46 protein-coding genes (1 of these 46 running past the window's edge) are annotated in these 48,868 nt (G+C 35.6%); 28 read left to right on the top strand and 18 right to left on the bottom strand.

The features are described from left to right. Positions 1-165: 165 nt before the first annotated feature. On the bottom strand, positions 166-756 hold the full coding sequence (locus tag WH267_RS20785) for an HD domain-containing protein (protein ID WP_115973190.1): 591 nt from the start codon (positions 754-756) through the stop codon (positions 166-168). Between the two features lies 1 nt (position 757). Beyond that, entirely contained in the window at positions 758-1,462 is a 705-nt protein-coding gene (locus tag WH267_RS20780; protein ID WP_340010723.1) for an XAC2610-related protein, read from the bottom strand. 520 nt (positions 1,463-1,982) lie between these two features. Here WH267_RS20780 and WH267_RS20775 point away from each other — a divergent pair. The 7 genes from WH267_RS20775 (at position 1,983) to WH267_RS20745 (ending at position 7,129) form a co-directional block, all read left to right on the top strand. Beyond that, positions 1,983-2,312, top strand: coding sequence for a PadR family transcriptional regulator (locus tag WH267_RS20775; protein ID WP_068944173.1), 330 nt, complete (start codon positions 1,983-1,985; stop codon positions 2,310-2,312). A gap of 11 nt (positions 2,313-2,323) precedes the next feature. Then, complete coding sequence (locus tag WH267_RS20770; RefSeq protein ID WP_115973187.1) at positions 2,324-4,045, top strand: PspC domain-containing protein; 1,722 nt, start codon at positions 2,324-2,326, stop codon at positions 4,043-4,045. Between the two features lie 315 nt (positions 4,046-4,360). Further along, a complete protein-coding gene (locus WH267_RS20765; protein WP_123318299.1) occupies positions 4,361-4,945 on the top strand; it encodes a 1-acyl-sn-glycerol-3-phosphate acyltransferase in 585 nt (194 codons plus the stop codon). 39 nt (positions 4,946-4,984) lie between these two features. Beyond that, a complete protein-coding gene (locus tag WH267_RS20760; protein WP_340010719.1) occupies positions 4,985-5,413 on the top strand; it encodes a PaaI family thioesterase in 429 nt (142 codons plus the stop codon). 105 nt (positions 5,414-5,518) lie between these two features. Further along, a complete protein-coding gene (locus WH267_RS20755) occupies positions 5,519-5,920 on the top strand; it encodes a hypothetical protein (RefSeq protein WP_340010718.1) in 402 nt (133 codons plus the stop codon). Between the two features lie 10 nt (positions 5,921-5,930). Next, positions 5,931-6,134, top strand: coding sequence for a hypothetical protein (locus tag WH267_RS20750; RefSeq protein WP_340010716.1), 204 nt, complete (start codon positions 5,931-5,933; stop codon positions 6,132-6,134). Between the two features lie 26 nt (positions 6,135-6,160). After that, positions 6,161-7,129: a chorismate-binding protein gene (locus WH267_RS20745; protein WP_340010714.1), complete on the top strand. Its 969-nt coding sequence runs from the start codon at positions 6,161-6,163 to the stop codon at positions 7,127-7,129. Positions 7,130-7,352: 223 nt separating this feature from the next. Here WH267_RS20745 and WH267_RS20740 read toward each other — a convergent pair whose 3' ends face one another. The 11 genes from WH267_RS20740 to WH267_RS20690 all read right to left on the bottom strand — a co-directional run bounded on the left by WH267_RS20740 (position 7,353) and on the right by WH267_RS20690 (position 17,667). After that, positions 7,353-7,550 carry a hypothetical protein gene (locus WH267_RS20740; protein WP_123318294.1) on the bottom strand — a complete coding sequence of 66 codons (198 nt, stop codon included), beginning with the start codon at positions 7,548-7,550 and terminating at the stop codon, positions 7,353-7,355. A 5-nt stretch (positions 7,551-7,555) separates the two neighbouring features. Further along, positions 7,556-8,158, bottom strand: coding sequence for a MarC family protein (locus WH267_RS20735; protein WP_115973180.1), 603 nt, complete (start codon positions 8,156-8,158; stop codon positions 7,556-7,558). 44 nt (positions 8,159-8,202) lie between these two features. Further along, positions 8,203-9,942, bottom strand: a complete 1,740-nt coding sequence (locus WH267_RS20730) for a BatD family protein (RefSeq protein WP_340010711.1) — start codon at positions 9,940-9,942, stop codon at positions 8,203-8,205. Beyond that, positions 9,942-10,682 carry a tetratricopeptide repeat protein gene (locus WH267_RS20725; protein WP_115973178.1) on the bottom strand — a complete coding sequence of 247 codons (741 nt, stop codon included), beginning with the start codon at positions 10,680-10,682 and terminating at the stop codon, positions 9,942-9,944. Before WH267_RS20725 ends, WH267_RS20730 begins: the two co-directional genes overlap by 1 nt. A gap of 99 nt (positions 10,683-10,781) precedes the next feature. Then, complete coding sequence (locus WH267_RS20720; RefSeq protein WP_340010708.1) at positions 10,782-11,789, bottom strand: vWA domain-containing protein; 1,008 nt, start codon at positions 11,787-11,789, stop codon at positions 10,782-10,784. After that, a complete protein-coding gene (locus WH267_RS20715; RefSeq protein WP_123318291.1) occupies positions 11,789-12,781 on the bottom strand; it encodes a VWA domain-containing protein in 993 nt (330 codons plus the stop codon). The genes WH267_RS20720 and WH267_RS20715 overlap by 1 nt, the downstream gene beginning before the upstream one ends. Further along, entirely contained in the window at positions 12,774-13,670 is an 897-nt protein-coding gene (locus WH267_RS20710; RefSeq protein ID WP_340010705.1) for a BatD family protein, read from the bottom strand. Before WH267_RS20710 ends, WH267_RS20715 begins: the two co-directional genes overlap by 8 nt. A 54-nt stretch (positions 13,671-13,724) precedes the next feature. After that, a complete protein-coding gene (locus WH267_RS20705) occupies positions 13,725-14,588 on the bottom strand; it encodes a DUF58 domain-containing protein (protein ID WP_340010703.1) in 864 nt (287 codons plus the stop codon). Between the two features lie 45 nt (positions 14,589-14,633). Continuing rightward, the gene (locus WH267_RS20700) at positions 14,634-15,092 is read right to left on the bottom strand and encodes a GNAT family N-acetyltransferase (RefSeq protein WP_340010702.1); all 459 of its coding nucleotides are present in this window, start codon (positions 15,090-15,092) and stop codon (positions 14,634-14,636) included. Then, entirely contained in the window at positions 15,092-16,096 is a 1,005-nt protein-coding gene (locus WH267_RS20695) for an AAA family ATPase (RefSeq protein ID WP_115973224.1), read from the bottom strand. Before WH267_RS20695 ends, WH267_RS20700 begins: the two co-directional genes overlap by 1 nt. A 269-nt stretch (positions 16,097-16,365) precedes the next feature. Beyond that, positions 16,366-17,667, bottom strand: a complete 1,302-nt coding sequence (locus tag WH267_RS20690; RefSeq protein ID WP_340010701.1) for a hypothetical protein — start codon at positions 17,665-17,667, stop codon at positions 16,366-16,368. A gap of 239 nt (positions 17,668-17,906) precedes the next feature. Here WH267_RS20690 and WH267_RS20685 point away from each other — a divergent pair, with 239 nt between their 5' ends. From WH267_RS20685 to WH267_RS20655, 7 genes are all read left to right on the top strand, one after another. Continuing rightward, positions 17,907-19,244 carry a peptide-N-glycosidase F-related protein gene (locus WH267_RS20685; protein WP_340010699.1) on the top strand — a complete coding sequence of 446 codons (1,338 nt, stop codon included), beginning with the start codon at positions 17,907-17,909 and terminating at the stop codon, positions 19,242-19,244. Positions 19,245-19,538: 294 nt separating this feature from the next. After that, positions 19,539-20,009, top strand: coding sequence for a DinB family protein (locus tag WH267_RS20680; RefSeq protein WP_047487264.1), 471 nt, complete (start codon positions 19,539-19,541; stop codon positions 20,007-20,009). Positions 20,010-20,113: 104 nt separating this feature from the next. Further along, entirely contained in the window at positions 20,114-20,851 is a 738-nt protein-coding gene (rlmB, locus tag WH267_RS20675; protein ID WP_123318286.1) for a 23S rRNA (guanosine(2251)-2'-O)-methyltransferase RlmB, read from the top strand. A 37-nt stretch (positions 20,852-20,888) separates the two neighbouring features. Further along, on the top strand, positions 20,889-21,938 hold the full coding sequence (locus tag WH267_RS20670) for a DUF6263 family protein (RefSeq protein WP_340010695.1): 1,050 nt from the start codon (positions 20,889-20,891) through the stop codon (positions 21,936-21,938). Positions 21,939-22,033: 95 nt separating this feature from the next. Beyond that, a complete protein-coding gene (locus WH267_RS20665) occupies positions 22,034-22,264 on the top strand; it encodes a hypothetical protein (protein ID WP_123318284.1) in 231 nt (76 codons plus the stop codon). 31 nt (positions 22,265-22,295) lie between these two features. Continuing rightward, positions 22,296-24,836: a YfhO family protein gene (locus WH267_RS20660; RefSeq protein WP_340010692.1), complete on the top strand. Its 2,541-nt coding sequence runs from the start codon at positions 22,296-22,298 to the stop codon at positions 24,834-24,836. Positions 24,837-24,959: 123 nt separating this feature from the next. Continuing rightward, entirely contained in the window at positions 24,960-26,243 is a 1,284-nt protein-coding gene (locus tag WH267_RS20655; protein ID WP_340010727.1) for a glycosyl transferase family 1, read from the top strand. Between the two features lie 130 nt (positions 26,244-26,373). Here WH267_RS20655 and WH267_RS20650 read toward each other — a convergent pair whose 3' ends face one another. After that, positions 26,374-27,018 carry a hypothetical protein gene (locus tag WH267_RS20650; RefSeq protein WP_340010691.1) on the bottom strand — a complete coding sequence of 215 codons (645 nt, stop codon included), beginning with the start codon at positions 27,016-27,018 and terminating at the stop codon, positions 26,374-26,376. A 185-nt stretch (positions 27,019-27,203) separates the two neighbouring features. On the opposite strand from WH267_RS20650, the gene WH267_RS20645 reads away from it, so the two are divergent. From WH267_RS20645 to WH267_RS20620, 6 genes are all read left to right on the top strand, one after another. Continuing rightward, entirely contained in the window at positions 27,204-28,181 is a 978-nt protein-coding gene (locus WH267_RS20645) for a YpdA family putative bacillithiol disulfide reductase (RefSeq protein ID WP_123318281.1), read from the top strand. A gap of 72 nt (positions 28,182-28,253) precedes the next feature. Further along, the gene (locus tag WH267_RS20640) at positions 28,254-29,198 is read left to right on the top strand and encodes a hypothetical protein (protein WP_340010688.1); all 945 of its coding nucleotides are present in this window, start codon (positions 28,254-28,256) and stop codon (positions 29,196-29,198) included. A gap of 3 nt (positions 29,199-29,201) precedes the next feature. Continuing rightward, entirely contained in the window at positions 29,202-29,489 is a 288-nt protein-coding gene (locus WH267_RS20635; protein WP_340010686.1) for a hypothetical protein, read from the top strand. 21 nt (positions 29,490-29,510) lie between these two features. Further along, positions 29,511-30,227: a hypothetical protein gene (locus tag WH267_RS20630; protein ID WP_340010685.1), complete on the top strand. Its 717-nt coding sequence runs from the start codon at positions 29,511-29,513 to the stop codon at positions 30,225-30,227. A gap of 48 nt (positions 30,228-30,275) precedes the next feature. Beyond that, positions 30,276-30,794, top strand: coding sequence for a hypothetical protein (locus tag WH267_RS20625; protein ID WP_340010684.1), 519 nt, complete (start codon positions 30,276-30,278; stop codon positions 30,792-30,794). A 348-nt stretch (positions 30,795-31,142) separates the two neighbouring features. Further along, positions 31,143-33,896 carry a reprolysin-like metallopeptidase gene (locus tag WH267_RS20620; protein ID WP_340010683.1) on the top strand — a complete coding sequence of 918 codons (2,754 nt, stop codon included), beginning with the start codon at positions 31,143-31,145 and terminating at the stop codon, positions 33,894-33,896. An 84-nt stretch (positions 33,897-33,980) separates the two neighbouring features. Here the strand turns inward: WH267_RS20620 and WH267_RS20615 are convergent, their stop codons facing one another. Further along, on the bottom strand, positions 33,981-35,162 hold the full coding sequence (locus WH267_RS20615; protein ID WP_445223282.1) for an MFS transporter: 1,182 nt from the start codon (positions 35,160-35,162) through the stop codon (positions 33,981-33,983). Positions 35,163-35,465: 303 nt separating this feature from the next. Between WH267_RS20615 and WH267_RS20610 the strand changes: the two genes are divergently transcribed. Both WH267_RS20610 and WH267_RS20605 read left to right on the top strand, forming a co-directional pair. Then, entirely contained in the window at positions 35,466-36,344 is an 879-nt protein-coding gene (locus WH267_RS20610) for a helix-turn-helix domain-containing protein (protein ID WP_123318274.1), read from the top strand. A gap of 90 nt (positions 36,345-36,434) precedes the next feature. Beyond that, positions 36,435-38,375 (top strand): oleate hydratase, encoded by a 1,941-nt coding sequence (locus WH267_RS20605; protein ID WP_340010679.1) that lies wholly within the window; start codon positions 36,435-36,437, stop codon positions 38,373-38,375. A 134-nt stretch (positions 38,376-38,509) separates the two neighbouring features. Here the strand turns inward: WH267_RS20605 and WH267_RS20600 are convergent, their stop codons facing one another. Then, entirely contained in the window at positions 38,510-40,180 is a 1,671-nt protein-coding gene (locus tag WH267_RS20600; RefSeq protein WP_340010678.1) for a glutamine--tRNA ligase/YqeY domain fusion protein, read from the bottom strand. A 154-nt stretch (positions 40,181-40,334) separates the two neighbouring features. Between WH267_RS20600 and WH267_RS20595 the strand changes: the two genes are divergently transcribed. From WH267_RS20595 to WH267_RS20575, 5 genes are all read left to right on the top strand, one after another. Continuing rightward, the gene (locus tag WH267_RS20595) at positions 40,335-41,465 is read left to right on the top strand and encodes an alpha/beta hydrolase (protein WP_340010677.1); all 1,131 of its coding nucleotides are present in this window, start codon (positions 40,335-40,337) and stop codon (positions 41,463-41,465) included. A 691-nt stretch (positions 41,466-42,156) separates the two neighbouring features. Beyond that, on the top strand, positions 42,157-42,984 hold the full coding sequence (locus WH267_RS20590) for a phosphatase PAP2 family protein (RefSeq protein WP_340010675.1): 828 nt from the start codon (positions 42,157-42,159) through the stop codon (positions 42,982-42,984). Continuing rightward, positions 42,971-44,491 (top strand): phosphoethanolamine--lipid A transferase EptA, encoded by a 1,521-nt coding sequence (gene eptA, locus WH267_RS20585; RefSeq protein ID WP_340010674.1) that lies wholly within the window; start codon positions 42,971-42,973, stop codon positions 44,489-44,491. Before WH267_RS20590 ends, eptA begins: the two co-directional genes overlap by 14 nt. Positions 44,492-44,617: 126 nt before the next feature. Next, a complete protein-coding gene (locus WH267_RS20580; RefSeq protein WP_340010672.1) occupies positions 44,618-44,785 on the top strand; it encodes a bacteriocin-like protein in 168 nt (55 codons plus the stop codon). Between the two features lie 196 nt (positions 44,786-44,981). Beyond that, positions 44,982-45,134: a bacteriocin-like protein gene (locus WH267_RS20575; RefSeq protein WP_340010670.1), complete on the top strand. Its 153-nt coding sequence runs from the start codon at positions 44,982-44,984 to the stop codon at positions 45,132-45,134. Between the two features lie 8 nt (positions 45,135-45,142). On the opposite strand, the gene WH267_RS20570 is transcribed toward WH267_RS20575, so the two are convergent. Together WH267_RS20570 and fbp are read right to left on the bottom strand one after the other, a co-directional pair. After that, positions 45,143-46,147: an o-succinylbenzoate synthase gene (locus tag WH267_RS20570; RefSeq protein ID WP_340010668.1), complete on the bottom strand. Its 1,005-nt coding sequence runs from the start codon at positions 46,145-46,147 to the stop codon at positions 45,143-45,145. Continuing rightward, the gene (gene fbp / locus WH267_RS20565) at positions 46,147-47,163 is read right to left on the bottom strand and encodes a class 1 fructose-bisphosphatase (protein WP_068944199.1); all 1,017 of its coding nucleotides are present in this window, start codon (positions 47,161-47,163) and stop codon (positions 46,147-46,149) included. Before fbp ends, WH267_RS20570 begins: the two co-directional genes overlap by 1 nt. Before the next feature lie 571 nt (positions 47,164-47,734). Between fbp and WH267_RS20560 the strand changes: the two genes are divergently transcribed. After that, positions 47,735-48,868, top strand: partial view of an aspartate kinase gene (locus WH267_RS20560; RefSeq protein WP_115973150.1) — the 5' portion only. It continues 105 nt past the right edge of the window; 1,134 of the gene's 1,239 nt are visible here — the first part of the coding sequence; it begins with the start codon at positions 47,735-47,737; its stop codon lies beyond the right edge, outside the window.

Below are 48,868 nucleotides of genomic sequence, written 5' to 3'. Positions count from 1 at the left end.
GCCTTTGGCCGCCCGAAAATTTTATGATATTTATTTTACTCTAAATTCAGAATAAAACATTTCTGTTTTTTTGATATCAGAAAGGCCAAACAAGTGACTTTTATTAATTACAGGAATAACTTCCAGCCTCCATGTTCCCAACTGACCATCCTTATCAAACTCAGATTATTTTAAGACCTTTTCTGTTTCCAGACCTCTGCTCAACAACATTTCAAAAGCCTCTCCCATTTCATCTGACGCTCTGGTAATCGCATTTTCAAGCATATTTCTGATCTGTTTTTCAGTTACTCCAGCTTCTGTCCAGCTTTTCCCGGAAGTATAGGAATTAAGAATAAAAGGCATAATTCTGTCGATAGAGCATGCAAAAATAGCATCTGGAGTTGCTTCTTCCTCAAACTCAAGCCATAGATTAAAGAATTCTGTTCTTAAAGGTTCATCCAGAATTCCGAAGATCTTCTGTGCGGAAATCTTTTCTCTTTCAAACTTCCCCACCATTGCTGCCTCATCAAAAAGGAAAGTATCACCTGCCTCAATCTCCACAAGATCATGAATCGAAAGCATTCTTATAACTCTTAACAAATCAATATCTGTGCGGTTTTTTGCATACGGATAAAGGATTTGGGCAAGAATAATAATCTGCCATGAATGCTCTGCTGTATTCTCTCTTCTGGAATCGTCTGCATTATAATTTCTTCGCTGTACATTTTTCAGGGCATCTACTGCCAGGATAAAATCAATTTCTTTCTGGATCTTCATCTTACTTATCTTTATTATATTGTTCTGATGTATATACCTTGGTTTTGGTTACCCATTTATTGTTTATTTTTTCTTTCGTGATCACTTTTACACGGTCTTCACTAGTCATATCCACTTCTTTTTCAAAAACTCTATCCAGTCCTTTATTCGGAATTATGGCATATTCTGTAGTGAAAATATCACAACATCCCGATTTTCCGGAAGTGATAAGACGTTTGCGTTTGGAATCAACATCAAAAATATCAAACCCATTCGATGCCAGATCCGTAAGCTCTTTACTTTTTACAAAACTCATTCTTGTACTGTTGAAAACGTACACATCATATGAAGCACTGTGATAGTTCCCCATATTTCCGTTCCTTATAGCTATATCTTCGGTACCATCAAAATTAAAATCATCTATGATAAGCGATCTCTGTTCATCGGTCAGCGTCATCATTTTTCCGGGCCTCGGTTTTTGATCCGGCTTTAAGTCTATTACCAGGTCATCAGATACAAAAGTCTGGACCTTGGTATTGTTGTTATTAAACAGATCTACTGTACTTTTGCCTTTACAACTACCTTCAAAACAGTTTTCAGAATGAATGACAGCACTATAATTTTTTGATATATTTTTGACTTCAAGCTGGTATTGCCCAAAACATAAAGGTCCTAATAATATAAAAGCGGATAAACTCCTGTAATAATTCAAAATATTCATGTTCATAGTAATATAGGTTCAAATGTTTTTTAAAAACGTCCAAACAAAAATACGAATCATTACTCCGATTTCAAAACCCAAACGTATTTACATGAGTGACAAAACTTGAAAAGATAGCAGTCAGTTCTGTTATTTTGAATTTTGGATATTTCGTATACAAAAATTATCCAAATACTTCACTAATTATTTGGATCACTATAAATAAAACACATTTTTACCACAGGTAAAAAACCAGGTATATAAACTATCAGTAAAAACGGTTTTCATCCTCTATATTTTTCCAAAATTTATCAAAATCTTAAACTTTTCAAAAGGCTTTTTTCTCAAAATAAGATTTTCAAAAATATGAATTAAAAATTATAACACTGATTATCAATTAATTAAATGTTTTATTTTAAAAATTTCACTACTTTGTATTGCATAATACCATTTTATTTACATATCTTTGTAATGTAAAATTAGAATAGGCTCAACTAGCTAGGAGCATTTTTCTAAAAATATAACCTAATTAACAAACTTATACAAGATGAATACTGAAAATACCAAAGCGCAAATGCGAAAAGGAATTCTGGAATTCTGTATTCTAAGTCTCATTAATAATCGCGAAATGTATGTTTCCGATCTTATAGATGAGCTGAAAAAAGGAAAACTGGATGTAGTGGAAGGTACCCTCTACCCTCTTCTTACAAGACTTAAAAACGGAGAGTTTCTCTCTTACAGATGGGAAGAATCTACAGGCGGGCCACCCCGAAAATATTATCAGATCACGGAAAAAGGAAAACTTTTCCTGGATGAACTTCTAAATACGTGGAATGAGCTTACAGCCTCAGTAAACCAAATCACACAACAACATTAAAAAACAAAGCTATGAACAAGACACTCTCAATAGGACTCGCAGGTTTTTCTTTTACAATAGAAGAACACGCATATATAAAGCTCAGCGATTACCTGAACGCTCTGAGAAGCTCACTGGATGCTTCCGAAGCAGATGAGGTAATGCATGACATAGAAATAAGAATGGTGGAGATCTTCAGAGATTCTCTGGGAAAACGTGAAGTGATCAACGATACAGATGTAGAAAAAGTAATCGCACAGATCGGAACCCCTGAAAAAATCGAAGAACAGGAAGAGGCTTATTTTTCTGAAAAAAATACAACTAAAAATACCAATACAGGAACTAATTACTCAGATAAGAAACAATTGTTCCGTGATCCTGAAAAACAAAAAGTAGCAGGTGTTTGTGCTGGTTTAGCTCAGTATGTAGGAATGGATATTACGGCTATGAGAGCGATTTGGCTGGGGGTTTTCGTCTTAGGAATCTTCACTGCAGCAATCTCCTCTTCATTAATAGGTCTTCTTTATGTAATTCTTTGGGCCGTACTCCCAAAGGCTGAAACTGCAGCAGATTTCCTGAAAATGCAGGGAAAGCCTATGAACTTCGACAATCTTAAGAATGAGTCTAACAAATTGGTACAGTTTGCCAATGAATCTACTCAGAGGGTCGGAGAAATCTACAACGAAAACAAGCCTTACATCAACAATGCAGGAAGTGGAGCATGGAATATAATCAAATATATTGTAGGAGGAATCTTCGTATTGATGGCGGTAGGAAGTATTATCGGAGTATTTGTGTTGTTCGGTCTTTTCGGAATGGATACAGATTTTCCAGGGGCTAATCAGATCAGATTTTATATGGATGATCAGGGACTTGATAAAGTATTGGCAGCCATAATGGTAATTGGAAGCTTAATTCCAGCAATCCTGTTCAGTTTATTAAGCATCAAGATCTTTTCTCCAAAAACAAAGTTGAGAAACATCGGATGGGTAATAGGAGGTTTATTCCTTCTTCTGATAGGACTGGGAACTTACTTTGGAATCAGTATGGCTAAGAAAAATCTGATCTACAAAGGAAGTAAAGAAGATACTGAAAATGTAGCGATCAATACAACTTCTGATACGATATATGTAGACATGAAACAGGTAAGTATTCCACAGAACTACAAAGCGTATGATGATGATATTTATTCGGATAAGAAAAATGTGTATGAGGAAGATTATGTTTCTGTAGAAGTTACAAGAAAGCCGGATATCAAAACACCATACCTTATTATCAAAAAAGAAGGAAACGGATATAACTTCCCTATCCAGCTTACCGTTCCTGTAGAAGTAATTAACAATAAAGTAATGCTTCCTAACTTCGTAAAGTATCCTTATGATCACAGATTCAGAGATTACAGAGTGAACTATGAACTTGTAGTACCACAGAAAATGCGGGTAATCTCAATGAACAAAAACAGAATCAATATAGATGGAGATCTGGATGGTGATGGTATTAATGATGATGATCAGAACAGAGATGAAGACGAAAACGGAATCAGAATTGAAAAGAATAAAATCACAGTAAACGGTTCCAGCATAGAATATAACTCTGATGACAAGGACAGCATTATCATCAATGGTAAAAAGGTTCCGAATAACCAGGCTAAGAAAGTAATTGATTCTGTAGCATCTGATATTAAAAAGATCAACAAGGATGTAGATATCAAAATCAAGGACGGAAAAAACGAAATATCCATACAAACTAAATAATTAACTACAGAGAGTGGTAGAAGGTGTGAATGGAAAGCAACCGTTTGAAATTCACACCATTCTTCTCTCAGAAAAGTGAAAAAAGCTACTATTTAGTTCTCTATGTGAAAAAATTGTTTTAATTTCGTATAGTTAAAAATTTAATAACCAACCAACACTAAAAAAACACTCTTATTATGATACAATTTGCAATGGAATTCGTAATGAAAATCGTAGATTTAATCAACGGTTTGTTTTAAGAGCAATAATATTTCAATATATTTGTAAAAGTATAACCAATTTGGTTATACTTTTTTGTTTTTAATCCAAGAATCTATGAAAAAGCTGATAGGCAAACTGATGTTAAAATTATTAGGATGGAAAGTTGTCCTGCAGGGCGATGTTAACGTCCTCAACAGATGTATCCTGGTGGTGGCACCGCACACCCATAATATGGAATACATTTTAGGAAATTTTGCCTATTGGTCCCTGAATAAACCTTTGAAAATCATCATCAAAGATGCTCACACCAAAGCCTGGTACGGAGGAATTGTAAAAGGACTGGGAGGAATTGGAATAGACAGAAGCCAGAAAAACGACCTTGTTAATTTTGTGGCCAGTCAGTTTGCTAAGGAAGATTTCAGCCTTGTGATTACCCCGGAAGGAACAAGAAGCTGGGTTCCGAAATGGAGAAAAGGATTCTACCATATGGCCATGGCAGCAAAAGTGCCTATTGTACTGGCGGCAGGAGATTTTAAAAGAAATATTGTTTACCTGGGTTATACCATTCCTTATGAAAGAATTGCATCTGTCCCATTTTCTGAAATCATGCAGGAAATTCAGGATTATTATGTAACAAACGATATTGTACCTAAAATTCCGGCCAACTGGAACCCTAATATTATGGGAACAGGCGAATAATCAATTATTATATATTAATCATCACATATCTTTATAAAAATGAAAGGTCAGACCAAAGAAGAAATACTAGCATTCATCAACAATTGGGGTGATGAAACCCTTGCAAAAGCAATGGAAATTAAATTCATCGATATAGATTTCGAAAATGAAACTCTTACTGCCACTATGCCGGTATTGCCAAGAACACACCAGCCTTTTGGAATCATGCACGGAGGAGCAAGCTGTGTATTGGCTGAAACGCTGGGTTCAAGTCTTTCTAATATTTTCATTGATGGTGACAAATACTATGGTGTAGGAACCAATATCAACTCCAATCACTTAAGAAGTAAAAAGGATGGGATTGTAACAGCCACTGCCAGATTCATCAGAAAAGGAAAAACAATGCACGTTTCTGAAATTGAAATCAGAGATGAAAAAGGAACACTTATTAACCATACTACAATGACGAATAATATCATTAATAAGTAGGTTGAATTGACATTAAAGAATCAAAGGCTCAAATTTTTTTGAGCTTTTTTTATATTCTTACTGCAACCTTTTCATTTTTTTGCATCTTATAAGAAACCAACAACCATGAAAATTCAAATTTTAGCTTTTTTAACTGCTTTCTTATTCTGTATTTCCTGTAATAATGAAGATTCAACTCTTATAGAAAAGAAAGCATCTTATGACGTCTATCTTGGCGGGGTAGATGAATTTAAAGCCTGTTACTGGAAGAACGGGCAGCAAACCTTTGTACAGGAAGGAGAAAACCTGATGGGAACTAAAATTATTGTTGATAATAATGATATGTATCTCTTCGGAACAAATATAGATAAGATTGACCCAAAACCTGCATGGTATTTCTGGAAAAATGGGATAAAACATAATGTATCAGAATATTTAAATGCATCAAATGACCCAAATTTTTCCATTGGAAATGGGATCGTTCATAAGAGGACAAATACCAATATTGTTACTGGAAAAATGGCATAAAAACAGTAATATGGCAGTGTTTAATAATGACATCTATATATCTGTTCGCAAAAACTTTAATTATTCTTCAAATCCGTCTCAATCTTATATGCTAACAAAATATACCAATAATCTGGATAATTTTATTAGCTCTGCTAAAAATATTTCTTCAGGAAATGATACCTTTGCAGAAAGGAAAATCAACTTCGGAATTTCCTATATTATTTCCGGTTAGTGATTTTCAAAATCCATTCATAACTCATGATTTATTTCAAACTTCCCTTCAATGAAGGATTGCATACTGTAGAGGAAACAAACGATAAAGATGCTGTCAATTTTTATTCTTATAACAGCCTTACCCAAATTAACTTTAATGGAAATATCATCAAAGCCGATCCGATAAAGTTTCATGATCTCTCTGTTACCAATGAATCCCTTCCTGAGGATACAACCGGTTTTACAGCAGAAACCAAAGAGGAATACTGCAATACTTTACAGCAGGTAATTGAAATCATTAAAGAAAACAATCTTCCTAAACTGGTTTATTCAAGAAGAAAAATCTTTACAGCCTTTAATACGATTGATTATAAGGCTAGTTTTGAGAATTTATGCCAATCCTACCCTAATGCCTTCAGATATTTGTTTAATGACAGAGAAAATGTGTGGATGGGGGCCTTTTCGGAAGTATTGGGAAAATTCAACAAAGCTACACATGAGTTTGAAACTATGGCATTGGCAGGAACTCTTCCTATTTCTGAAGAATGGACAGAAAAAGAAATTGAAGAGCAAAAACCGGTTACCTCTTACATTCAGACTATTCTTAAAAACTATTCTGATCAGGTTCAACAATCCGAAACGTATGACCATGTTTCAGGGAATATCAAGCATCTTCGTACAGATTTTAAAACAACTATAAAGCCTGATGACCTTGATAACCTGATTCAGGATCTACACCCTACTCCGGCAGTTTGTGGTATACCTAAGGATTTCTGCAATGAAAACATCAGAAAGTACGAGAAATTTCCGCGTGAATTCTATGCCGGTTATATAAAAGTGGAAACTGAAGAGAGTGTTCTTTATTTTGTAAATCTTAGATGCGCAAGGCTTTATAAAGATTCTGTACACGTTTTCGTAGGAGGTGGAATTACTGCTCAAAGTAACCCAGAAAAAGAATGGACAGAAACAGAGCTTAAGTCTGAAGCTATTTTGAAAAACCTGGTTGTCTCCTAGTAAATAGAAAGTTTGTGTTCCAATAGTAAATTTTGGATAAAGCCAATAATGGAATTATTTCATTTATTAGGATGGACTAAAGCCCACCTCTATGGATACTGATACCAAATGGATATGTATACGGGAATAATTGTTTAATGACAAGATCTTTTATCTTTCTTTTATCCATAAAAAAAACCTCCTTCAAAACGAAAGAGGCTATATCTATAAATATTTAATTTATTTACTTCTTTACACCGATTCGGCTCCAGGTATCCATTACAAAAAGAAGGATAAGGCCTATTGCAGCAGCGGATGCAGAAAATACAAACTTAATGTTGTCTTCATCAGCGATAAGGTCATTCTGCCAGTTGATAGCATAAAGGTTGATGGCAATGAAAACAATGAACAGTATTAAAAATACTTTATAAAACTTCTTCATAATTTTTAAAAATTAACATAATTCAGCACCAATTGGGCAAAATTTGCAGTGAATAATTTAATTGAAATCGCTAAAAGAATAATACCGAAAACTTTCTGAAGAATCATCAAAGTTGCATCTCCTATTTTCTGCTCCAGCCATTTCGCTGATTTCAGCACCAAATATACGAAAATTGTATTAAGAATAATTCCGCAGATAATATTAATATCATGAAATTCAGCTCTGAGGGATAATGCTGTTGTTAAAGTTCCGGCACCTGCAACCAATGGAAATGCGATGGGCACGATGGATGCAGCCTTTGCTTCCGTTGTTTTATTGATCTCTATACCTAAAATCATTTCAAGCGCTATGACAAAAATCACAAAAGCTCCGGCAATGGCAAATGAATTGACATCTACTCCAATCAGCTTTAGAATTTTATTCCCTACAAACAGGAAAACAATCATAATTGCTCCGGCAGTAATCGAAGCTTTTCCAGCTTCAATCTTTCCGAACTTCTGCTGAAGGCTTACTATAATAGGAACCGAGCCGATAATATCGATAACGGCAAAAAGAACCATAAAGCTGGTAACGATCTCTTTAAAAGAGAAACCATCAAAAATTTCCATCTCTTTGTAATTAAAAATTTCGCAAAAATATGAAAATAAACTGACTATTTGCTAATTTGTGAATATAAATTAACAATTGTTTTCAAAAGTTCTTCAATACCTTCTTGAGATTTCACAGGAGAGTATTTCTCCATTTGAATTTTCTGCTGCAATCTTGCATACTCTTCTGCAACTGAAGAACCTTTATGCTTTTCAAGAAAAGTCTTAAACTCAGCAACAGAGCCTTGGAAATACTGATTTCGTACTTCCTGATCCAACTCTTCCAAAGTGGTAAAGAACTTTTCATACTCACCATTATCCTTGAGGTTTTCAAGATAACCAAAATAATCATTGATGTCCGTTTTCAGCAACTCTCTGATTTCTTTTTCTGTTTCAGCCACTGAACCTAAGGGTTTTTGAGATATAGTTTCATTAACTAATGCGCGCTTTTTTTGCCAAGTTTTAAATATCAGATAGACAACAAATAAGCCTAAAAGAATGGCAATATTGGTCAAAAGAATATTCCAGTGGAATTTACTTTTTTCTTTTACTTTAAATGAGGTGGTTTTTAAAACCGGTGTATTTACCGTTTCCAGCAGATTATTGGTATATTCATTTACCTTTTCTACTGTAGAACGGGATTCCATTACCTGGTCGTGGGAAAGTGCATTTACATCTAATGTTTTCTGGCCCAGGTCCACATATTCCTTATTTTCAGGATCAAAAAAGGCAAATGGTTCTGTCTTAATGGAAATGGCTCCTGATTTATTAGGAATCAATACATAGTTAGCCATGATGGTACCTTTCATCCCGGAAGCTCCAGGAGAAACCTTCGACGTGATTTTTGGTGCAAAAACTTCATAGTCTGGAGAAGCTACAATTTTAGGAAGCTCCATATCAGGTAAATTCCCTTCTCCGGTAACCTTTACAACAACATTTAGTGGTTTTTTGGCTTCGGGTTTTTCCTTAGTTGTATTATGAACGCTTACACTGAAGTTTCCTACTGCATTTTTAAAACCATCAGGTGCTCCTTCCGGAAGCTTTCTTACATTAAGCTTTATCTTATTGGAAACAATTTTATTTTTGTTTGAATAAGTACTTACTGATGCTGATACTCCAGGAACTTCAACATATCCGGCTTCATTCGGGAATACCATAAACATGGCCAAGATCTGTGATGACATATTTCCGTTGCCGGAAGGATCAATCTCGGATTTAGTGAAATTGATAGGATGTACATTGATATTTTCCTGTTGCGGAAGACGGATATTTTTTACTTTTCTGAGATTATCCATATTTCTGGAATATACTTTCAGAACAGCAATAGTAGGCTGATCCTGATAGACATCCCTGTCTTCGATTTCCATATTCAGAAACACTTCATTGGAAGTATTACCTGCTAAGGATCTTTTATCAACAATATCGCGGATATTAACATCGAAAGGCTCTGTTTTATAGATTTTGTTATTTACAGTAACCAGTACGGACCCTATTTTGATTTTACCCTTTTTCTTGGGTTCAAGGGCAATTCTGGATACTTTTTGAGTAATAAGTGTATTGGTAGCAGGATCAATTACAGTATTGGTTACAGATCCACTGCCTATAATATTGAATTTTGAAAGGTCCGGAAGCTGGAAACCTGTCTGCTGAACAAGGTCTGTTCCATTAAGTTCAAGAACAATGGTAAGGTTTACAACATCTTTTCCACCGTACTCTGTTTTATCAGCATCAAGAGAAAGATTTACCTGTCCGTAAGTAATTACGGATGCCAGAGTAAGCAATATGTAAATCAATCTATACTTCATCACCAATCTTTCTCGTTGCTTTCGGGCATCGAATAAGAATTTTTGTTTAAAATTCTTCTGGCGGTTTCTTTTTCTTTTTCGTTTATTTTATCTAAGAGCTGATTTTCAAGATTTTTGGGCATTTTACCCTCATTATTCTGATTCTGCTGAGGATTGCCTTGGTCACTTTTGCCTTCGTTTTGTTGGCCATTTCCCTGATCCTGCCTTTGGTCTTTTTTATCACCCTGATCATCACCTTTGTTCTGATCGCTTCCGCCACCACCTTTTCCAGAATTATTTTGCTGGTTTTTATTTTGTTGCTTTTCTTTTTCTTTCAGCTTGGCAATTTCATAATTTTTACGGGTAGCCTCACTGTAAGGGTTTTGTTTAAGCGCTTTTTTATAATAATCTGCCGCTTTTTCCGGCTGATTCATCTGCATATAGGTATTCCCTAAGTTATGAAGTGCTGCAGCCTTATCAGGAAGAGTTTGGGAAAGCTGTTGTGCTTTTTCAAATTCGGACTTTGCCTCTTCATATTTTTTACTTTTATATAAAGCATTTCCCATATTATAATGAGCCGTAAAATCCTTATCATTGGATTTCACAGCCTCCATATATTTGGAGGACGCTCCATCATAGTCTTTACCGTCAAATTTTTGATTGCCTTCATGAACCAAAGTTCTGTAGTTTTCCTGCCCAAACAAAAAGCCTGAGAACGAGAAAGCAACTATAAACGATAAAAATATGGTTTTAGTATTCATTACTTGCAAAATTATTCCTTTATATGTTAAGAAACAGAGTTTTATTTGTTAAAATTCGGTTAAAGTATCTGTAGATATTCTTCTATAAATAAAGGAAAATTATAGATTAAAATCATTTTTAGGATTAAAAATATAAATTAAAAAGAAAAACAGGATAGAGACCGCTAAGAAATATTGATAATAATGATTGGCATTCTGTGATTTCACAAGTGTTTCCGATCCTGAAGACTTCTTATTGATCGCATCAATGATCCTATCCGGAGCTTCATTAATGTTATTTCCATCAATATAGGTTCCTCCTGTAGATCCCGCCATTTTATTTAAAGCTTCGGTCTGTCTTTTAGAAATTACAGTACCTCCGTTTATGTCTGTTTTATATCCCATCAGCTGCCCATCATTGTATACCGGAACGGGAGCCCCTTCATCTGTTCCTATTCCTACAGAGGTAATAGCTATTCCTTCTTTATTGGCAAGTCTTATTGCTGCATTATCATTTCCTTCATTATCCTCACCATCACTCAGCAGTATAATTTTCCGTGATCCTTTGCTTACATTTTTAAATTTTTCAGTAGCTGCCTGTATTCCTTTCAGAAAATCTGTTCCCTGAATCTTCATAGAGGTGGTTTCAATACCACTGATATAAGTTTCTGCAGAGTTATAATCTGTTGTTAATGGCATAATAGATATTGCCTGTCCCGCAAAAATGACAATTCCGATCTTATCGTTTTTCATTTTCGACATGGTCTGTATCATCACATTTTTCGCTTCCATCAGCCTGCTTGGTTCAATATCTTCAGCATTCATGGAATTGGAAACATCCAGCATAAAGATCACATTATTCAGTTTTTGGTTGCTTTTCACTTCTTCGGAACCATTCAGAAGATCAATGATAGAAAATATCAAAAACAAAGTTCCCAACAGATATAATGCCGGGAAGAACCTTGTAAATCCCGAACTTTTTTCAAATAAATTATCATGAAACTGGCTTGCTGCAAAGATGTCTCTCTTTTTCTTTCTCCATTTCAGAAAACGGATCAAAAAGGAAGCTAACAGCGGCAAAAGCAGCAGTAAGAACAAATACCAGTAATTTCCTAAAGACCAACTCATCAGCTTAAAATTTTATAAAACATCCATCTCAATAATGCATCCAGCACCAGCATCGCCAAAGCAATCCACAAAAAGATTTTAAAATACTCTTCATAATTGTACAGCTTTGACACTTTCACATCAGATTTTTCCAGATGATTGATCTCATCATATACTTCTTCAAGACTGCTGTTGGAAGTAGCTCTGAAATACTTTCCGCCTGTCGTTTGGGCAATTTCTCTCAATGTATTCTCATCAATCGTCACCTCAGCCTCAGTAAAGATAAGATCTCCAAAAAAATCTACTGCTGTAGGCATCAGCGCATAACCATTTGTTCCTATCCCAATGGTATATACTTTTATGTCATTATTTTTTGCAAGTTCTGCAGCAAGCTGTGGTGGAATTGCATTTTCTATATTACTTACCCCATCAGTCATCAGAATGATCACTTTACTTTTTGCTTTACTTTTCGTTAAATGATTTACGGCAACAGAAAGGCCTTCTCCGATGGCTGTCCCCGGCTCTAAACCTGTAGAATTAAGATTTTTAATCTCATCTATCACCACCTGATGGTCTGAGGTCACAGGAACTTTGGTAAATGCTTCCGCAGCATAAGCCACCACCCCTATTCTATCATTTGGACGTTTCTGTACAAATTTAATGGCAATATCTTTAAGAGCAGTAATACGGTCAGGATTTAAATCCTTCGCCAGCATACTGAGTGAAACATCAATAGACAGCATAATATCAACTCCTTTGGTATCATCCCTGTCCTGTGAAACTGTAAAGGTTCTCGGTCTTGCCATTGCAATAATAAGTGCAGACAGAATAATATACTTGGATATTTTCAATAAGAAAAGAATTCCTTGTATTCCACCACTCATTCCCATATTTTTTATGGTAGGAACTTTTATACCTTTTCTTTTATTTTTACCCGCATCTTTTACAAAAAGAGGAATAAACAGCAAAAAAAGCAGTAAAAACCACGGACTGTAAAACTCAAAATTAAACATCCTTTCTTAAGTTTTCAAATTCTAAATCCTGGGACGACCTTTTCACAAAATCTCTGATATCTGCAAAATCTTTCTCCATTGTAATCTGATCCGGGAATGTTTTGGCAAATTTCACCAGATCCCCTCTCAGGAATACTTCTTCAATAATTTTCTCATTATCCTGAGAAATGGTATTGTTCTTTTTCATCACCTCAATAAGATCATCTGTCAAAAGAACATCGGCAGGAAGGCGATATTGTTTGGTAATAAAATTTCTGGATATTTCGATAAGTTCAACATAAAAGGAACGGAAATTACCTTCTTCAATATATTTTTTCTTTTTAAGAGAATCCAGCTCCTTTAAAGTCTGATTGGTAGCCACTACCGGAGATCCTTTTGCTTTTCTACCCCATTTTACAATCATAAAAATGGCAATAATCAAAGCAATGGCTGCCAATGCTGCCAGAATATAAAGTTTGTAAAGCTCCCAATAATCCTGAGCAGCAAGTTTTATCTCCTTATTTTTCATGATATCATTGATCTGGTCTGCTTTCTGAGCAGTATTAATGACATCTATTTCATAAGGAATGGTTTTAAGAATTTTATCTCCAACTTTAAACTCCAGTTCCGGAATAGTAAACTTTCCTTCATCAAAAACAGCAAATTCTATTTTCCTTTCATAAAAATTAGCGTTTTGCCCAATACTGTCCTTGGTTTCTTCAAAATGAAAAGGCAGCAGTTCGTTTTTGGCTGCAGAGTTTACCTGCTCATTATTTAGATTATCAATCTTTATCGTAAGATGATTGAGTTCCCCCAGAGCCAGGGTTTTCTTCTCTACATTAGAAGATAAGATCTGTGAAAACGCATTTGCACAGACTAGGAAAGATAATATTAAAAGTATTTTTCTCAATGTTAAAATAATAATAAAGGCTAACGCCTGATTTACTGCGGGCAAAACCCGATGTTATTTTTTCTGAAAATAATTATACAACAATTTTGAATAATCTGAGCCGGTATTTACATTCATAAAACTGGCCGAACTGTTGGCAAAATCTTCCTCCAAAGCTCTTAATTTTTGTTTCTGAGCTTCAGCAAAGGTATATCTCCATCTTGCACTGGAAGTATTCGCCCATATCTGTTTCCCTGTTTCTGCATCGTACAGCAAAGTATACCCTACATCAGGAATCTCATTATCTTTCTCATCAAATATCCGCATTCCTAAAAGATGATGCTTCTTTGAGGCTACTCTCAGCATTTTGGAATCATATTCGTCCTGAAAGTCTGAGAACAGGAAAACCAGAGATTTTCTTTTAAAAATTCCCATCATATATTCCAGCGCCTTATCTATTTTAGATTCTGCAGGAATATAATCTGCGGTAAGAATATTACTGATAATGGAAAGGATATGTTTTCTTCCTTTTTGGGGAGGAATTACTTTATACACTTTATCTGCAAAAAGAATCAATCCGACCTTATCATTATTCCCGGCTGCTGAAAATCCCAGGCTGGCTGCTATTTCTGCAACATATTCTCTTTTCAGCTGAGCTTTTGTTCCATAATCCATAGAGGCAGAAATATCTACCACAAGCATCATGGTGAGTTCCCTTTCTTCTTCCATTACCTTTACAAATGGCTCACGGAAACGCGCGGTTTTGTTCCAGTCGATTCTTCTTATCTCATCACCGAACTGATAAGGACGCACTTCTGAAAAAGTCATTCCCTGCCCTTTAAAGGCGCTGTGATATTGTCCCATCAAAGCAGCCTCCGTCTTTTTTCTGGTACGGATTTCTATCTGCTTTACTTTTTTTACAATATCTTTTATCTGCATAGAAGAATTTTATGTTTAAGGTTCAATGTTTCTTGTTTTCGACCTCTAGTTTTTAAACTCAATAGAAACATTCAACCATTCGTCGTCAAACTTTGGACTGTATTTTTTATAAAAGTTAATAGCCGGTTCATTCCAGTTCAATACCTGAAAAACCATTCCGCTATATTCATTAGATTTTCCATGTTCAAGAGTTGCATCAAACAGAAGCTTTCCGATCTGTTTTCCTCTCATTTTTTCTGTTACTACCAAATCTTCAAGATAGAGTCTTCTTCCTTTCCATGTTGAATATCGGTCATAATATAATGAGATCCCTACAATTCCGCCATTCAATTCTGCAACGAAAGCTCCCCAAACCGGAGATTTTCCAAATCCGTCTTCAGTAAACTGATCCAGGGTTACCGTTACTTCATGCAACGCTTTTTCATACTCTGCAAGCTCCTTAATCAAATCCAACATGGAGGCACAGTCTTCCTGAGCTGCCTTTCTAATAATAACATCACTCATTATGGTGCCTGTATTTTTGCTAAAATCCTGTTAATGATTTCTTCAGTTGTTATCTCTTCTGCCTCTGCCTCAAAAGTTAAGCCCATTCTATGTCTCAATACATCTTTAGCCAATGCTTTTACATCTTCAGGGATTACGAATGCTCTTCCTTTTAAGAACGCGTATGCTCTTGAAGCAATCGCAAGGTTGATAGATGCTCTTGGAGAAGCTCCGAAACTGATATAGTTTTTAAGCTCAGAAAGTCCGTAATTTTCAGGATAACGTGTTGCAAAAACCATATCCAGAATATATTTTTCTATTTTTTCGTCCAAATAGATTTGGTTGATAATCTCTTTTGCCTCAACAATATCCTGAAGTGAAATCACTGGTTTTACAGTGGGCTGATGGGATGTGGAAACCATTCTCATCACCAGTCTTTCGTCTTCAAAAGAAGGATAATCTATAGTACATTTCAGCATGAAACGGTCACTCTGTGCTTCCGGCAACAGATAAGTCCCCTCCTGATCGATCGGGTTCTGGGTAGCCAGTACTAAAAATGGCTTTGGAAGCTTCATGGTTTCATCACCAATGGTCACCTGCTTTTCCTGCATCACCTCTAAGAGTGCCGACTGTACCTTTGCCGGAGCACGGTTGATCTCATCCGCAAGAACAAAATTCGCGAATACCGGACCTTTTTTTATAGAAAAATCATTGTCTTTGATATTGTAAATCATGGTTCCTACCACGTCTGCCGGGAGCAAATCCGGGGTAAACTGAATTCTTGAGAACTCACCATGAACAGCATCTGCCAGAGTTTTAATGGCTAATGTTTTTGCCAATCCGGGAACACCTTCAAGAAGAACGTGCCCGTTTCCTAAAAGCCCTACCAATAAGCGGTCTACCATGTATTCCTGCCCAATAATCACCTTGTTGATTTCCTGTCTCAGAAGAGAAAATAAGTAGTTTTTTTCTTTTACTTTTTCCGTCAACTGACGGATATCCTCGGCTTGATATGTATCTGACATAGCTTGATTTAAATAAGTGGTAAATTTCTGATAAATACTTGCATTAATCAACATAATGAATGCCATATTTGAGTTAAAGTTTGTTAAATATTCCGGGTTTAACAACCTTTTAGAATTCAAAATAAATTCTGCTGCAATGATCTTACGGTCATATTTCAATCTTTCCCATTATAATTCAATTCATTATAAAAAATGTTGTGACAATAATTGCCACAACACCTTTTTATCAATTTATATTTTCCTTAATACGAAAACCTATACAAAGAAAATTACAGTTTTGTAATATTTATTGTAAATGTGCCCTCTGGCATATCTACCGAATCTTCGTAAGACCCTACATTTATATAATATTCTGTTCCTGCAGTTGTTGTAATTGTCATTGTTTCAGCAGAACCGCCACCACCGTTATCCATTGTTCCTACACAAACCAAACTATTACAAGTTCCGCTGTACACTCCTATTTTAGGATCAAAAGTAGCTACTGAAGGAGTAGCCTTGACCGTATACTGACTGCCATCTCCTGTAAATCTAAACCATAAACCATCGTTCATTCCATCATTAGCACATGCCAATATAAATCCGCTGTTATTAGTGGAAGACATCCCATCAGCCTGTGTATAAGCATAAGGAAATGCAGTAGCCTGCAAAGCTCCGGAACATGCATCATTTACAGGCACAGGAGGAATTGTTTTGAAAGTATAGTCTGTACAGCCGGCAGACTCCCCGTTTGCCGAAACAGCTGTAACTTTTAAATAATAATTAGTATCATTGTTAAGAACAATAGATGGAGAGAGATTATAACCCACTCCATTTACAGTTTGATGGTTGATAACATCCGTTCCTCCAGGGGTTGTACCTAAAGACACTCTATAAGAAGCTGCATCCATTACCGATTGCCAAGTAATACCAGGTGACAAAGTAACGAATTGAGCATTATTAGCTGGCGAAATCACGAAGGGACAGCCTGGAGCAGAATTCACCGTCAGACCTGAAATAGTTATTGCAGATTTATAATCTACTCTTATCCCTCCCGGCGGAGATGCCGTATCTACAACAGCACGGTCACCTTTGTAAACAAGAGTAGAATTCTGCAAGTAGGAATAAACACGAAAAACTTCATCAAAATTATTAATGTCAATACTTGGCGAATTTTCTTTAGCAGCCACTACCAGATTATCAATATTATTATAAGCGAACGGAGTTGTGAAAACTACTTCAACCTTATTCCCATTTTTAGTTACTGTACCCGCAAAAACCTGTGTCAGCTGAGCGGCGGGAACCCAGTCTGTATTGGATACAAAAGACATTTTTGGGGTATGCCCCAGATAAACGGTCCAATTGGATGAGTCATTAATGGTTGCAGAAGGATCAAGATAAAAAGTAAGACCCGTAATATTTCCTGCTGCATTAGCATTAACTTCCTGCTTAGGATAAATCTGCTGAACATAGGAATAAGAAAAAAAACTACTCACTGGTGCAGTTCCCAAACTTGTACTTCCGATATTGATATTGATCTGAGCATTCGCAGTAAACACTGCAAACAACAGGGATAAAAGTAAAATTCTTTTCATTATTAATAATATTACCATTGAATATAATGCTAATTTAATAATAAAATATTGATTCTTGTAATAAAAAAAAATATTCAATCATATCTATTTATTAAGATGGATGCTTTTAGTACTAATCCTAGTATTTAATTAAAATATTTAAACATTCAACAACAAAAACACCATTAATACAAAAACAAAACTAAACAATCATTATTTTTAATACATATTTTAATATATTTACATTAAATACCAACGATATGTATAAAAGATTATTTTTTGCAAGTCTATTCCTTACAGGTCTCTTCAAATCACAGACAACAACCGTGACGAATCTGATTTCAGATGCCGTATATTACGACGGCTATGCTGCTCCTGTAGCCAATCCGGTTCCTACCGGTCTGATCAGACTGGGAAATACCAGATATGCAAGAAAGCTTACAGATACTGAACTGGATTCCTTTAAGGCAAAAATTGCCATGAGAGTAACTATAGGAGCCCTATGTGACGATTATGACCGTCTTGGTGAGGTTTTTCTGGCTATGGTTCCCAAAAATCAGCCTACTTATACACTCAATGATACCAATATCAAAAGAATTGAAGTTGCAAGGTATATTACCCCATTTATGAACAAAAACCGTTTCCCTGATGAAGTTCCTTATACCTATGACATTAGCAATCTTTACAATATATTTCATGATGCTACATTACGTAACACCTATGATTTGTATATGGAATTAGACGTTTTTGGTGTATCCGGCAGTGCAAAAATAAAAATAGCAGGATGTGCAAATAGGGATGATGTTTTTTCCGGAACCCTCTCCTTTTTTTCAACCGATGTTGGAGCAACTCCTACCGATTACAATACGCTAGTTCCCATATTAAATTACAATAAACTTAATAATTACAACAGCACAGATGTTACAGGGGAAACAGTAAGAATTGTCAACTTTAATCTACCAGAAACAGTTAACAATGCTCGTTTTTTCGTAATTTCCACTCCTCATGGAGCTAATACAGGTGGTGAAGAATATGTGAGGAGACAAAACTACACTTATTTAGATGATGTACAGGTATTAACCTATACTCCTGGAGGAATTTCCTGTGAACCTTTCAGAGTATATAACACTATGGGCAATGGAATCTATCAAAGTGCTCCTGCAACATTTGCACAGTGGACTTCATGGAACAACTGGTGCCCGGGAAATTCAGTACCTATCAGAGGGTTTACTTTACCCTCTATGACAGCCGGAAATCATACTTTAAAACATACCATTCCTACTGCCGTTTTTAACGGACAGCAAGGAGATGTTTATTTATCAGTTTACATGCAGGGAAAAAGTAATGCTACTTTAAATGTAAAAGATATAAAAAGCATTGATGTAAATATCTACCCAAATCCTACTACTGATTTTGTCAATATAAGATCGAAAGAAGATGTAAAATCAATGATCCTTTACAGCATCGATGGAAGAAAACTGGCTGAAACCTACAGGGAAAACAAAATTAATCTTTCCTCTTATCCCTCTGGAGTTTACTTTTTAAATATTATTCTGAAAGATGGAACCACATTTAAACATAAAATCATAAAAAAATAGTCATCATCAGTTAAAAGGTAAAAACTTATAAAAAACAGTTAACAAACAATAAAAAACCCTCCTTTGACGAAAAATCATCGGAGGGTTTCAGCTTCTTAAAAATTGATAAATATCTAAAAAGGAGTCGTTAAATTTTCTAAAACAGATTGTAATCCTGTCAGATTTCTACCTAAAAAGAAAATAATAAATAATCTATTTTTTCGGCATTGTGCAACTTTTACTTTAATCCTTTAGCCAAAAAATTGTCATTTCCAGTTTATTAAACTATTTTTGGTGATTAAAATTTTCTGCAAAATGAATTATCATTTTCAAGCACACAGACAGGTGAGAAGAAACCTTTTAGATATCCTACAGAACACTTCCCATGAGGATCTTCTGCTGATTCCGGATGGCTTCAACAACAATATTTACTGGAATATTGCCCATACGGTTGCCACTCAGCAGCTTCTGCATTATTATCTGAGCGGAAACCCTTTCCGTATTGATAAATATTGGATTGAAACTTACAAAAAAGGAACTTTACCGAACCTTAATGTTCAAAAATCAGAGGTGGAAGACCTGGAGTTTTTACTAACGGAAACCTCAAAGATATTAATGAAGGATTATGATAGTGATTTCTTTTCAGACTATACTCCCTATACTACCAGTTTCGGGATGGATCTGAAGAGTATTCAGGATGCCATTATTTTTAACAATATGCATGAAAGCCTGCATTATGGATATGCAATGGCGCAGAAAAGAGCAATTTTAGGAGAAAAGTACTAAAAGGAAACTGGAAGAAAGGAAGCTGGAAGTTCGTAATCATAATAAATCATGAACTACCCGCTCTAGATTCCGATAACCTTAAACATAAAATTTTAAACAAATCAATGAAAGACGATTTTATTTTCGGGCTGCGCCCCGTGATTGAAGCAATTGAAGCGGGAAAAACGATTGACAAGATCTTTGTGCAAAATGCACTTCAGGGTCCTATTTATGCTGAACTGAAAGCAATTTTAGCAAAAAATAAAATCCGTCCCAATTATGTTCCGGTTGAAAAACTGAACCGTTTTACAAGAAAAAACCACCAGGGTGTGGTTGCTTTTATTTCGGATGTTCCGTTTCATAAAGTGGAAGATCTTGTGCCACAATTATTTGAAGAAGGGAAAACTCCATTCTTATTAATTCTGGACAGACTTACAGATGTGAGAAACTTTGGAGCCATCTGCAGAACGGCAGAATGTGCGGGCGTAGATGCTGTTATTATTCCTGAAAAAGGTGCTGCTCCTATTAATTCCGACGCTATTAAAACGTCAGCCGGAGCGCTTTATAATATTAAAATCTGCAAGGAAAATAATCTTGCTCACGTTGTAGATTTCCTTCAACAGAGCGGAATTACTGTATTTTCAGCATCTGAGAAAGCTCAGAAACTGATCTATGATGTAAATTTTACAGAACCATGCGCTATCGTTATGGGAAATGAGGAAACAGGAATTTCTAAAGAAGTACTGCATCATTCTGATGAAAAAATAAAACTTCCTATTGAAGGAAAAACTCAGTCTTTGAATGTTTCCGTAGCATGTGGCGCAATCCTGTATGAAGCGGTGAGACAGAAAAGTCTGAAATAAATTAATTCGATAACACAACACTTAAAAAAATCAGAAAATGAAAAATATAGCAGCAATAGCGCTATTATCATCTATAGCTCTTGTATCTTGTAAAAAAGAAACGGCAAAAATTACAAAAGTAGATCCTAAGACCGGAAAGACGGTTACCGTGGAAGTTCCTGCGGATTCTGTAGCGAAAGTTGCAGAAAACCCAGCAATCAGAGACTCTGCAGGGATTGTTTCTCAGTCTTTCAAACTTGAAAAAGGAAAAACTTATCCCCTTACTACCTACCAGAGAGATGTAAAAACGATGACTGATCCTCAGGGAAAATCTATGACAGCTACTGTAGAATCTACTGACGAAATGAACTTTATTGTAAATGATATTAAGGGAAATGTATATGAAATGACCCTTAATCTTGTTTCTAAAAGAAGCTCTCAGGCTGCACAAGGTAAAACGGTTGTTGTAGATACTAAACTGCCTCTTCCTAAAGAAGATGATCTTAAAATGATCTGGAATATCAACAAAGCTCTTACCAACAATAAGCTTGATATGAAGATGGATACCAAGGGAAATGTGATTTCTATTACAGGTTTTGATGCGGTATATACCAAAGTTACCAACGCGGTAGGACCGCTTATCAAGGATGCTAATGAAAGAGCAAGTGTTGTAGCAAGTCTTAAACAGTCCTTCAATGAGAAAGTATTGAAAGATCAGTTCAATAAAAACCTTTCAATTATTCCGAAAAAAGGAGTAAAAGTAGGTGAAAAATGGTCAACTTCTGAAAATGCAGATCCGAACGGAAGCATTAAAGTAACTTCAAATTATGTGTTAAAGAGCTTAGGAAACGGAATTGCTGAAATCAGTGTAACCGGAGGTATTCCCAAGAAAACTGAAAAGAAGGCTCAGGGACCAATCACTCACAGCATGAGCAGTGAACTTGCTCAAAACGGAACCATTAAGTTTGACGAAAATACAGGATGGATTATCAACCAGAACATTAATGTAAAAACTACACAGATTGAAACTATTTCAGACGGAAAACAATCCCAGTCTATGAAAAGTGTTTCCAATTCTTCTGTGATGGTAAACCCTTCTGCAAAATAAGTAAAGCTTAAAAGTTTAAGGATCAGAGACAGGAAAGTGATATCATGACCAGCATACCTTTGAACCTTAAACTTTAAATCTTAAATAAATTTATTATGAAGTACATTCTTGAGTTAGTACTCTCTGCCATTATTATATTCTTCGTCTGGAATATTCTGAAAAGAATCTTCTTTAAGACATTTTACAGCTACAGGTTCAATAACCAAAAGCAAAATAACAATCAGCAGGACCTACATAACTCGAATAAGAATAACAAAAAAAACCTTAAATGGGATGCAGAAACCGTAGACTATGAAGAGGTAAAAGAGAGTAATGACAAAAGGTGAAAAATCCGAGAAATAAAAGATCATAACCAGCATGGCAAAAAACAAAAACTTAATTTATATTGCAGCTTCATTAGTAGTATTTATAGTTTTAGCATTTTTATATTCCACTCCTGTATTTTCAGGAAAACAACTTTTCCAGCATGATATTGTACAGTACAGAGGGGGAGCAAAAGAACTTTTAGATTATAGAGCTAATACAGGAAATGAAACCTATTGGAGTGATTCCATGTTCGGGGGAATGCCGACTTACCAGATGGGTAGCCAGTTTAAAGGTGATATCATCAAGAAAATCGACAGCAATCTGAACTTTCTACCAAGACCTGTTAATTATCTTTTCCTTCTTTTTGCAGGTTTTTTCCTTTTGGGAATGGTCGTAGTCAGAAACTGGAAATATGCCTTACTCGGCGCAACCTTTTTCGGGCTTTCCACTTATTTCTATATCATTATTGCGGCAGGACACAATGGAAAAGTCAATACCATTGAATATTTCGCACCGCTTTTAGCCGGAATTTTATTAGTTTACATCAGAAAACAATACATCTGGGGATTCATTGTTACCACCCTGTTTATGGGGCTTCAGATAGCAGCGAACCACCCGCAGATGACCTATTATCTATTTCTGGCACTAGGATTTTTATTCCTGTCTGAGCTTATCAGGGCGATTCAGAAAAAAACTCCAATGAAACACTTCCTTATTTCTTCAGGAATCATTGCAGCATCTTGTGTGATTGGTGTTGGCATGAACTCTCAAAGGATCATGGCCAACTCTGAATATGTAAAGGAAACCGTTCGTGGAAAACAGATTCTAACCAATGACAGCCATACTTCAGGAAAATCCGGAATGGACAAGGAGAGTATGCTGATGTGGAGCTATGGGCAACTCGAAACTTTAAACCTTTTTATTCCAAGATTAATGGGGGGTGGAAGCCAGGAACCTGAAGCTAAGGAAATGATGAATAAAGTTCAGGAACTTGTTCAGGAAAATGTAGGTTCACAGGCTGAAATGGACAGAATTTCAAAAGGTTTCAGCGGAATGACTTATTGGGGCGACCAACCGGGAACTTCAGGCCCAGCCTATCAGGGAGCTATAGTATGCTTCCTTGCATTATTAGGATTTTTCTTTGCATGGAAAAAATACCGTTACTGGATCCTGGGAGCTTCTATTCTAACCATTTTACTGGCTTGGGGAAGTAACTTTATGCCATTATCTGATTTCTTTATTGATTACGTTCCGTTTTACAATAAATTCAGGGCGCCGTCTTCTATCCTTGTTGTCGTGGAATTACTATTCCCTTTGATCGCAATTTTAGGATTATACAGATTCTTTACAGATGAAAAACTGACTGAAGAGTACAAGCAAAAAATTCTGATGTATGTAAGTGGTGGAACATTAGGATTATTATTAATTCTTTTAATATTTGGTAAATCATTGTTAGGATTTTCAACAGCAGGAGAGAAAACTTACTTCCCTCCTTTCCTTCTTGATTTTCTGGTAGATGAAAGGTACAAACTGTTTAGAATAGATGCTATAAAGGCATTTATTTACGTAGCCATTGCTGCCACAGTTCTATTTTTAAGTTTAAAGAAAAAACTTAGCTCTAATATTGCTTTGGTCATCATTGGTGTAGTAAGTTTATTTGACCTATGGACTGTAAATAAGCGTTATTTAAATGACGAAAATTATGTAGACAAGATTTTTGCTGAGAACCCGTTCCAAACAGAAAGTTCTGAACTTCTTGCTGAAAAAGTACAGGGAAATCCAAATCTTGAATCTATTTTATCTACCGTAAATATCAACAAGACATTAGAGACTATTGCGGATAAAGATAAAGCTCACTACCGAATTTACAACCAGACTTTAGGAGTTACAAGTGAGACTAATACTTCATATTTCAAAGCTTCTATCGGAGGTTACCACGCTGTAAAATTAAGGAGATATGATGATGTACTGAATGCATATATCAATAATATCGACAGTGTAAAAACCCCTAAAATACTCAACTTACTGAATGCAAAATACATGGTTTTCGGAGGCCCGGATCAGCCTCAGGTAGTTCCGAATCCTAAAGCAAATGGAAACGCATGGTTTGTAAGTGATCTTAAATTTGTAGATACTCCTAACGAAGAAATTAACTCTCTTGGGGAAATCGACAATAAAAAAACAGCTGTGATTGCATCTTCTGACAAAGCTTATTTCAGTAATAAACCTGTTCAGGCAGATTCTACAGCATTTATTAATTTAACTACATACCAACCTAACGAACTGGAATTCAAATCTCAGTCAAAAACGCCTCAATTGGCAGTTTTCTCTGAGGTATATTATCCTCACGGATGGAAGGTTCTTGTAGATGAAAAAGAGGTTCCTTATATCAAAGCAGATTATCTGCTTCGTGCAGTACATGTTCCTGCCGGAAATCACCACATCAGAATGGTTTTTGAGCCGGAAGTAATTGAAACAGGAAAATGGATTTCTCTATTAAGCTTCGGATTGTTTATTGCACTGGCAGCATTTGGAATTTTCTGGATGAATAAGAATAAGAAAAAAGAGACTCTTATCGAACAGAAAGCCTGATCAAAAAATTAATTAAAGCATTTCAATTCCGATTGGAAATTTCTGAATGAAGAGATAGAATGAGATTCTTCACTACCCTACGCTTCGTTCAGAATGACAATTGAAGGACAGACGACCAAAAGAATGGAACGAAAGAAAATATTGATTATCACCTATTACTGGCCTCCTGCGGGAGGTCCTGGTGTTCAAAGATGGCTGAAGTTTGCCAAATATCTGCCTGATTTCGGGTGGAAACCCGTTATCTATACTCCGGAAAACCCAAGCTATCCATTGTTGGACGAAACCCTGATGAAGGATGTTCCAAAAGATATTGAAATCGTCAGAACAAAGATCTGGGAACCTTATCAGCTGGCTGAAAAGCTTAATAAAAGCAACAAAAAATTCAAAGCAGGCCAATTTGATGTAGGAAAAAACCAGAGCTGGAAATCCAGACTTTCTATATGGGTAAGGGGAAATTTTTTTATTCCTGATGCCAGAGTTTTCTGGGTAAAGCCTTCTATTCAATTTCTGGAAAGATACCTGAAAGAACACAACATCGATACGATCGTAACTTCCGGACCACCCCACTCTCTTCACCTGATTGGATTAGGTCTAAAAAATAAACTTCCCAATATTAAATGGATTGCAGATTTCCGTGATCCATGGACAGAGATCTCGTATTATAAACACCTGAAATTAACCAAAAGTTCAGACCAAAAGCACCGCCAGCTGGAAAGTGCCGTTTTCAAAAATGCAGATATTACCCTGGCCACAAGCTATACAGATGCTGAGAATTTCAAAAAAGCCGGAGCTAATGCAGTTTGTATCACAAACGGTTTTGATGAAAGTGATTCAAACGAAGGAAATAAACAGCACAACAAATCTTTTGTATTAAGTTATATTGGAGTTCTGGAACAGCTTAGAAATCCGGAGAACCTTTGGAGGTCATTGGATGAACTGGTAAAGGAAAATGCAGAATTTGCAAAACATTTCAGCTTAAAATTTGTAGGAAGAATTGATGATAAAATCCTTCATACGATTGAAAACTCAAGCCTGAAAAATCATATCCTGAATTTGGGTTATCTTCCACACGGTAAAGCTGTTGAAGAAATGCAGACTTCAGAGATGCTGCTGATCACCAATTTCCCGAATGAATCTTCAAAAGGAATTATTCCCGGAAAAATATTTGAATATCTTGTAAGCGGAAAACAGATTCTTTCATTTGGACCGGATAAAGCTGATGTTGCTAAGATCCTTGAAGAAACCCATGCAGGAAAACATTTCAGTTATGATGATTCTGTGTCTGTAAAAAAATTCATTCTGGAAAAATTCGACCTTTGGAAAAACGGAAATCTTTCTGAAAACACTCAACAGATAGAACAGTTTTCAAGAAAAAATCTCACCAGGCAACTGGCTGATATTTTATAAAGAAAGGAAGCTGGAAACTGGAAGTTATAGAATTGGGAAAAACATTTGTTATTTTTAATTGTAATTAAAAACTACAGATGTTTTTTATCAATTAATGTTCTTCCAACTTCCTACATCCAGCTTATAGCTTTTAAATTGTCCATTGGTCATTAACAACAGCAATGAGATAATATTTTCCCTGAAATTCTTCAAATACAAAACGGAGTGTTTTCCAGTCCATTTCACTACTCTTTTCTGTTCCTTTGATATAGTTTTCTGTAAAATCGCTCTTAGGATAGATTTCTTCAAGATTATTCAGCGAGTTTCCTCTGCCGAGAAATGTATTGAAAGAATATTGAGAAGCTGTAAAATCACCAGAAAACACCCATTTTCTTAGATAATCATTGATCGTCGCTTTATAAGGATCCCCTGAACCGTCTTGCGCTCCCCAAGTAAACAATGTTTTGGTAGGCTGGTATTTTTCAAAATCTTCTTTCGAAAAATGCTTATCTGATTTCGGATCTACAAAAGCATACATTGAAAAATTAATCCCCTTCTCTGGGTGGATAAATGAAGCAAATTTCTTATAATCTTTAGCTTTTAAAGCCTGTAAAACCTCATCATTAGTCTTTTTAAGCGCTCCTTCTTTCAATGCTTTTTCTTTAGCAACTGCTGCACTGTCCAGCGGTTTCACACGGGTAACAGTATCAATCTCACTTGGAACTGGTTTTCCTGCCTCCTTTTTACAAGCTACTGCCAGTGCCAGTACCATCATTGAAATAAGTAGTTTTTTCATATTTTTAATTTAGTGGTGAATAAAAAAAGCACCAAAACTAATGCCAATACGAGATATAGAGAGTCTTAAGGTTTGACACCTGATCTATAAAACCGGATCTTTATTTTTACTTTTTGTTCCTAAGCGTCAATGATCTTATCCCTTCTGATGGATACAGTTTCCCAATTACATCGTACCTTTGTAATATGGAAATTTTGGATATTCTTATTATAGGAGCAGGACCTATTGGTATCAACTGTGCTATTGAAGCCAGTAAAAACAATTTGAATCATTTAATTATAGAAAAAGGAACTATTGTCAACTCATTGTACAACTATCCTTTGTATATGCGTTTCTTTTCAACAGCTGAAAAGCTGGAAATTGACGGTGTTCCTTTTATTTCTACCGCACCCAAACCGGGAAGACAGGATGCTTTGGAATATTATCAGGGAATTGCGCGGCAAAAACAGCTGAATATCCATCTTTATGAAAAAGTACTGAAGGTATCCAAAAAATCTGATGCATTTGATATTGAAACAACCAAGGGAAGCTACAGAGCTAAAAATGTAGTGATTGCCACCGGATTTTACGATATTCCTAACCTAATGAATATTCCGGGTGAAGAACTTCCGAAAGTAAAACATTATTATACCGAACCTTATCCGTATGCAAAGCAGAAAGTAGTGGTGGTAGGATCCAGCAATTCAGCGGTGGATGCTGCTCTTGAAACCTATAGAAAAGGTGCAGAAGTAACTATGGTTATCCGTCATTCCGAGATTTCAAAAAGTGTAAAATATTGGGTAAAACCGGATATTGAAAACCGAATCGCAGAAGGAAGTATTAAAGCTTATTTTAATGCTGAAATGACAGCAGTAAAAGAAAATTCCGTAATTTTTAAGGATGAAAATAATCAGATGCATGAGATTGAAAATGATTTTGTTCTGGCCATGACCGGCTACCTTCCTGATTTTGAATTTTTAAAAAATTCAGGAATTGAACTAAATGGCGATTGCCTGAATCCTTTTTATAACCTTGAAACCATGGAAACCAATATTCCCAATTTATATCTTGCAGGAGTCGTGTGCGGCGGAAAAGATACACATCTCTGGTTTATTGAAAATTCCAGGGTTCATGCTAATATGATTGTCAGTTCAATTCTTTGTAAGTGTACTGAAAATTCATAATTTTAAAACAGATCTAATTAATAATAAAAGCAGCAGATACAAATGGAGAGGAAAGTGTAGAAACATAAAGATATGATGAATAAATACTTGTTTTTGGGGGGCCTTTCTATTCTTCTGTTGAGTTGTAAAGAAGAAAAAGGACAGGATAAATTTCCGGATATTCCGGTTTTCCCAGCTACCTCTAATTCCAACATCGTAATACAGCCTGTAGTTAATGAGATAAATAAAATCTTATATAATGATTCTTCCCTGGTTTACAAACACTATCCGGACACTATCAGTTTTTATTCTGTTCGCACTGGTGTGAGTCATAGTATTAAGAGCGGTGTTTTCGTATATGGTGACGACTTTTTTATTGTAGAAAATAAAAACAAGGAATATGAAGCCCTTAATGATATTACATTAGAAAAACAGGACATAAAAATCATTGACGAATCTGCCAGATATAAAAGAGGAGAAGATAGTTTAAGAAGTATTCACACTCAAAAATCGGATTATGAAATCAACCAGATCAATGATTCATTGTTTATCCGGTATTTTTCTGCTGAATATAATATTCCGAAGGATAAAATTCCATATACAGATAATCTGAAAAAAGGAGATCTTTATGTACATACGGGGCAGGATCAATTTATAATATTGAATGCTCCTTATTCTTTGGATCAATTTCTAAACCCTTTGCTACAGCCCACAGAAAAAAAAATACTTCCTAAATTTAAAAGGCATTTCACTTCTCTTGAAGATGCTCAGCCTCCTAAAAATATTTTTAAGGAATATGACTATGCCATGATGAACAAATCCTGGGTATGGGGCGGTGGCGGAAATCATTATGTTTTATCCATTCCGTATAGGGTTGAAACTGGGTATTATTATATCGATATATTCATGAATCAACAGAAGGGGAAATTCAAAATAATGTCAAGCAGCGATCCGGAATTTAAAATCATTCCTCACAAAATCAACAACCAGCTTTATTTTGTAAATAACAGGCAATTGTATAAGGCTTTCACAAAATAGAAGATGAATACAGTAAATATTCTACCTATCATCCTATTAATACTACAGCTGGCCGGAATCAGTCATGTATGGTACTCTTATTTATATAAAGACGGCCAGATTCCACAGTCATTTATAGAATTGAATATTCTGGCTGTATTCAGTATTGGAGTCTTAACTCTTTTCCGGTTCAGATATTATAAACCTGGAAAAAAAAGAGGTTTATGGCTCTTTCCTGTTAGTATTTCATTTCTTATCATCCTTACTCTTCTTATTTCTTATACAGTAATGGGAATTGAAAAATACAGATAGTCCATATCAAACCTCTAAACCATGAAAATTAATCCTATTACTATTTTAAACATCTTAATTACCATTTTTCTGATCATTGCCATTATGGTTATTTTCCTGATGATAAAAAATAAGATGAATATTTATTACATTTCAGCGGCAGCTATGGTAAATTCCCTTCTATTTTTTATTTTATACACCATAAACAAAGGGGTTACCATGTCAAGCCCTACAGAAGAAATTAATAAGTATAAAGCAAAACTGGTATACCATCAGGATTTCTTTACAATTGCTACCTACACTCAGAATCAGATCATCTGCTGGAGTGAAATAGAAGCCATTTTCTTTATCAGTTCTCCACCTCTTGACGGAGAATATCATACTATGGAATATCGGATTTTTTTAAACAAAAAGCCTGAAACGGTACGCAAGCTGCCTCTTAAATGGTATGATAAGATCTTACCTGAGCCCAGACAGGAAAAATTCCCAATGGTAAAAATTGATGATTATTACAATGTTGATTTCAATACGTTTTACCCGTCTATTGAAAAGTTCTTACTTACCGAAAAAATATCATCTGCTTTCCTAAACGGTACATTTGGAAATGATGTGAAGTATACCCAAAAGCAAAATGAAATAATAGGTATTCCTTACAGTAAACCGCTAAAAACAACAGGCTTTTATAAGCTATTTGACAGGGGAACTTATGCTGATAATGGCAGTTTGAAAGATTACAGAGAGCAGGCAACAGAAATATAATTTTGTACCACGTAGTCCAGAGTAACAGAAAAATTTGAATTTTAGCCCATGAATGATGATAAATTAAGAACAATGACATTCAATCCGGAAGGTTTTATTCTCAATATTCCTATATTGGATGAAACCCATTTCTTTTCCTGGGATTCTATAGAGACGATTCTTTATGGTTCTGAAATACTATACCATGACCATTCAGAATTTATTATTTATCTGAACCAGCCGCCGATCATTAAATTAAAGGAAAACGCATGGTGGCTGAACAGACTTACCTTTTGGATGAAAAACAGAAAAAATAAAAAGATCAGAATCTCTGATGAATGGAACAGGGATTTTTCAGGCTTCATAAGTCATGTACAAAAATACCTTCATCATGTTCAGAATATTGATTTTGAAGAAAATAAAAGGAAAGGAACTCTTATCAGCAGAAACGAAATAAAGAAAAGTAACAGTTCTGTAACCACTGAAAAATGGAAACCGGAAAAAACAACAGATCTTCCATGGAAAATGGTATACGACAGGCATCACAGAACCGTTGAAGATATTTACAGCAGGGATAAAGGAATTTAAAATATCTCCAAAAGATCAGTTTTTGCTCATGTACAGAAAATGAGGAACTTTTCTACCTCATCACTGTATATATCTGCTTATTTCAAGCTATTACAAAATAAATTATAAGGCAGCCCAAAAATGGGCTACTTTATAATTTCATGCAATTATGATTTTATTCAAAAAAAAATATTATTCATAAAAAATAAACATTCAGTTTTTTTAGCACAATATTATTTTCAACGAAAAACAATCACAAAACAATGATAATCAATTATTTAACATAAAATAAAATATTTCAAACCTATGAGATTAATTTATACTTTTAACAACGTTATTATCAATTTAATAACCTAAAAAAGTAAAAACATGAAAAAAAAAATCTACCTATTTCTGGCCATTGCTGCCATAGGGAGCCAAAGCCTGTATGCACAGAATTTTTGGAAAAAGACAAAAGTCAATGAGAGAAATTTAATTGAATCCAAAAGAAACATTGGAGCTGATTACTCCAACACCTACTTACTGGATATCAATCAATTGAAATCAGTATTACAGACAGCTCCTGTATCCAAGACAGGAATAGCCACCCGATCTACTGTAACCATAGACATTCCCGGATTAGATGGAAAGTTTGAAAAATACAGTGTCTATGAAACTTCAAACATGGCTCCGGAATTGGCAGCAAAATTCCCGGATATCAAATCTTACAGAGGGGTATCTGTAAATGACCCCAGTAAAACCATCAGTTTTGCGCTCTCTCAAAACGGTCTAAAATTGATAATGTTTGCCCATGATAGAAAACCTGTGGTTATAGAACCAGCAACAAAAGAAGTATCTGTTTATCTGGTAAGCCCAGCTGTTCCCAATATATTATCGGACACCAGTAATTTTGAATGTTCTGTTGACGGAAAAAATATTGAGACCATTATAACAGCTCAAAGAAACACCAATGATCGGAAGTTCAGGACTTTCCGTTTAGCAGTATCTGCCGACGGAGAGTTTAGTACCTTCCATGGAGGAACTACTGCCAGTGCATTAGCCGCGATTAATGATATAATGACTGTTATTAATCCTGTTTACGAAAGGGATCTCTCTATCCATATGAACCTGATTGCCAATAATGATCAGATTATCTTCTTAGATAAGACTACGGATCCTTATAGTACGTTCAACTCCGCAAGCCCACAAGCTTCTGGCAATAAGATGGGAGGTGAAGTTCAAATGACAATGATTCAACGTATTGGTGAAGCTAATTATGATTTAGGTATACTATTATCCGGCCAAAAAACAGGAGGAGGAAATGCCGGCCTGATTTCATCTGTATGTAAGGACAGTCAGGGTGACCTTTTTCCGCTATTCCCGGGAATACTCATAGATAAAAAGAAAGGAGCTGCCTATATGGGATCTATGGGAGCTGGTCCTGCAGGTTTTGAATTTACTATAGCTACTGCTCACGAAATGGGACATCAGTTTGGAGCTAACCACACTTTTTCAAGAAATGAAGGAACTGGGGCTGGCTCTTATCTCGAACCTGGAAGTGGCGTTACTATTATGGGCTATCCTGGTATAACCGGAACTCATGATGTAGCTGATAAATTCAACGACCAGTTCCTTCATCACAGCCTCAAACAGATCAACAATTATATTACAACCACAAGCTGTGCAACAACAGTAGATATGGCAAATCATCCACCTACGGTGAATGCAGGTTCTGATTACAGCATTCCTAAAGGCACTGCATTCAAACTTACAGCTGCAGGAAGTGATCCTGACAATGACCCCCTTACCTATTCCTGGGAAGAATCAGATCTTTCGACTTCCGCCGGTTATTCTTTTCCGGATCGTAACTCCACAACAACTCCTAATTTCAGAGTATATTCTCCAACTCCCAGCCCTACCCGGTATTTCCCCCCACTTGCGGAAGTTCTTAATGGAAGTTTATACAGCACCTGGAACATGATTTCTGATGTTGCAAGAAATATGAAGTTTGTAAGCCTGGTAAGAGACAATGCCTCAGAAGGTGGACAAACAGCAAGTGATGAAGCCATCGTAAGTGTAGATGGCAACAGCGGACCATTCAAGATTACATCAGTTTCGTTAAACCAAAATTATCCGTCAGGCTCTTCTCATCTTCTTAAATGGGATGTAGCAGGAACTAATGCAGCTCCTATTAATACACAATCTGTAAATATCTTAATATCAACAGATGGAGGAAGTACATTTAACCAACTTGTTTCGAATACACCTAATGATGGAGAAGAAACAATTACGATTCCTTCTACTCCTTCACAGCAGGCATACATCATCGTAGAGTCGGTAGGCAATGTCTATTATGCAGCAAGTCCTGCATTTGCTATAGACTATAATGTTACCCTTAACTGTACTCAATACCCTGCGGCTAGCGGACCGTTTGCATTTTCACCAGGCCAAGGTAATCATGCTACTATGAATATTAATGTTCCTGTGACCGCTACTATTGAGGATATTAATATTGTTATAGACCTAAATTATACAGATATAGGGGAAACGGGTCTATTACTAACAGATCCATATGAACCTAACAAACAAAATATTTTCTGGTTAGGAAACTGTTCAGGAAGTAATACTTTAAAAGCTACATTTGATCAGGAAGGTGCATCTCCAATAGTAAGCTGTAATAATCTGAATTCCAATCCTACTGCAAAAATAGAACCTATAAGATTGGATCTAAGCAAGTATTACGGACAAAATCCTAATGGAACCTGGAAAATTCTTGCAGCACACACCTCATCACTGTTGAATAATGTTCAGCCTAATAACAGTTCTGGAACCGTAAATACTGCAGCTATAGAACTTTGCACCAGACAAACCGTTTCTTCTACTTTAGGTGCAAAAGAGACTGCCTTAGAAAAAGATGAATTCCAGATCTATCCTAATCCTTCTAATGGAAAGTTCAATGTCCTAATGAAAAAGAATGCTTCTACAGAGGTACATATCTTTGATATTGCCGGAAGATTGGTACACAGCCAAACCGGTATTACGAATGAAACCCGAATAGATCTGACCAGCTTTGCTAAAGGAAACTATATTATGGTCTTCAATGTAGGGGGTAAAAAAGTAGCTAAAAAAATCATTATCAAATAAATTTCAGATTTTTATTTCCAAGAAAAACCCAGCCGAATTGATTTCGGCTGGGTTTTGTATATTGTACAATAAACGGTTATGAATTTAAACCAAATCCTCTTCCACTTTCTTCCTATCTTTAAGCATCCACGGAATAACAAAATAGAATGCAATTGCGATTCCCATAGCCAGTACTCCGGTTCCAATCCATAGAATATTAAAACCTAATTTATCGGCAATCACTGTTCCTATATAAGGAGTAATAATAAACGCGATGGAAAATGACATCCCATTCAGTCCCATATAGGCTCCTTTATTATTCTCTCCGGAACGAAGAGCTGTAATGGTTGCCATAAACGGAAGCGTCCAGATCTCTCCTATACAAAGCAATGTCATGGATACCAATAGGGTAACCATACTATAATCAAAAGCAAGCATTGCATACGAAAATCCACAAAGGAACGTTCCGATCAGCATGGTAAAAGCCAGAGTAAAATATTTCTCTGAAAGCTGTACAAACCCCATTTCAAGAAGAACAATCAGAAAACCGCTGTATCCTAAAATATATCCTATATTCTGTTGGCTTAAATGAGCGGTATCTTTGTAAAAGATCGTGAGTGTACTGAACAGCTGGAAGAAACAGATCGAGAACAGCATACATAAGAAACAAAAAATTAAAAACTTATTGTCCTGATAAGGAGAATTTTCCTTTTTAACAGCTATTGCTTCCTTTACTTTTTTAGCTTCCTGTTTGGCCAGTTTTGCCCGGCCTCTGAAAAACCAAATGTACATTAACCCCGCCAATAAAGCAGCTAAAGCATTACTGTAGAATAAAAATTCATAGGAAATAGCAGATAGAATACCTCCTAATGCCGGACCGATGGAAAAACCAAGGTTTACTGCCATTCTGTTCAGGGAAAATGCTCTCGTAATATTTTCCGGTTTGGCATATTTTGTAATAGCAACTGAGTTTGCCGGACGGAATGTTTCACTCACAATACTCTGCGCTAAAATAATCCCGGCCAATCCCGCTTCTGTTGTGAAAAAAGGGATCATACAGAAGAGAGGCACACTGAGCAGTAAACTCAGGCTCTGTACACTATATTCCCCGATCTTATCCGTGATCATTCCTCCAAACCATGAACCTATCACCGAACCTATTCCAAAAAAGCTCAGGACAATTCCTGAATTTTCAATACTGAAATGTAAATGATTGGTCATATACACTCCCAAAAATGGAAGTACCATAGAACCTGCCCTGTTGATAAGCATTACCAACGCCAGCATCCAACTCTCCTGTGAGAGTCCTTTAAAAGAACTCGTGTATACATTTATCAGTTTCACAATAATATTTGGGGGGAAAAATTTGAAAGTGCAAAGTTAGGGAAAAATAGGCTCAAATACCTTTATTTTAAGCCTTTTTCTAAATAACAATCATAAAAATAAACAATCAACTGCATCCGAATAAAAACAAATATTTTAGACACATACCTCTAATAAACATTTATAAAATTCGTAAATTGCAGTAACAATAGGCTTTTTAACCTTAAATTTCAAAAAAAATCTATAAAAAATCAATCAACAGCAAAAATGGTAACCTACGAAAACTTACACGATACGCTGTCTTTTTATAGTATTGACTGCCGGCAATCCTATTATATCTCCTCCGGAAACCCCATTTTCGAATTTCCTAAAGCTCCTTTCAGGATGGATTATTATGCCCTATGCATCTGTACGGCAGGAGAAGTAAGTGTTGAAATAGACCGTCATCAGTATAAAGCTGATGCCCATAGCATTCTGGTTGCAGCTCCGTCTACTATTGTGAGATTTATGAAAACCAGTCAGGATTTCAGGATAAAATTATTATTCTTCGACAAGAATTTTCTGATCAAAAATATATCTAATCCTTTTATCATTGAGAAAATGAACCTGTTCTCCAACGGGTCCTACAGTATTGTAAAAACCTCTCCTAAAAATGCTTTGGTATTGCAAAACCTTTTGGATTACCTCAAAAAGAAATCCAGAAAACAGGGAAAATTTACTGAAGAAATTGTTCGCACTATTATTTTCAATCTTCTGCTGGAAACCGCCGAAATTCTGGATGCTAAATATGCTACAGATCCTGAAAAAGAAGAAGGGAAAAAGGATCTATATCTTAAATTCAGTCAACTTATCCGGGAAAATATCAGACTCCACAGAACCGTTCAGTTCTATGCCAATGAACTTTGTATTTCGAACAAATACCTTATTGAAATCATTAAAAAAGCCTGTGGCAAGACTCCTCATGAAGTTATTGATGAAACCCTGTTGAAAGAAGCGTATGTCATGCTGGGAAATCCGGACCTGACAATCTCGGAAATAGCTTTTGAACTTCAGTTCAATTCCACCTCTGCTTTTGGCCGTTTTTTTAAAAAGCACACTTCTCTTTCTCCTTCTGAGTATAGAATAACGGAAAATATCCAGTCGTAGGAATTTCGGGACACTAATTCTGACATTAGGGATATACATTGCTTTTTGAATAGGGGTACCTTTATCATGTTCATTAAAAACAACATAAAAATGAGTACGATCAATTCAAAATTCAACAAAGTTTTAAATACCTCTGACCAGTTTGGGAAAGTGAACCACGAACCGGATTCAAGCAAGGAAGTTCAGATTAACACTCCTGAAAAGACAATGCCTTTTTCAGACCAGATCGGAAACTATCAAAGAAATAAAGGAATTCCTTTACAATCCTACGAAAACAGTAAAATCTATATTGTCGGAAGCGGCATTGCAGGGATGTCTGCAGCATATTATTTCATCCGTGATGGCCATGTTCCCGGTAAAAATATTATCTTTCTGGATCAGCTGGCAATTGAAGGTGGATCACTGGATGGTGCCGGGAATGCAAAAGATGGGTATATCATCCGTGGTGGCCGTGAAATGGATATGACTTATGAAAATCTGTGGGATATATTCCAGGACATTCCTGCTTTGGAATTGCCTGCACCTTACAGTGTTCTGGATGAATACCGTCTCATCAATGATAACGATCCCAACTATTCAAAAGCAAGATTGATTCATAATCAGGGACAAATTCAGGATTTCAGCAAATTCGGGTTGGAGAAAAAAGATCAATTGGCGATTGTCAAACTTTTATTAAAGAAAAAAGAAGAGCTAGATGATCTGAGTATTGAAGACTATTTTTCAGAATCTTTTCTGAACAGTAATTTCTGGTTCTTCTGGCGTTCTATGTTTGCCTTTGAAAACTGGCACAGCTTACTGGAACTGAAACTGTATATGCACAGATTCCTTCACGCTATTGACGGAATGAAAGATTTTTCATGCCTTGTATTCCCTAAATACAACCAATATGACACCTTTGTTACCCCTTTAAAAAACTTCCTGGTAGAGAAAGGAGTACAAATCCAGTTCGATACTTTGGTAAAGGATCTTGATGTTCATATTAATACAGAAGGAAAAACAGTGGAAGGCATTATTACCGAGCAAAACGGAGAAGAAGTCAGAATACCCATCGGAAAAGATGATTACGTAATTGTAACTACCGGATCTATGACGGAAAGTACTTTCTACGGAGATAATAATACAGTTCCAGAAGTCACTATAGACAACAGCAGTGCCGGACAAAGTGCCGGATGGAAATTATGGAAAAACCTTGCAGCTAAATCTGAAGTTTTCGGAAAACCTGAAAAATTCTGTAGCCATATTGAAAAATCATCTTGGGAATCTGCAACATTAACATGCCGTCCTTCTGCATTTACTGAGAAATTAAAAGAATTATGTGTAAATGATCCTTATTCCGGAAAAACAGCTACGGGAGGTATTATTACGATTACAGATTCTAATTGGGTAATGAGCTTTACCTGTAACAGACAGCCACACTACCCTACCCAGCCGGATGATATTCTTGTAGTATGGGTATACGCCCTACTCATGGACCAAGAAGGGAACTATATTAAAAAAGCAATGCCTGAATGTACCGGAAATGAGATCCTTGCAGAACTGTGTCACCATCTTGGAATGGCAGATCAGCTTGATAACGTCATTGAAAATACGATTGTCCGTACTGCCTTTATGCCTTACATCACCTCTATGTTTATGCCCAGAGCTCAGGGAGATCGCCCGAGAGTGGTTCCTGAAGGCTGTACTAACTTAGGATTGGTTGGCCAATTTGTAGAAACCAATAACGATGTTGTATTCACGATGGAAAGCTCTGTAAGAACAGCCAGAATAGCAGTATACAATCTCCTTAACCTCAACAAGCAGGTTCCTGATATAACCCCATTACAATATGATATCCGCCATCTGTTAAAAGCAACTCAGGCATTAAACGATTATAAACCTTTCCTGGGAGAAGGAATTCTAAGAAAAATTCTGAAAGACACTTACTTTGAACATATATTGGTTAACCGTCCTGAAGAAAAAGAGGAACATGAATCTTTCTTTATGGAACAGGTGGGTAAATTCCAGGAGTGGATTAAAGGAGTGAAAGGTTAGAAAACTTTGAATGTTGGATAACGAAGATTTTTATCGCCACGAATGCACGAATTATTTTATGTATTTATGGTAAAAAATAAAAAACAGGACTTATTTCTAAGTCCTGTTTTTGTTTTATGGATTCCCGAAAATTATTAAGGTTTATAAGAATCTTTTAGTGTTACTGTACGGTTGAATACCAAAGCAGCATCTGTAGAATCCTGATCTTTTGTAAAGTATCCGATTCTTTGGAACTGAAGTGGTTCTCCCACAGCTACATCTTTAAGGCTTGGTTCAGCAAAACCTTGAATCGTATTTACAGATTCAGGGTTGATGAAGTTTAAGAAGTCTACATCTTTTTCAGCATCCGGCTGTTCTACTGTAAACAATTGGTCGTAAACTCTTACTTCTACAGGAATTGCATGTTTAGCAGACACCCAGTGAAGCGTTCCTTTTACTTTTCTTAAACTTTCTTCTGTTCCACTTCCAGACTTACTCTTCTCATCATAAGTAGCATAGATTGTTGTAATTTCTCCATTTTCATCCTTCTCTACTCTTTCAGCTTTGATGATGTATGCTGATTTTAAACGAACTTCACCGCCTAATTTCAGTCTGAAGAATTTATTATTGGCTTCTTCTTTGAAGTCTTCACGCTCAATATACAACTCTCTTGAGAAAGGAATTTCTCTGGTTCCTGCATTTTCCTGTTCAGGATTGTTTTCAGTTTCTACCCATTCTTCTTTATCTTCAGGATAGTTTTCGATAACTAATTTTACAGGATCTACTACAGCCATTACACGTTTAGCCACCTTATTCAGGTCTTCACGTACACAGAAGTCAAGTAACTGGATCTCAATTAGGTTTTCTCTTTTTGCCACCCCTACTTTATCAATAAAGTTTCTGATAGCAGTTGCAGTGAAACCTTTTCTTCTCATTCCGGAAATAGTAGGCATTCTTGGATCATCCCATCCTGTTACTACTCCTTCAGCAACAAGTCTTTGCAGCTTTCTCTTAGAAGTGATCATATAAGAAACGTTCATCCTTGCAAATTCTCTCTGCTTGTTTTTAACCTTTCCTTCTTCGTAGACCTGATCTAAATACCAGTTATACAAAGGTCTGTGGTTTTCAAACTCCAAAGAACAAAGTGAATGCGAAATTTGCTCTATATAATCAGATTCACCGTGTGCCCAGTCGTACATTGGATAAATTTTCCAAGCAGTTCCTGTTCTGTGGTGAGGCTTATTCAAAATTCTATACATAACAGGATCACGCATATTCATGTTGGGTGAAACCATGTCGATTTTTGCACGAAGAGACATTGAACCACTTTCAAATTCTCCGTTTTTCATCCTTTCGAATAAATCTAAAGACTCTTCAACAGGACGGTTTCTGTATGGAGATTCAATTCCTGGTTCTGCAGGATTCTTTCTCTGCTCGGTAATTACATCAGATGGCTGCTCATCTACATAAGCTTTTCCTTCTTTAATTAATTGTACTGCCCAATCGTAAAGCTGCTGGAAGTAATCGGACGCATACAAAACTTTATCCCATTTGAAACCTAACCATTCAACATCTTTCATGATAGAATCTACGAATTCCTGCTCTTCTTTTTCAGGGTTCGTATCGTCGAAACGAAGGTTTACGGGAGCGTTGTATTTTTCACCCAAACCGAAGTTGATGCAGATAGCTTTTGTATGCCCTACATGCAGGTAACCGTTTGGTTCAGGCGGAAAACGGAAACGGATCTGATCTTTATTCAAACCGTTAGCCAGATCATCTTCAATAATTTGCTCAATAAAATTGAGTGATTTTTTTTCTTCTTCCATTAAATTAGCTTTTGTTTTATAGCAAAAAAAGTGGTACAAAGTTACGGAAAAATAAGCGTTTTTGAAAATGTTAATTTTTAAGCTTTATGCATTGTAATTCAGTATTTTTCATTAATTTAGGAAAAGCTAAAACCATTGTACCAAATTATCGCTTATGGCTGTTTATATCTTAAGCAATCGGAAAATCGTCCGTCATAAAGGTGAAAAAGTGGATTCTTTTTCCAATGACGAATACTCAATTCCTAATTTCAGGATTGCAAAATGTGATTTTGATAATTATAAGGAACCCACCGCTGCGGCCAAAAAGAAAAAAGACTACACCAACAGAAACATCCTGAACTATAAACTGTTTTCAGAACCTGAAAAACAAGGCTATGAAGAAGTTCTGGAAGTTCTGCAGAATGAAAAAGGCATCAAAAAATCCTCTCTTACAGCCAATAATCTCGGCGGAACCCAAAGACTGTTCTACGAACTGTACAAAAATATGTCTGCCACTAAGGACCGAAGTGATGTACTGATATTTATTCATGGTTATCTGTACGATTTTGATGATGAATTAAAGGCTATTCTTGATCTAAAAAAAATATTCATTGACAATCCCGCTTCTCCTGTTGAACATATTTTATTTGTGAGCTGGCCGGCTTCTGGCAGTATTATTCCATTGAGCTATTTTGACGACAAGGCATCAAGCATCAACTCTGGAACATCATTGTTGAGACTGTTTTACTTTTACACTCAGTTTTTAAAGGATATTTTTTCAAACCGTGACCTCATCCCATGTAACCAGAGAATTCATATCATGGCTCACTCTTTGGGCAACAGAGTACTTCAAAGCATGCTTTACAGTCTTAAAAGAGAGAATATCCTCAGGGTGATTGATCAGGTAATCCTATTGAATGCTGATGTATCCTATAAAGTATTTGAAGATTCAGAAGATTCCTTTAATAAATTACCATTGCTTGCCAACCGGATTTCCATTTATCTGAACAGGCAGGATCTGATCCTGGGAATCTCACAGTTTACCAAAAATATTCTTACCCCAAGGCTTGGTAAAAACGGGCCGAGTGATATTAGCCCTTATAAGGATATCGTATCTATCATCGACTGTACTTTTGTGAAAGATGATGTACTGAGCAGCTTTAAATTTGAAGTCGGAAATCATTGGGGATACCTTTCCAGCTCTCAGGTTCAGAGTGATATTTTTCAGAATTTATATGGAATAGATAGGAATCTTATCACCAATAGAACAATAAATAACGAAAATATTTTCACAATTATTTCATAATGATTAATTAAAAAAATGCTATAAAATCAGACCTATGTTAAAGTTACCACAGACCTGACAAATGGCATAATCATTGCCAATTCAAATAATAGAGAATTACAATTTTTTTATCATGAAAAAGATTAAAAAAAAGTTTTCTTATATCTTGACCTATATAAGGAAAGCCATTTTTGTAAAAGATGTCATTTAATTACAACTACAATCTAAAAAAAAAACTATCCGAGCCAACAATTACTTTATTCCTTAAAACAAATCAAAATTTCATTTAAAAATTCCTACAGATCTATTGCAGGAATTTATTTTCTTGTTTTTTATAATAAATAATTTAAATCACTTCCACTAAAATTCTTTTTTTTAATTCTTAATAATGTTTGAGCGATTGATCATTTAATGCATTTTCTTACAATGCTAAAAAATATTCAAATTGATCTTTTTATAAAAAAAAATTCCCAACAATAAAACTGATCACTAGACAGTTATATAAATACACCCTAAGAAAAATAAAAAAAATGCCCCTTTTTTTTCTTGAGAAGTTTGAAATAAAGATGTTCAATCCGGGTGTAAAAAGTAATATTACTGAACAGCTAGGGATAAGAATTTAATCTAAAGAATTCCCCGAGGCAAGCCTCGGGGTTAAAAGAGAAAAAGTTTGAAAAACGGATGGTTTTTCAAAATAAGTAAATCAAATATTATGAATAAAACTATAATTGGTCATTATATTCACCCGGTCTTATTTTTATTGTATGTACCGTTATTTTTATTAACTTTAATCTTCTTCATTCTTTATAAACAGGATGCACTCAATACTGTTGCTTATATTGGCGTTCAAGAGCACTGGTTCTTTTTTTTAAATTCCAAATTATCACAATATCCCAAACTGCAATATAACTTAACTCAATTGGGAGATGCTCTTGTTCTTTTGCCTTTTCTATCCGTTTTCGTAATCTACATCCCAAAAATCTGGCAGTCTTTATTATCTGCATCACTTCTGTCTGCTTTATTTTGCAACCTTTTAAAAAGATTATTTACTGTACCAAGACCGGCGGCGGCATTTGATAATGAAAGCTTTGTCATCATAGGGAAAACATTATCTGGATACACCAGCCTGCCTTCCGGACATTCCATTACTATTTTTACAACGCTTACTATTCTGATGTTTACTTTTATGCCTCAGAAATCAGGGTATAAATTCATATGGTGCTGTTTTCTGCTCTTAACAGGATTAATTATTGCATTCACAAGAGTAGCCGTTGGAGCCCATTATCCTCTTGATGTCATTATCGGAAGTATTATTGGATATATTTTAGGACTTTTAGGTATTTTTATCAATCACCAATATAATATATGGGCATGGATTGGCAGTAAAAAATATTATCCGGTTTTTATCATAGCATTTACCATTGGTAGTATCATTTTAATTAACAAAATAATTAATGAAAATTTGATTATATTTTATTTGTCATTTATAAGCTTAATAATATCACTTTATATAATCACCTACACTTATGTTAAAAAATAATTTGAAATTATTGGATTTTGCCCTCTTAATGAGCTTTCTTAATTTCATATTCTTTCATATTCCCTTTTTTACCTTTGTCTTCAGTAAAGTTGATTATAAAAGTTTAAATGGCGTTGTGCTCATCATAAGTTTAATCATTCTCATGTTAGTTGCCAATGCTTTTGCGTTCTATTTAATCTTTTTCCTGTCGAGGATTGTTGGGAAAATTTTATTGGTACTTACCTTTATAATCAGTTCCATTGCGGTCTATTTTATCAATACCTATAGTGTTATCATTGATGAAAGTATGATTGGCAATATATTCAATACCAATTACGAAGAGTCCAGCAGTTTTTTTTCCATAAAATTAATTCTCTATATTATTTTCCTTGGTATACTTCCCGGCATTTATATCATTAATGTCAAAATCATTAGTATCCCACTAAAAAAGTTTTTAATCACATCTTCATTAACTCTGTTATTCATGATTGTTGTAGCATTTGCGAATGCAAGTAATTGGTTATGGATTGATAAAAATTCAAAAACATTAGGTGGTCTTGCCATGCCATGGTCTTATTCTGTTAATCTCTCTCTTTTTTACATTCATGAATATAAAAAAAACGAAAAAGAAATTTTATTACCTCCCGCTACCATTAAAAATAATGAAAAATCAGTTGTCGTTCTGGTTATCGGAGAATCGGCACGAAGCCAAAACTTCTCGTTGTACGGATATGGAAAAAATACAAATCCATTGCTTTCCAAAGAACAAAATCTACACAGTTTTAAAGCCACCTCTTGTGCAACATACACCACTGCTGGTGTAAAATGTATTTTGGAACATACTAATACAGATGATCTGTATGAAATCTTACCTAATTATTTATATAGAAATAATGTAGATGTTATCTGGAGAACAACAAATTGGGGGGAACCACCGGTGCATATTAAAAATTATCAATCCAAAGAAAACCTGTCTTCAAATTGCAAGGGGGAAGACTGCAATTATGATGGGATACTTTTAAACGGTCTCAAAGAGCAGATAGCAGCAAGCACCAAAAACAAAATATTGGTCATATTGCATACAAGTACAAGCCACGGTCCGACGTACAGTAAAAAATATCCATCCCGATTTGAGGCCTTTAAGCCTGTTTGCAATAGTGTTGAACTAGGTAATTGCTCTCGGCAGGAGCTTATCAATGCCTATGATAATACAATTGTTTACACAGATTACCTTTTATATAATGTCATTGAGGATTTAAAAAAATTAAAAGACTATAAAAGCACAATGCTTTTCGTCTCAGACCACGGAGAATCATTGGGAGAAAAAAACCTGTACATGCATGGAATGCCCCTAAGTATAGCCCCTAAGGAACAGTATGAAATTCCTTTTATAGTATGGGTTTCTGATGGCTCGAGACAACTAAAGCCTAATGATATAGTTTCTCAAAATCACGTGTTTCACAGTGTCTTAAGTTTCCTGAGTATACAAAGTCCAGTTTATAAAGAAGAGATGAATATATTTAAATAATGACCTCCCAACATTCATTTTTATTTTATTCAATTCTCGATATCTCACAATATTTACTTGTCTAAAAAATTGTATATCTGAAAAAAAATTCAGACATTTAACTATCATCAAGCTAAAATATTAACAATGAAAAATCTAAGAAAATTAAACAAAGGAGAATTAAAACAAATTAGTGGAGGACGACCTCCTCTTGGATGTAATAGCTGGAGTCCACAGGAAGGATGCTGCAGGGCATGGGCACCAGATTACTGTGGCGGCACTGCCTGCCCGGATTCACCACCTCCATATTGCTAGGTAATTTTGCACTATTCTATTTTGAATCAGCTTAACTCTTATTTCTGAGATCTAAAACCGGGTTCAAAATTATGACCTCATATAGCTCCAATGTCCCAACTTTGCGGCATTGGAGTTTTTTATTAAATAAGATGGCAGTCTCTATACTCCGACTGTCATTCACCAGATTCACTATCACCAAAACTCAATACCAATTATGAAAAATCTAAGAAAGCTAGAAAAAAAAGAATTAAAAACCATTAATGGCGGAAATATTCCGGTAGTCCCTATAGGCTGCAACAACTGGGATGCCAGAGCCAGATGCTGCAGAGAATGGGATTGGGAACATTCAAATAACCCAACCTGTTAATTCATTTTTTATTTTTTGAACCACAACAACTCATTTCTGAGCTCTAAACTGGATTCAAAATTATTTGTAAATAAAGCTCCGGTACCTAAACCTTGTGGCATCGGGCTTTTTTTTGTGAATGTATATTGTGCAATGGCATTCAGGCCGATATTACTTTCTAACGCAGAAGTAATCCACCAGCCGATATTCTGTTCTTCAGCAAGGGAAATCCATTCATCAGATCCAGCAAAACCACCTATTAAAGCCGGTTTTAAAATGATGTACTGCGGTTTTACCGTTTCTAAAAGTTTTTTCTTTTCTTCCGGATCTGTAATCCCAATCAATTCTTCATCCAAAGCAATAGGAGTTGGCGTCTGAGCACACAATTCCGTCATATTCTTCCAGTTTCCGGCTTTAATAGGCTGTTCAATGGAATGAATGTGCAAATCTGCCAGCTGCTGCAAAACAACGGCTGCTTCTTCTTTACTAAATCCTCCATTAGCATCCACCCGAAGTTCCAGTTGCTCTTTTGAAAATTTATCTCTTAGCTTTTGAAGAATGATATGTTCAGATTTCCAATCGACTCCAATTTTTAATTTAATGCAATGAAATCCTTTTCCCAGTTTATCCTGAATCTGTTCTTCCATATACCCCACATCTCCCATCCAGATTAATCCATTGATGGTAATGGCAGATTCCCCTTCGGTAAACTCACTTGGAAAATAAAGATCAGCTCCAAATTTCAGGTTCAGAACGGCCTGTTCGTATCCAAACCATATCGAAGGGAAGTCTTTTAGTTCTTCTTTTAAGAAATCCGGATCCTGACTAATGTTTTCACAGAGCCATTTTAACTTGTCTTCATAATCAGGCCTGTCATCAAAGCTCAGGCCTCTGAAAACGGCACACTCCCCTGTTCCTTTTTTTCCATCTTCTGAAATTTCAAGGATGAAGGTTTCCTTATCAAGCAAAACGCCGCGAGATGTTCCACTCGGGCGCTTAAATTGTAATAAATATTTAAAATATGATGCTTCCATTATTTTACGCTGTCGATTCGCATAAACTCTTCTGCTTTCTCCACCATATCAATGCTTCCGCAGAAAAACGGAATTCTCTGGTGAAGTTCTGTAGGTTCTACTTCCAGAATTCTTCTGAATCCGTCTGTTGCTTTTCCTCCAGCCTGTTCTGCAAGGAAAGCCATTGGATTACATTCGTATAATAATCTTAATTTCCCATTGGGTGCCTGAGAATAAGATGGATAAATATAAATCCCACCTTTCAGCATATTTCTATGGAAATCGGCAACCAAAGACCCAATATATCTGGAAGTATAGGGACGGTCTCCTTCTTCCATCTGGCAATATTTAAGGTAGTTTTTCACTCCCTGAGGGAATTTGATGTAATTTCCTTCGTTGATGGAATAGATTTTACCAGTTTTTGGGAAAGTCATATTGGGATGAGAAAGATAATAGGTTCCTAAGGATGGATCCAGTGTAAATCCGTTCACTCCGTTTCCTGTTGTATAAACGATCATCGTGGAAGAACCGTAGATGACATATCCTGCTGCAATCTGATTGACTCCTTTCTGTAAAAAATCTTCAAGCTGCACAGGCGTTCCCGGTTCAGTAACTCTTCTGTAGATAGAGAAAATGGTTCCTACGGAAACATTCACATCAATGTTTGAAGATCCATCTAAAGGATCAATCAACACTACATATTTGCTTAAATGTCCATTTTCACCACATTTAATATCAATAAAATCATCATTTTCCTCTGAAGCAATACCACAAACAACCTCTCTTTGAGACAAAGCCGTAATAAAAATTTCGTTAGCGATTACATCCAGTTTCTGCTGTTCTTCCCCTTGAATATTCTGGTTTCCTGCAGCTCCTGTAATATCTACAATTCCGGCTTTATTTACTTCTCTGTTAACCACTTTCGAAGCCAATCTTATTGCACTTAGAAGACGAGAAAATTCACCTGTTGAATACTGAAAATCGTCCTGCTTATCGATAAGAAATTCTCCTAAAGTCTGTAATGGTTGATTTGACATATTTTTCTTTTTACGTTTTCCCCAAATTTCGGAAAATTTATTGCATTAAGAAAATTTAATTACAAAAGAACTTAAACACTGTATATCAACACAATACAATCAAAACAAAACATAATACTGAATATCTGCCTGTGATTACCTCTCCATTTCTTTATCCCAAACTAATGAAAAATTCTGTTTACTTATTTTAATGTAGAACATGAAACGATTCAAATGAAAAATTGAAAAACAGATCTTATTATATTATATTTATTTTTGACCTTATCTTCAGGTTTTGAATAAAGTGACTTTCTATTAAATTCCTTATATTACAGATAATGGCGCCAAATTTTGGCATTCAAAAAAATAAATATCAAATAAATGTATGGAATAAATAAGATTCTTAATAGAGGTTAATCTCCTCTATTCCTGCATTCAAACATAGTCAGGTATTCCCTTCAGAGCTATTTTAAGGAAATCTTAATTTCATCGCATCATCAGCCTATTTCATATCTCGCTGTAAATTTATAATTTTGTCCTCCGTAAAAAACTCATGTAATTTTTATCTAACAATTTTATTTTTAACAATTTAATGAAAATTTTCAAGTTTGGTGGCGCGTCTGTGAAAGACGCCGAGAGTGTAAAAAATGTGTCCATGGTTCTAAAAAGCCAAGGATTTGCCAAATGTTTGCTGGTAATTTCAGCAATGGGCAAGACGACCAATGAATTGGAAAAAGTTGTAGAACTTTATTTCAAGAAGGATAACTATCAAACTGAGATTGAAAAGATAAAACGAAAACACATCGAGATTGCGGACGGTCTGTTTCCTGAAAATCATGCGGTTTTTGCTGAAATCAATCTCTTTTTTGACGATATTGATTCTTTTTTAAGAAGAAACAAATCACCTAATTATAACTTCGTGTATGATCAGGTGGTAAGCTGTGGAGAGATGATTTCTACCAAAATCGTAAGTGAATACCTGAATGAAATCCAATTTACCAATCAATGGCTGGATGCAAGAGATTATATCAAAACGGATAATTCATACAGAGAGGGTGCGGTAGACTGGGCAAAAACGGAAGAGTTTATTTCAAATCTAAACCCTGAAGTCTGCTATGTTACCCAGGGATTCATCGGATCAGATGACAATAACTTCACGGTAACCTTAGGAAGAGAAGGGTCAGATTATTCAGGAGCCATTTTTGCGTACTGCTTAAATGCTGATGCCATGACGATCTGGAAGGATGTACCTGGAGTAATGACCGGAGATCCAAGAAAATTCAATGATGTATCACTGCTTTCCAATATTTCTTATGAAGAAGCTATTGAAATGGCCTATTATGGGGCAAGTGTTATTCACCCGAAGACGCTACAGCCATTACAGCAAAAAAACATTCCTTTTTATGTAAAATCTTTTGTGGATCCTACCAAGGCAGGAACCAAAGTGGGAGCTTCAGACCAAAATCAACAGGAAGAAACTTATATTCTGAAAGAAAACCAGGAACTTTTAAAGATCTCTACCAGAGACTTCTCTTTTATTGCAGAAGATCATATGAGTTTGATCTTCGGATATCTTTCTAAATATAAGATCAAGGTTTCCCTGATGCAGAATTCTGCCATTTCACTGGCATTATGCCTGGAAGATAAATTTAATCACCTTGAAGAACTCAACGAAGAGCTTCAAAAAATTTTTAAAACTGAAGCAATTAAAAATGTATCTTTATTC

The sequence above is a fragment of the Chryseobacterium sp. MYb328 genome (assembly GCF_037572595.1).
Taxonomy (GTDB): Bacteria; Bacteroidota; Bacteroidia; order Flavobacteriales; family Weeksellaceae; genus Chryseobacterium; species Chryseobacterium pennae.
The sequence above is the reverse complement of the archived record's forward strand: the minus strand, read 5'-3'. Positions and strand labels throughout refer to the sequence as shown.

Bases quoted from the DNA above. Each gene is read 5' to 3' on its own strand.
- WH267_RS20705 (WP_340010703.1), bottom strand. From the start codon at position 14,588: ATGCAGATAAAAGATATTGTAAAAAAAGTAAAGCAGATAGAAATCCGT.
- WH267_RS20785 (WP_115973190.1), bottom strand. From the start codon at position 756: ATGAAGATCCAGAAAGAAATTGATTTTATCCTGGCAGTAGATGCCCTG.
- fbp (WP_068944199.1), bottom strand. From the start codon at position 47,163: ATGTCAAATCAACCATTACAGACTTTAGGAGAATTTCTTATCGATAAG.
- WH267_RS20700 (WP_340010702.1), bottom strand. From the start codon at position 15,092: ATGAGTGATGTTATTATTAGAAAGGCAGCTCAGGAAGACTGTGCCTCC.
- WH267_RS20635 (WP_340010686.1), top strand. From the start codon at position 29,202: ATGAATACAGTAAATATTCTACCTATCATCCTATTAATACTACAGCTG.
- WH267_RS20760 (WP_340010719.1), top strand. From the start codon at position 4,985: ATGAAAGGTCAGACCAAAGAAGAAATACTAGCATTCATCAACAATTGG.
- WH267_RS20745 (WP_340010714.1), top strand. From the start codon at position 6,161: ATGATTTATTTCAAACTTCCCTTCAATGAAGGATTGCATACTGTAGAG.
- WH267_RS20575 (WP_340010670.1), top strand. From the start codon at position 44,982: ATGAAAAATCTAAGAAAGCTAGAAAAAAAAGAATTAAAAACCATTAAT.
- WH267_RS20600 (WP_340010678.1), bottom strand. From the start codon at position 40,180: ATGGAAGAAGAAAAAAAATCACTCAATTTTATTGAGCAAATTATTGAA.
- WH267_RS20755 (WP_340010718.1), top strand. From the start codon at position 5,519: ATGAAAATTCAAATTTTAGCTTTTTTAACTGCTTTCTTATTCTGTATT.
- WH267_RS20570 (WP_340010668.1), bottom strand. From the start codon at position 46,147: ATGGAAGCATCATATTTTAAATATTTATTACAATTTAAGCGCCCGAGT.
- WH267_RS20580 (WP_340010672.1), top strand. From the start codon at position 44,618: ATGAAAAATCTAAGAAAATTAAACAAAGGAGAATTAAAACAAATTAGT.
- WH267_RS20730 (WP_340010711.1), bottom strand. From the start codon at position 9,942: ATGAAGTATAGATTGATTTACATATTGCTTACTCTGGCATCCGTAATT.
- WH267_RS20645 (WP_123318281.1), top strand. From the start codon at position 27,204: ATGGAAATTTTGGATATTCTTATTATAGGAGCAGGACCTATTGGTATC.
- WH267_RS20650 (WP_340010691.1), bottom strand. From the start codon at position 27,018: ATGAAAAAACTACTTATTTCAATGATGGTACTGGCACTGGCAGTAGCT.
- WH267_RS20590 (WP_340010675.1), top strand. From the start codon at position 42,157: ATGAATAAAACTATAATTGGTCATTATATTCACCCGGTCTTATTTTTA.
- WH267_RS20605 (WP_340010679.1), top strand. From the start codon at position 36,435: ATGAGTACGATCAATTCAAAATTCAACAAAGTTTTAAATACCTCTGAC.
- WH267_RS20720 (WP_340010708.1), bottom strand. From the start codon at position 11,789: ATGAGTTGGTCTTTAGGAAATTACTGGTATTTGTTCTTACTGCTGCTT.
- WH267_RS20615 (WP_445223282.1), bottom strand. From the start codon at position 35,162: ATGCTGGCGTTGGTAATGCTTATCAACAGGGCAGGTTCTATGGTACTT.
- WH267_RS20610 (WP_123318274.1), top strand. From the start codon at position 35,466: ATGGTAACCTACGAAAACTTACACGATACGCTGTCTTTTTATAGTATT.
- rlmB (WP_123318286.1), top strand. From the start codon at position 20,114: ATGAAAGACGATTTTATTTTCGGGCTGCGCCCCGTGATTGAAGCAATT.
- eptA (WP_340010674.1), top strand. From the start codon at position 42,971: ATGTTAAAAAATAATTTGAAATTATTGGATTTTGCCCTCTTAATGAGC.
- WH267_RS20595 (WP_340010677.1), top strand. From the start codon at position 40,335: ATGGCTGTTTATATCTTAAGCAATCGGAAAATCGTCCGTCATAAAGGT.
- WH267_RS20735 (WP_115973180.1), bottom strand. From the start codon at position 8,158: ATGGAAATTTTTGATGGTTTCTCTTTTAAAGAGATCGTTACCAGCTTT.
- WH267_RS20680 (WP_047487264.1), top strand. From the start codon at position 19,539: ATGAATTATCATTTTCAAGCACACAGACAGGTGAGAAGAAACCTTTTA.
- WH267_RS20715 (WP_123318291.1), bottom strand. From the start codon at position 12,781: ATGTTTAATTTTGAGTTTTACAGTCCGTGGTTTTTACTGCTTTTTTTG.
- WH267_RS20665 (WP_123318284.1), top strand. From the start codon at position 22,034: ATGAAGTACATTCTTGAGTTAGTACTCTCTGCCATTATTATATTCTTC.
- WH267_RS20740 (WP_123318294.1), bottom strand. From the start codon at position 7,550: ATGAAGAAGTTTTATAAAGTATTTTTAATACTGTTCATTGTTTTCATT.
- WH267_RS20620 (WP_340010683.1), top strand. From the start codon at position 31,143: ATGAAAAAAAAAATCTACCTATTTCTGGCCATTGCTGCCATAGGGAGC.
- WH267_RS20685 (WP_340010699.1), top strand. From the start codon at position 17,907: ATGTATAAAAGATTATTTTTTGCAAGTCTATTCCTTACAGGTCTCTTC.
- WH267_RS20690 (WP_340010701.1), bottom strand. From the start codon at position 17,667: ATGAAAAGAATTTTACTTTTATCCCTGTTGTTTGCAGTGTTTACTGCG.
- WH267_RS20695 (WP_115973224.1), bottom strand. From the start codon at position 16,096: ATGTCAGATACATATCAAGCCGAGGATATCCGTCAGTTGACGGAAAAA.
- WH267_RS20765 (WP_123318299.1), top strand. From the start codon at position 4,361: ATGAAAAAGCTGATAGGCAAACTGATGTTAAAATTATTAGGATGGAAA.
- WH267_RS20630 (WP_340010685.1), top strand. From the start codon at position 29,511: ATGAAAATTAATCCTATTACTATTTTAAACATCTTAATTACCATTTTT.
- WH267_RS20780 (WP_340010723.1), bottom strand. From the start codon at position 1,462: ATGAACATGAATATTTTGAATTATTACAGGAGTTTATCCGCTTTTATA.
- WH267_RS20770 (WP_115973187.1), top strand. From the start codon at position 2,324: ATGAACAAGACACTCTCAATAGGACTCGCAGGTTTTTCTTTTACAATA.
- WH267_RS20775 (WP_068944173.1), top strand. From the start codon at position 1,983: ATGAATACTGAAAATACCAAAGCGCAAATGCGAAAAGGAATTCTGGAA.
- WH267_RS20625 (WP_340010684.1), top strand. From the start codon at position 30,276: ATGAATGATGATAAATTAAGAACAATGACATTCAATCCGGAAGGTTTT.
- WH267_RS20750 (WP_340010716.1), top strand. From the start codon at position 5,931: ATGGCAGTGTTTAATAATGACATCTATATATCTGTTCGCAAAAACTTT.
- WH267_RS20670 (WP_340010695.1), top strand. From the start codon at position 20,889: ATGAAAAATATAGCAGCAATAGCGCTATTATCATCTATAGCTCTTGTA.
- WH267_RS20640 (WP_340010688.1), top strand. From the start codon at position 28,254: ATGATGAATAAATACTTGTTTTTGGGGGGCCTTTCTATTCTTCTGTTG.
- WH267_RS20725 (WP_115973178.1), bottom strand. From the start codon at position 10,682: ATGAATACTAAAACCATATTTTTATCGTTTATAGTTGCTTTCTCGTTC.
- WH267_RS20655 (WP_340010727.1), top strand. From the start codon at position 24,960: ATGGAACGAAAGAAAATATTGATTATCACCTATTACTGGCCTCCTGCG.
- WH267_RS20660 (WP_340010692.1), top strand. From the start codon at position 22,296: ATGGCAAAAAACAAAAACTTAATTTATATTGCAGCTTCATTAGTAGTA.